Origin of the sequence: Pseudooceanicola pacificus, from assembly GCF_009789075.1 — a bacterium.
In the GTDB taxonomy this organism is placed as follows: Bacteria; Pseudomonadota; Alphaproteobacteria; order Rhodobacterales; family Rhodobacteraceae; genus Pseudooceanicola; species Pseudooceanicola pacificus.
In genome coordinates this window covers 280,889-336,827 of record NZ_WNXQ01000003.1, presented here as the reverse complement: position 1 = coordinate 336,827, position 55,939 = coordinate 280,889, and the positions used below count along the sequence as shown (strand labels likewise).

The following is a 55,939-nucleotide window of genomic DNA, read 5'->3' as shown; positions in this document are numbered from 1 at the left end:
CTGCCGCTGTTCCTTGTCGCGAACGAGTTCTTCGACGCCCTGCCCGTGCGCCAGTTCCTGCGCGAGGGGCGCGGCTGGCGCGAGCGGGTGGTGGGGCTCAAGGACGGGCGCCTGACGCCGGGGCTGAGCGCCGCCGCGCCGCTGCATGCGCTGGCGCACCGGCTGGCCGATACCGCCGAGGGCGAGGTGGTCGAGACCTGCGCCCCCGCCACGGCCATCGTCTCGGCCATCGGTGGCCGGATCGCGGCGCGGGGCGGCGTGGCGCTGATCGTGGATTACGGCGACTGGCGATCCTCGGGCGATACCTTTCAGGCGCTGCGCGGCCATGCCCCGGCCGATCCCCTCGCCGATCCCGGCCATGCCGACCTGACGGCGCATGTGGATTTCGAGGCGCTCGCCCGGGCCACGCCATCCGCCCACAGCGTCATGACACCGCAGGGCGTGTTCCTCGAACGGCTGGGCATCACCGCCCGGGCGCAGGCGCTGGCCAGCCGCATGGACGGGGTTGCGCTCAGCTCTCATATCGCCGCACATCGCCGCTTGACCCACCCCGACGAAATGGGGACGCTCTTCAAAGTCATGGCACTTTATCCCTTTACCGCCGCACCGCCTCCCGGCCTGGAACCTGCGAAGCCCTTGGAATGACGCTGGAAATCATCACGTCAGACGCGCTTTCCTCGCTGCGGCACGGATTCTTCACCCGCCGCGGTGGTGCGTCGTCCGGAATCTTCGCCGGGCTGAACTGCGGGCCGGGCAGCTCCGACCAGTCGGAAATCGTGGCGATCAACCGCGCGCGCGCCGCCCGGGCCCTGGAGGCCGAGCCGGAGTGCCTGAGATCCGTGCGCCAGGTGCATTCGTCGCGCGCCGTGATCGCCGATCCCGACAGCACCGAGACCGAGCAGGCCGACGCCATCGTCACCGACCGCCCGGGCCTGGTGCTGAGCGTGCTGACCGCCGACTGCCAGCCCGTGCTCTTTGCCGATGTGCAGGCCGGTGTCGTGGGCGCGGCCCATGCCGGCTGGCGCGGCGCGCTGGACGGGGTGCTGGAACGCACGGTGGAGGCGATGGAATCCCTCGGCGCGCGGCGCGAATCCATCACCGCCGTCATCGGCCCCTCGATCAGCCAGCGCGCCTATGAGGTCGGGCCCGAGTTCATGGACGCCTTCATAGATGACGATCCCGGCAATGCCCGCTTCTTTGCCAATGGCGAAGGCGACCGGCTGCAGTTCGACCTGCCCGCCTTTGGCCTGCACCGCCTGCGCCAGGCCGGGGTCGGCCATGCCGAATGGACCCGGCATTGCACCTACTCGGATTCCGAGCGGTTCTTCTCGTACCGCCGCACAACCCACGCGGGAGAGGCGGACTATGGCAGGCTGATGTCGGCCATCCGACTTTAAGAGAATCCGGCAAGCCTCCATAAACAGGACAGAATTGATCCCGTTTCCGTCCCAGATGCGCCGCAAAGCAATTTCATTCTTTCCTTCTAGACCCGGCAACGACCGGGGGATGCGAGGAGCGACACAATGAAAAAGCAAAAGCGCTGGATGAAAGCGGTGATAGAGGCCTCGAAGGCCCAGACGCCGGTCCTGCCATTCGAACGGACTGCGCGGGCGGCAGCGCCCCTGCGACGTGCGGTGACGCTCCGAAAGGCGGCCTGACGGGCGGCGACGGACTGTTGTCCCGCGACCACAGAACATGCCCCTGATTCGGCGCGATTGTGGCGCGAATGTGGCGGGTTGTGGTGGTCGGCCGGAACAATGCCGGGTCACAGCCCGGGATTGAACGGCGTTCGCGCAACGGTTGTTCGCCTGCTTTGACAGATCGCCCAACTTTCGGCAAATTTCGAACCACAAGACGAATTCACGTTTGTCCGTCTGACGTTGCTGGTGGGGGCCAGCGCGGATGCGACGACCAGACCAGGGTCACGCACATGACGTTTTCTCCTCGTGCCATCGAGCACGACGCTGCCAAGCAAGTTCCCGCCAAACGCCGGATGCCGATGATGCGCCGGTACGAGATCCAGACCCTCGATTCCGAGGGCCGCGATCAGCTGACCCAGCATATCGCGCCGGCCACGACGGAATTCGAAAGCGCCTTCAACGCCTTCGCCCGCGGCACCGGGATCATGACCGACAGCGGCCCCCGCGCGATCGAGGATCTGCGCCCGGGGATGAGGGTGGAGACCCTCGAACACGGTCAGATGCAGGTGCGCTGGATCGGCTCCATGACGATGGTGCCGAACGCGCCGGGCGCGACGCCCGAACAGTGCCGCCTGACCCGCGTGACCTCGGACCGGTTCGGCCCCGGCCGCCCGGGCATCGACCTGACCGTCGGCCCCGGCGCGCGCATGCTGCACCGCCCCGACGCGCTGCGCCGCGCCACCAGCGGGGCCGAGACCTATACCCCGCTGGACGAATTTGTCGATTGCGACTGCGTGTTCCAGATCACCCCGCCCGCCCCGGTCGAGACCTACCACATCTGCCTGGATCGCCACGCGACGATCTATGCCGAGGGGCTGGGGGTCGAGACCTATCACCCGGGCTACCACCTGGAGGAACAGATGGGCCCGAACATGCTGGCCCTGTTCCTGTCGCTCTTTCCCCATATCCGCGAGCTGGAGGATTTCGGCCTGCTCGTCCACCCGCGCATGACGCTCAGGGCGCTGCATGACCTTCACGCAGCCTGAAATACCGCGCATCCGTCCCCTCGGCGGATGATCACGGTCTGAACCGCATCGCAGGACCCAGGGTCCGGCGTCACGCGGTGCGGTTCAGTCTTTCTTCCAGGATATCGAAGGGCACGCCCGGTTCGTCCTTGGCGCAGCGGATCACCAGCGAGGTCTTGACGCTGGCCACGTTGTCGGCCGCCGTCAGCTCCTGCGTCAGGAAGGACTGAAAGGTCGACAGATCCGGCGCGACGCATTTCAGGATGAAGTCGATCTCGCCGTTCAGCATGTGGCATTCGCGGACCAGCGGCCATGCCTTGCAGCGCCGCTCGAAGGCCGACAGATCCGACTCGGCCTGGCTCTGCAGCCCGACCGAAGCAAAGACCTGGACCTCGAATCCCAGCTCGCGCGTATCGACATCGGCATGGTATCCGCGGATGAATCCCGCCTCTTCCAGCGTGCGCACACGCCGCAGACAGGGCGGCGCGGAAATGCCCACACGCTTGGCCAGTTCGACATTGGTCATCCGGCCGTCCGCCTGCAGCTCGGCCAGAATCTTCCTGTCGATCGGATCCAGACGCGATCCCGCCATCCGTGCTCTCCCCAGATTTGCGTTTGTTATATCACCGGCCTGTCAGTGCGCAACTTTGTTTCGCCAAGCAGGAAAAATGCGCAGCCTCGGCCCGCGCGCTGCTTATTACGCATGCAGTCCGGCCATGCAATCCGGTGCGGTTGCGCCGGACAGGGCCGCGTCCTAAGTAGAGGCAACTGCTGCAAATGGGGGTCCGCCATGGCCGAGACGCGCAAGACCAAGGTTCTGATCATCGGGTCCGGCCCGGCCGGCTATACGGCGGGCGTCTATGCCGCCCGCGCCATGCTGGAGCCGATCCTGGTGCAGGGCATCGAACCCGGTGGCCAGCTGACCACCACCACCGAGGTCGAGAACTGGCCCGGCGACACCGAGGTGCAGGGCCCCGACCTGATGGTGCGCATGGAATCCCACGCGCGCGAGATGGGCTGCGAGATCATCGGCGACATCATTTCCGACCTCGATCTGAGCAAGCGCCCTTTCACCGCCAAGGGCGACAGCGGCACGCTCTACCAGGCCGATGCCGTCATCCTGGCCACAGGGGCACGCGCCAAATGGCTGGGGCTGGAAAGCGAAGAGGCCTTCAAGGGCTTTGGCGTGTCGGCCTGCGCGACCTGTGACGGATTCTTCTACCGCGGGCAGGAGATCGTGGTGATCGGCGGCGGCAACACCGCGGTCGAGGAAGCCCTGTTCCTGACCAACTTCGCCAGCAAGGTGACCCTGATCCACCGCCGCGACGAGCTGCGGGCCGAAAAGATCCTGATCGACCGGCTGATGAAGAACCCCAAGATCGAACCGCTCTGGCATCACGTGCTGGAAGAGGTCGTGGGCGAGGACAACCCCAAGGGCGTCACCGGCATCAAGGTGAAACATGTCGACACCGGCGAGATCACCGAGATCCCGGCCAAGGGTGTCTTTGTCGCCATCGGCCATGCCCCGGCCAGCGAGCTGGTCAAGGACCAGCTGGAGCTGCACCACGGCGGCTATGTCAAGGTGACCCCCGGCTCGACCGAAACCTCGGTGCCCGGCGTCTTTGCCGCGGGCGACCTGACCGACCACAAATACCGTCAGGCGGTGACCTCGGCCGGCATGGGCTGCATGGCCGCGCTGGACGCGGAACGCTGGCTGGCCGAACAGGGCGCGGCCGAAGTGGCGCCCGAGGCCCCGGTTGCCGAAGTCACCCCGGGCGAATAGCCCGGCCGTCGATTGGCAATCATAACCGGCTTTCTTGCCAGGTAACGGCGCCGGCAGACATGTCTGGCCCGGGCAGGCGCAGCGCGGCGTCTGGCCCGGAATGCCCCGGCAGGCCCTGCCGGCACGAACGGGAAAACCCGCCGTGGCACGCCACTCTTGCCCGGACGTCGACGCGGCCACCCCACCCCCGGCGAACCCGGGCCTGCCGCGAGAGCGGCGTTTGCGACGGCCCTGCCCCGGCTGACAGCGCGGTGAAGCGTCAGCCGATCCGCGTGCAACGACCCGCGATTCGCCCGGGGCGGAATATTCCCGCCACAGGCCGCCAACCACTCATTTCACGCTGAAATACAGTGCCCCGCCGTGGCCCTGACCGTCCGCATGCCGGCATCAATCCGCCGCCCGCTTCGAACAAAACCCTTTTCTGCACTAGCAAACTGTGCAATGCGTTCATCACTGAACACACTTTGAGTCCGAAGCATTGTCCGCCACGAGAGCCCAACCCATTTCCGACGAAGACGGCGAGCTGTTCCGGCTGCTGCGCCATCTGGACATGGCACCGGACGCCTCGCAGCGGGCCATCGCCTCGGCGATCGGGGTGTCGCTGGGCGGGCTGAATGCCCGGCTCAGGTCGGCGGCGGATGCCGGCTTCATCCGGATCAGCGAACGCGAGGGCCCCGACCGGCGTCACCGCTTTGCCTATTCCCTTACCGCCCGCGGCGCGGCCGAGAAAGCCCGTCTCACCGACCGTTTCCTCGCCCGCAAATTCCTGGAATACCAGGCACTTCATGCCGAATTGACCGGCTCGGGCGCCGGCCAGGTCACACTGAACGATAGGACCTTACTGATGAACAACAAACTCGCTCCGATCCCCGAGCTCTTCGTCTCGTACGAAAGTGCCCAGAAGATGAAGTTGGAGGCCGCCGAGCTGACAAGCTGGGACCTCAGCCCGCGCCAGATCTGCGACCTCGAGCTTCTGATGAACGGCGGGTTTTACCCGCTCAAGGGCTTCCTGTCCGAAGAGGACTATAACGGCGTCGTCGACAACATGCGCCTGGGCGACGGCTCGCTCTGGCCGATGCCGATCACGCTGGACGTGTCCGAGAAGTTCGCCGACAGCATCGAGATCGGCCAGGACATCGCCCTGCGCGACCAGGAAGGCGTGATCCTCGGCACCATGACGGTCACCGACCGCTGGACGCCCGACAAGTCGAAAGAGGCCGAAAAGGTCTTTGGCGCCGACGATCTGGCGCATCCGGCGGTGAACTACCTGCACCACCACGCCGGCAAGGTCTATCTGGGCGGTCCGGTCACCGGCATCCAGCAGCCCGTGCATTACGACTTCCGCGCCCGCCGCGACACGCCGAACGAACTGCGCGCCTATTTCCGCAAGCTGGGCTGGCGCCGCGTCGTGGCCTTCCAGACCCGCAACCCGCTGCACCGCGCGCACCAGGAACTGACCTTCCGCGCCGCGAAAGAGGCCCAGGCCAACCTGCTGATCCACCCCGTCGTGGGCATGACCAAGCCGGGCGATGTCGACCACTTCACCCGCGTGCGCTGCTACGAGGCGGTGCTGGACAAATACCCGGGCTCGACCACTACGATGTCGCTGCTGCCGCTGGCGATGCGCATGGCCGGCCCGCGCGAGGCCGTCTGGCACGGGCTGATCCGCAAGAACTACGGTTGCTCGCACTTCATCGTCGGGCGCGACCACGCCGGCCCCGGCAAGAACTCGGCCGGTGACGATTTCTATGGCCCCTACGATGCGCAGGACCTCTTCCGCGAGCACCAGGAAGAGATGGGCATCGAGATGGTCGACTTCAAACACATGGTCTATGTGCAGGAGCGCGCCCAGTACGAGCCCAATGACGAGATCGAGGACAAGGACAACGTCACGATCCTGAACATCTCGGGCACCGAGCTGCGCCGCCGTCTGGCCGAAGGGCTGGAAATCCCCGAGTGGTTCTCCTTCCCCGAGGTCGTGGCCGAGCTGCGCAAGACCCGGCCGCCGCGCTCCAAGCAGGGCTTCACCGTGTTCTTCACCGGCTTCTCGGGTTCGGGCAAGTCGACCATCGCAAACGCCGTCATGGTCAAGCTGATGGAAATGGGCGGCCGTCCGGTCACCCTGCTCGACGGCGACATCGTGCGGAAGAACCTGTCGTCCGAACTCGGCTTCTCGAAAGAGCACCGCGACCTGAACATCCGCCGCATCGGCTATGTCGCCTCCGAGATCACCAAGAACGGCGGCATCGCGATCTGCGCCCCCATCGCGCCCTATTCGGCCACCCGCCGTGCCGTGCGCGAGGATATCGAGCAGTTCGGCGCCTTCATCGAGGTGCATGTGGCGACCTCGATCGAGGAATGCGAAAAGCGCGACCGCAAGGGCCTCTACAAGCTGGCGCGCGAGGGCAAGATCAAGGAATTCACCGGGATCTCCGACCCCTATGACGTACCCGAGCACCCCGAGCTGCGGGTCGAGACCGAAGGCACCGACGTGGACAACTGCGCCCACCAGGTGATCCTCAAGCTGGAAAGCATGGGCCTGATCGCCGCGCACTGAGCGCCGCCAAGACCCAAGGAAAGGCCGCGCCCCAGGGTGCGGCCTTTTGCGTTCCGGCCCTGCGGCCTGCCGGCCACACCCCCTGAAATGGGGGGTAGTCCTGTATACAGGACCGCGACACACTGCCCGCCACCCGGGCCCAGGTGCCCGGTGACTGCCCCGGGAGGGGGCCAAGGACTGGGGACAGCATGACACGACAACTCCTACGGGTGCTGGGCTTCGGCCTTGCCGCCCTCGCGCCTGCCGCGGCAACTGCCGCCAGTTGCAACGGCGCCATGTACGGGCCGAAATTCCGCGACGGCAACTCGATCACCTACGGCTATTCCGACATGGATCCCGGCGAAAGGTTTGCTTTCGACACCATCAACCCGGAAGCCGTGGACAACATCCTGATCAGGGTGAACTACGACGGGCAGTCGTTCCTCATATGTAACGACGCGGCCAGTTGTCAGGGTGCGAGCTTTGTCGCGCGCAAGCCGGCTGAAGTTCAGATCGAGATGGGCGGCCGGGCGACTCCGGGCATGACCTTCGGCATCGAGGCCACCTGTACCCCCAATACCACCGGCCCCGACGAGGACGAGGAGCCCGGCACCGGCGGCGATGACGGCACGCCGCCCACCGATGAGGGCACCGACACCGGAACCGACACTGGCACCCAGCCGAGCGAGGAAGAACGCGCCGCGGCCGAGAAAGCCGCCGCCGAACGCGCCGCCGCGATCCAGCGGGAAAAGGAACGCCAGGCGCGCGTCCTGTCGCATCAGGTGACAACACTTGCCGCGACCGGGGCCACCGGGGCCGTGCGCTCGGGCATCGCGTCGGCGCTGGCGGCGCGGCGGGGCGGTGCGCCGGGCACCGTGGGGTCGCAAGGGTTCTTCCTGTCCAGCCAGGGCCGCTCGGGCGCGCCGGTACAGGCCTGGCTGTCGTTCAAGGGCCGCAAGTACGACGGCACCGTCGACGGGCAGAGCTATGACCTGACGCTGGGCGTGGACACCACCCTGGGCAATGGCGTGGTGCTGGGCGGGGTTCTGTCCTACGGCACGCTGGACGTCACCGCATCGGGCACCGATGTCGAGGCCAAGGCGCTGAGCTACGGCGCCTACATCTCGGCCCCCGTGGCCGAGAACCTGACCATCGACGCGCAGATCCTGGGGGCCCGGCCCGAATATACCTTCGGTCCGACCTCCTACGATGCCGACCGCCTGTCGGGGGCGCTGCGGATGAACTACCGCATGACGCTGGGCGCGGCCGAGGTGACCACATTCGCCAGCATCGCCGGATTTTCCGAGGATCACCCGGCCGCCGTGATCAATGCGGCGGCGGTGCCGGGGCACACGGTCAGCTCCCTCACCGGGTCGCTGGGCGCGCGGGCCGATTTCGCCCTCTCCGGCGGGGTGCGGCCCTATGTCAGCCTCGCGGTCGATTTCAACCGGTTCGAGGACGGGTTCGGCACCACCACGCGCAACACCTCGCCCCGTCTGGGGCTGGGCATGACGGCGCGGATGGGCGCGGGCACCTTCCAGGTCGATTTCGACGGTGGGGAAATCCTCGACGGCACGCGCGACTACGGGCTGAGCCTGGGCTACGCGATGCACTTCTGAGCGCGCGGCGCGGCGGCGGCCTGGCACGCCCGCCGCGGCAACAACACGCAACAGGGCCCGCGCCAGCCGGACGGCATGGCGCGGGCCTTTTCGATTCCGCACGGATCAGAGCGTCAGCTGGCCCCGCATCAGCACGCAGCCCGAGCCGCCGACCAGCACGCCGGTCGGCGCCTTGCGCGGGCCCAGCACCTCGACCAGTGCCTGACCGGGGCGGTCCATCCAGTACCCCTGCTCGGCCACGAAACGCGGCTGTTCCAGATGTCCGCGGTTCCAGAAATAGGCCGCCATGCAACCCGTGGCCGAACCGGTGAAGGGATCCTCGGCCGGCCCCGGCGGCGCGATCAGCAGGCGCGAAAACGTCTGTCCCGCCTCGGTCACCCCCTGCGGCACGGTCAGAAAGATCATCCGGCAATCGGTCGAAGGACGCTCCAGCCATTGCGCCAGGGCGGTGGAATCCAGCCGCGCGCGGCGCAGCACGGAATGGTCGCGCAGCGCCATGACGCAAAAGGCCGACCCGGTCGAAACGGTCTGCGGATCGTCCAGCAGGTGCCGTGCGCCCAGGCCAAAGATATCGGCCACCTCGGCCCGGTCGTGCACCGCGCCGAATGTCGGCTGGAACTGCTTCATCGTGATCACCGGCGGGGCATCGCCCGACTGGGTCACGCGGATCGGCAGGATGCCGGCGCCCACCTCCAGCGTGAATTCCGCCTCGCCCCCGCTGAGCGTCACCAGCCCCCGGTCCAGCAGCGAGGCGACGGTGGCCACGGTGGGATGGCCCGCCATCGGGATCTCTTCGGTTGCGAGGTAGTAGCGGGCGCCGAAATCCGCCGTCTCGGAGGGCACCAGATAGGCGCATTCCGACAGGCGCGTCTCGCGCACCAGGCGGATGCGGTCGGCGGCGGGCAGATCGGCCGCCCCGTGCACCACGACACAGGGGTTTCCCCCCATCGGCACGGTGGTAAAGGCATCCACCCAGTCGAATTCGTAGGAAGCCATGATCCCCTCCCGGTCCGTTCACCGGCAAGGGTTAGGATCGTCACACGCCCGGGTCAACCGCCCGGGCGCGGGTGGCAGGGCGCTTGGCGCGCCCCGCGCATCGTCGGATCAGTGCACCGTCACCGGCGCATAGTCGTTCTGGCGGGCCAGCACGAAGGCCAGCTTGCGGTCGCGCACCAGCGCGAGCCGTTCGCCATCGGCGGCATGCACGGCATAGATCGTCTCGGCGCCCTCGGCCTGTTCCTGCACCTCTTCGGGCAGGTCCTGCACGGCCACGGGACGGATATAGACGATCCGTTCGGCCCCCTTGGTCACATCATGTTCGGCGTTCATCGGCTCATCCTTTCCTGATGCGGATCGTCTGGACAACGCGGTCGGGCTCTGCCCGGTTCAAATCCACGTGCAAAAGACCGTTTTCCATCACGGCCTCTCCCACCTCGACGCCCTCGGCGAGGACGAAGGAGCGCTGGAACTGCCGCGCCGCGATTCCGCGGTGCAGGAAGGTCCGGCCTTCGGTATCCTCGTTCTGGAGCCCCCGGATGACCAGTTGCCGGTCCTCCAGAGTGATCGCCAGATTGTCTTCCGAGAACCCGGCCACCGCCAGCGTGATGCGATAGGAATAGTCCGAGGTCTGCTCGATGTTGAACGGGGGATAACCCTCGTTGCCTGACTTGGCGTTGCGTTCCAGCAGCCGTTCCAGCTGTTCGAACCCGAGCATGTAGGGGTGGGCCCCCATGGTGAGCTTGGTCATCGACACGTCCTTGTCTCAAGCGACAGTCCATTTCGGGGCCCCTGACGGCGACCCCTTCGGTGGAAATATGGGCCCTCGCGCCGCGTGCCGCAAGGGTCGCACCCGCAATGTGACGCCACCGTGACATGCCGCCCGCCCGGGGCTTTCACCAGAGAGGCCGGGGGGTTACATTGGGGTTTCAACTCAGCAGCTGGAATCGCCCGGGATGAACGCGCCCAACGAACTGTCGATGAAGAACGACGAAGTGCTCCGCGTCGAACTGGAGGTCTTTCGCCGGCAGCACCGCGACCTGGATGCCGAAATCGCCGAGCTTCAGCTGAGCGGCGGGATGAACCAGCTGACCCTGCAGCGCATGAAGAAGCAAAAGCTGCGCCTGAAGGACATGATCGCCCGGATCGAGGACCGCCTGACCCCGGACATCATCGCCTGACATACCGATCCGGGCCAGCGCCGCCGCGATGGCACGCCCCCGCACAGTCATTGACCCCCGCACCCGCTGCGGCACATCCTTGCATATCCCCGCCGCGCCAAGCCGGGCCTGAAGGCCGGACAGCACGGAGGCATGACGCGACAGGAGACGCGGCGCCGATGTCCGACCGAGGCCAGATCGACACCAAGCCGCCCCCGCCCGGCGCGGATCCGATCGCGCGGGCCTATCGCCGCTGGGGGATCGGGCTGACCCTGCTGGCCGGGGCCATCGCCACCGCCGACCTGGTGCTGGGCTGGGGCGGCGGGATCAGCTTCTTTGTCCGCGTGCTGCCGGGCTATCCCGCGATGGTGGCCGAAACCGCCATCTGCGTGCTGCTGGCCTGCCTCGGCACACTGGCGCTCTACCGCGACGGCCAGTCGACCCTGGCCGCCGCCGCGGGGCTGGCCATCCTGCTGATCGTCGCGCTGACCCACTTCCAGCCGCTGAACATCAATGGCGAAAGCCCGTTCGACACGATGTCGGGGGCCTCGGCGATGACCTGTGCCCTGCTGGCCCTGCGCCTGGTGGTGCGCCACTCCGCCCCCTCGCCCGTGGTGTCGGCAATCGAAACTGCGGGCCTTGTCGTTCTGCTGATCCCCCTGCTGGGCTATGCCTTCGACACCGAGGCGCTGTTTGCCAACAAGGTCTATACCTCGATGGGCCTGAACACCGCGATTGCGCTGCTGGCGATCTTTGCGGCGCTGGTCCTCAAGCGGCCGGATGCGGGCTGGGCCGGGGTGCTGACCGGCGATGAGACCGGCAGCCGAATGGCGCGGCGCCTGCTGCCGGTGATCGTGCTGGGCCCGATCGTCCTGGGCCTGCTGCTGGTCAACGGCGCCCGGCTGGGCCTGCTGTCCCCCGCGTTCCACCCGGTGCTGCTGAGCGTGGCGATGATCGCCTCGGTCGGCGTCGCGACCGTGACCTTTGCCCGCACCACCAACCGGGCCGAGGCGCAACGGCACGAGGCCGACCGCAAGCTGAAAGCGGCCGAAGCGGCGCGCCTCACCTCGGAGCTGGCCGTGGCGCAGGCGCAGAAGACCCAGGCCCTGGGAGAGCTGGTCGCCGGTGTGGCGCATGATTTCAACAACACGCTGATGGTCGTCCAGGGCAATCTTGAGCTGATGCGGGATGAGTCCGACCTCGACCAGATCGCCATGCATATCGTCGAGGCCTCCACCGCCACCGACCAGGCCACCAGGCTGACCCGCCAGCTACTGGCCTATGGCCGCAAGTCGCGCCTGCAGGCCGAGCCCGTCGCCTGCGACCGCCAAATCGAGGCGACGCTGGCCATGTTCCGCCGCGTCTGCCCGCAGAATATCGAGATCCTCACCGACCTGGCCGCCGGGCGCTGCGTGGTGCGTCTGGACGCCAAGGGGTTTCAGCAGGCGCTGCTGAACCTGCTGATCAACGCGCGGGACGCCATGCCCGACGGGGGCGAACTCTTCGTTTCCTCCTCGCTGGAATACCTCGAACAGGGCAATGTCTCGGGCTTTGGCGGGACAGAGCGGTTGCTGGGTGGCGAATATGTCTGCATCAGCATCCACGACACCGGCACCGGGATGGACGCCGCCACCCTGTCGCGGGCGGACGAGCCGTTCTTTACCACCAAGGACGAGGCCACGGGCAGCGGGTTGGGCCTGCCGGTCGTCTCGGGCTTCTGCCGCCAGAGCGGCGGGGGCCTGCGGCTGCGCAGCACGCTGGGCGTCGGCACCACGGTGACGATGATCTTTCCCCTGGCCGATCTGGCCGACACGCCCGACCAGCCCCTGAACATCCCCGCCCTTGCCGCGAAAAAGGGCAGCGCCGGAATCATGCTGGTCGACGACGATGCCGCCGTCACCCGCGTGGTCGCCCGCCAGCTGCTGCTGGACGGATATCAGGTCAGGGTCGCGCAGGATGCCGAAAGCGCGCTGGTCGCGCTCAAGTCGGGGCCCCTGCCCGATGTGGTGGTGTCGGATCTGATCATGCCCGGGGCGATCCAGGGCCATGCGCTCGCCTCGGAAATCCGCAACCGCTACCCGGGCATCGCGGTGATCCTGATGTCGGGCTATGAATCCGGCCGGGCGCGGCGCGGCTTCCCCGAACTCGACGCCGTGCCCTTCCTGCAAAAGCCGGTCAGCCGGGCCACCCTGTGCGCCGCGATCGAGGACTGCCTGGCGGCGCGCGACCCCACGCAGCCCCGGGACTGAGCGCAGACCACCCCCCGGCCCCGCCAAGCCGATTGCACCGCCCGGCACAATCAATATAACCCGTGGCTCATGCGGCATCCGGAGGGCGCGATGGCAGAGATCAAGGTGGGCATCATCATGGGCAGCCAGTCCGACTGGCCGACCATGAAGGAGGCGGCCCAGGTGCTCGACGAACTCGGCGTGCCCTACGAGACGCGCATCGTCTCGGCGCACCGCACCCCCGACCGTCTGTGGGACTACGGCAAGACCGCCGTCGCGCGCGGGCTGCATGTGATCATCGCGGGCGCCGGCGGGGCCGCGCACCTGCCGGGCATGATGGCCTCGAAGACCCGCGTGCCGGTGATCGGCGTGCCGGTCCAGACCCGGGCGCTGTCGGGGGTCGACAGCCTCTATTCCATCGTCCAGATGCCCAAGGGCTTCCCGGTCGCCACCATGGCCATCGGCGCCGCGGGCGCGGCCAATGCCGGGTTGATGGCCGCCGGGATCCTCGCCATTGCCGATCCGGCCCTGGCCGGACGGCTGGATGACTGGCGCGCCGCGCTTTCGGCCTCGATCCCCGAGGCGCCGAGCGATGACTGACCGCCTGCCGCAAGGAGCCCGCCCATGACCGAGATCCGCACCATCGGCATCCTGGGCGGCGGCCAGCTGGGCCGCATGCTCTCGGCCGCCGCCTCGCGCCTTGGCCTGCGCTGCCACATCTACGAGCCGGGCGCCAATGCCCCCGCCGCCGATGTGGCCCATGCCTGCACCACCGCCCCCTACGAGGACGAGACCGCGCTGAGGGCCTTTGCCGCCTCGGTCGACGTGATCACCTATGAATTCGAGAACATCCCGACCTCGGCGCTGGACCTGCTGGAAACCCTGCGCCCGATCCGCCCGGGGCGCGAGGCGCTGCGCGTCAGCCAGGACCGGGTGACGGAAAAGGATTTCCTGACCTCGCTGGGCCTGACCACCGCCCCCTATGCCGCGGTGGATGACGCCGCCTCGATGCAGGCCGCCGTCGCCGCCATCGGCACACCGGCGATCCTCAAGACCCGGCGTTTCGGCTATGACGGCAAGGGACAGGCGCGGCTGAACGCCCCGGCGGATGCCGAGGCCGCGCTGGCCGACATGCGGGGCGCCCCGGCCGTGCTGGAGGGATTTGTCGATTTCAGCTGCGAGATCTCGGTCATCGCGGCGCGCGGCACCGATGGCTCGGTCGCCTGTTTCGACCCGGGCCAGAACCTGCACGAAGGCGGCATCCTGCGCCGCACCACCGTGCCGGCGCAGGTCCCCGCCAGCCTGCGGACCGATGCGATCCTGCTCGCCTCGCGCATCCTGAACGCGCTGGACTATGTCGGCGTGCTGGGGGTCGAGCTCTTCGTCACGCCGCAGGGGCTGGTGGTGAACGAGATCGCGCCGCGGGTCCATAATTCCGGCCACTGGACGCAGAACGGCTGCACGGTGGACCAGTTCGAACAGCATGTCCGCGCCGTGGCCGGCTGGCCCCTGGGCGACGGCGCCCGGCACAGCGACGTGGTGATGGAGAACCTGATCGGCGACGACATGGACCGCGTCCCCGCCCTTGCCCGCGACCCGATGACGGCGCTGCACCTCTACGGCAAGGCCGAAAGCCGCCCGGGCCGCAAGATGGGCCATGCGAACATCGTGCAGACCCGGCAGGGCTGACCCCTGCGTCCGCGCGCCCGGGTCGAAACCCGCCCGGTCCGGCGACCCGGCCCCCGCGCCGGGTCCTTGCCCCGCCATTCCCCTCCGGCGTGGCACCTCAATTCCCAAACCTGCAACCGCCCCGCCCGGCCCGGTGACCCGGCCTTGCCTCGTTCTTTCCCTCCGGCGCGGCATCTAAAACCCCAAGTTTGCAACCGCACAACCCGGCCCGGTGACCCGGCCTTGCGCCGGGTCCCCTACCCGCCCGATCCGTCCAGCACGACCTCTGCCACCGGGCCGGACATGTAGCTGACCCGCCCGCCCGCGACGGTCAGGCCGACACGTCCGTCCGCCGGGTCGATCACCACCAGGTCCGCCCATGCGCCCGGCTCCAGCCGCCCGCGGTCGGTCAGCCCCAGCACCCCGGCGGGCCCGGAAGAGACCAGCGCCCAGGCCCGTTCGATCCCGATCCCGGCGGCCAGCGACAGCGCGGCCAGGCGCGGGGCCGGGTAGTGGTAATCCGAGGCCAGCGCGGTGCAGAGCCCGGCCATCACCACCTCGCGCGCATCGACCCCGTCGGAATGCGACCCGCCACGCAGCACATTGGGTGCCCCCATCACCACGGGCGCGCCCTCGGAGGCGCGCGCGGCGGCAAGGCTGGTGGGAAATTCCGCGACCCGCGCGCCAAGCGCCGCCCAACGGGCGCGGCTCAGCGCGTCGGGATCGTCATGGCTGCCAAGCAGCACCCCCTGCCCCGCCAGCCGCCCGGCCAGGGTGGCCAGGGCCGCGGGCACCTCGTCCGTGCGGGCATGCAGGGCGCGCAGCAGGTCCAGATGCGCCTCGGGGCTGCGGCCGCTTTTCAGCGCCTGCCCGGTCAGCCGCGGCGGGCGCTTGCCGGCCGCCAGCGCGGCATGGGGCACGTGGTCGTTGAAGACGACATAGGGCACGCCGTGGCGTTCGACCGTGCCGGCGAACCGGTCGTAATCCCCCAGCAGGTGGGTTTCGAACCGCAATTGCGCCAGCAGCGCGGTTGCGACACGGGGGCGGACCCCGGCCAGCGCCTCCAGCATCGCAAGCGCGAAATCGGGGCTGCGCATCCCGCCTTCCCAGCTCCAGAACTGGGCAAGGACGGCAGTGGTGATCCCGTTTGCCGCCAGCTCGGCCTCGGCCGCGATCAGGCCCCGGCCCAGGTCGCGCACCGCCCCGCGCCGGGGGGCAAGGTGGCGTTCGAACCCGTCGCCGTGGATGTCGACGATACCGGGCAGGACCATCAGCCCGTCGAGCGCCAGCGCCCGGCCCGGCATCCCGTCCACGATCCGGCCGCCCGCGATGCCCAGCGGGCCCTCGGCCAGCCCCTCGGGGCGCAGGACCTGGGCGCCGGTGATGTGGAACCCCCCGCTCATCCGGCGCCCGGACGGCGGAAACGCCCGGCAGCCGGGGCCGGGCCATGAAAGCGAGAGATGGAAAACAGTCGTGCCATGCCCCGGCTTAGCGCCCCCGCGCGCGCCGGGGAAGGCTCAGAACCGCATGAAGGCGTCGGGATAGATCAGATGCGCCCTGGTCCCGGCGGTGCCGGCGGCGATGGGGTAGAGCATCGTATGTTCTTCGGGAAAGGGCGAGGTCAGGTTCTCGGCCGCCTTGTGGGTAAAGCCGAAGCGGCGGTAATAGCGCGTGTCGCCCAGCACGGTGATCGCCTGCGCCTTGGCCCGGCGGGCGTAATCCAAACCATAGCGCACCAGCTCCGAGCCGATGCCCCGGTTGCGGTGCTTCTTTTCCACCGCCAGCGGCGAGAGGCAGAACCAGCCATTCGGGCGATAGTGGCGGGCAAAGCCGATATAGCCGACGATGCCCTTCGCCTCGACCGCCACCAGCTCGACCATCATGTCGCCGGAATTGCGCAGATCGCAGACCAGCACGGATTCCGCATCCGAGGGAAAAGCGCCGATCAAAAGCTCCGAAATCGCGGTGCGATCCTCGGGAAGTACAAATCTCAATAGCATTCCAAATGTCCAGCCGTCCCGCTCTGCCGGATCTTGCAGTCCGGGCCTGGGATGCAAGCTAGCTCAGCCCGGGCCCGCATGCCCGCGAAATGCCGCGGCGCGGCACCGGTCGGCAGCGGATTTGCGCCGGCCTGCACGGAAAATGCGCAATCAAGGCCTTGGTTCCAAGGGATAATCCCCAAGGATGCAGAAAGGGGGCCACGAGGGCCCCCTTCCTTTGATCCGAATTGGATCGGCAGATTACATCATGCCGCCCATGCCGCCCATGTCGGGCATGCCGCCGCCGCCGCCCTGGCCTTTCGGCTCGGGCTTGTCGGCAACCATGGCTTCGGTGGTGATCAGCAGGCCGGCGATCGAGGCTGCATCCTCGAGAGCGGTCCGCACCACTTTGGCGGGGTCGATCACGCCGAATTTGAACATGTCGCCATATTCTTCGGTCTGCGCGTTGAAGCCGAATTTCAGGTCTTCGGATTCGCGGATCTTGCCGGCCACGACGGAACCGTCGACGCCTGCGTTCTCGGCGATCTGGCGCAGCGGTGCCTCGAGCGCGCGGCGCACGATGGCGATACCGGCGTTCTGGTCGCTGTTCACGCCCGTCAGGCCTTCCAGCGTCTTGGCACCCTGGATCAGGGCCACGCCGCCACCGACGACGATGCCTTCCTGAACGGCCGCGCGGGTCGCGTTCAGCGCGTCATCGACACGGTCCTTGCGCTCTTTCACTTCGGTTTCGGTCATGCCGCCGACGCGGATGACTGCAACGCCGCCTGCCAGTTTGGCAACGCGTTCCTGCAGCTTCTCACGGTCGTAATCCGAGGTGGTTTCCTGGATCTGGGTGTTGATCTGGGCGACGCGCGCCTCGATCTCTGCCTTGTCGCCAGCACCGTCAACAACGGTGGTCTCGTCTTTCGTGATGGTGACCTTCTTGGCCGAACCCAGCATGTCGACGGTGACGTTTTCCAGCTTCATGCCCAGGTCTTCCGAGATCACCTGGCCGCCGGTCAGGATCGCGATGTCCTGCAGCATGGCCTTGCGGCGATCGCCGAAGCCCGGTGCCTTGACGGCTGCGATCTTCAGACCGCCGCGCAGCTTGTTGACTACCAGGGTTGCCAGGGCTTCGCCCTCGACGTCCTCGGCGATGATCAGCAGCGGCTTCTGCGACTGGATGACCGACTCGAGCAGCGGCACCATCGGCTGCAGCGACGAGAGTTTCTTCTCGTGCAGCAGGATCATGCAGTCTTCCAGCTCGGCAACCATCTTGTCGGGGTTGGTCACGAAGTAGGGCGACAGGTAGCCACGGTCGAACTGCATGCCTTCGACGACATCCACTTCGGTTTCCATGCCCTTGTTCTCTTCGACGGTGATGACACCCTCGTTGCCGACCTTCTGCATGGCGTCGGCGATCATGCGGCCGATGTTGGCCTCGCCGTTGGCCGAGATGGTGCCGACCTGGGCGACTTCGTCGCTGTCGGTCACGTCACGGGCGGCTGCCTTGATCGCTGCGACGACCTTGGAGGTGGCCAGGTCGATGCCGCGCTTCAGATCCATCGGGTTCATGCCGGCGGCAACCGCCTTCATGCCTTCCTTGACGATGGCCTGGGCCAGAACCGTCGCGGTGGTGGTGCCGTCGCCGGCCTCGTCGTTGGTGCGGGAAGCGACTTCCTTCACCATCTGGGCGCCCATGTTCTCGAACTTGTCTTCCAGTTCGATTTCCTTGGCGACCGAGACACCGTCCTTGGTGATGCGCGGGGCGCCGAAGGACTTGTCGAGGACCACGTTACGGCCTTTCGGGCCGAGGGTCACTTTCACTGCATCGGCGAGGATGTTCACACCTTTGAGCATGCGATTGCGTGCGTCGGTATTGAACTTGACTTCTTTTGCCATGATCAGCTCCTGACTAATTGGTTACTATCAGACGATCCGGGGGATTCAGGCGGCCTTGGCGGCTGCCGAATCCGTGATGACGCCCAGGATGTCGCTTTCTTTCATGATCAGCAGCTCTTCACCGTCGACGGTGACTTCGGTGCCGGACCATTTGCCGAACAGGATCCGGTCGCCCGGCTTCACTGCCATGTCGATCAGCTCACCGCTGTCCTTGCGCGCGCCGTCACCGCAGGCGATCACTTCGCCTTCTGCCGGCTTTTCCTTTGCGCTGTCGGGGATGATCAGACCGCCTTTGGTTTTCTCTTCGCTTTCGACGCGACGCACGAGAACGCGGTCATGCAGAGGTTTGAATGCCATCTCTGAGGCTCCTTGGCTCAAAGTTACTCCCTACGGCCCCCGGGACCTAATCTGGCCGGCGGCCGTTATCACTCGTTAGTGTCGAGTGCTAACGGCGCATAGCTAGGGAGGTGTCGAAGCCGAGTCAAGCGATCCCTGGCAAAAATCTCCGCCGGTTTTGCGGTACCGGCGGACAGTGGCCCGGCCCCGCCCCGGACCGGCGGGACCGCGTTCCGCACATCGCCGGCAGACGGCCACGCATTCCGCATCGCAGGCACGGGCGGCACAGCGCGCAACTCAGGGGAGAATGCCGCTCGCCTTGCCGCAAAATATGCCCCCTGTTTCGTCACAAATCGAACCCAACGCCGCCCGAAACCCTTTGTAGGCTAACAATGGGTAGACGGAAGCCTAAGACCGCAAAGCGGCGAGGCCCCGACACGTTAAGGACAGACACCATGACACGCCACATCACGATCCGCGCCGCGTCTCCGGCACATGCTGCCTTGCAGGACTCCTCTCGCCGCCAGATCGGCCCGGTCAGATCCCACACCGCGGCGCGGCGGCACCGGGTCAGGGTCTGACCGCCGACCCTGCGCCATGTTTCGGCGCAGGCCTGTCGTTACCGATTTCCCGGTTATCCTTTCCCTCGCAAAGTCAGCATTATGGAGGCCATTCGATGACGGCCGGCACGACTGCAGAGAATTCGATTAAAAACAGCGGCCGCGACACCTCCGCGCGCCTTGCCCGCCTCGGCCGAAGGGCCAGGCAGATCGCCTTTTTCCTGGCGACCGCAACCCTGGCCGGATGGTGCGCCGTCGCCTTTTCGGTCCATCAGGAGGGCGTGCCGCTTTACATCTGCTGGGCCGTTGTGGCCGCCGCGACGGTTTCGGCGCTGGTGCTGAAATTCCGCGGCAGCCAGCTGGGCTGGTCGGCGCTGGCCATCATGGGGCTGACGGCGGCGGGCTGGTATGGCTCGATCCAGCCGTCCGACGCGCGGGACTGGGCCCCCGAGGTGGCGCATGGCGTCACGGCCCGGGTGAATGGCGACGAGGTGCTGCTGGACAATGTCCGCAACTTCGACCGCGCCGGACCGGTGATGGAACGCTGGGAAAGCCACGGCTACGACCTTGCGGCGCTTTCGACGGTCGAGCTGATCTCGGCCGATACCGACGGGCCGGACATCGCCCGGCATCTTGTCCGCTTCGGCTTTGACGATGGCCGCACCGTGGTGTTTTCGGTGCAGGTGCGGCGCGAGGCGGATGAGACCTACAGCCCCATCGGCGCCCTGTTCCGCCAGTTCGAGGTGGTGCTGATCGCGGCGACCGATCAGGACATCCTGCGTGCCTGGTCCAGCCGGCTGGGGGATGCCATGCATAGCCAGACGCTGACACTGTCACACGAACAGCGGCGCGAGGTATTCATGTCCTATGTCGATCTCGCGCAGGAACTGGCCGAGCGTCCGGCGTTTTACAGCAGCCTGACACAGACCATCGCCACGACCCTGCTGGACATCGCGCGCCAGACCCAGCCCGACATGAAGGTGAACTGGCGCGTCGTCCTGTCCGGGCACCTGCCCGACTGCCTGCAGGCCATGGGCGCGATGGCCGATGCCGGCGGGCATGCGGCGCATATGGCCTCGGCCGATGAACCGGCCCGGCCCCTGCCCGCCAGATCCGGCAGCGACGCACGCATCATGCGCGATTGAGCGGCGCCGGTGGAACCCGGCGCCCTGCCTGTGCGTCTGTCAGGTGACACCGGAGGACCCTGTCATGACCGACGACACCAAATTATGGGACATCGAGGAACTGCTCTGGACCGGGGGAACCGACGCCCTGCGCAACCGCCTGGCACCGGCCTGCCTGATGTCTTTTCCCGGAACCGGCGTGCTGGAGGGCGAGGCGATCCTCGACAGCCTGAAGGATGCGCCCCGCTGGCAGCAGGTCGCGATGGACAGCCGCCACCTGGCCCGCACCGACGGCCTGGCGGTGCTGTGCTACACCGCCTCGGCGCTCAGGGATGGCGATGCGCCCTACCGGGCGATGTGCAGTTCGACCTGGGCGCGGACCGGCGACGGCTGGCGGCTGGTGCAGCACCAGCAGACCCCTCTGGACGCGCTGCCCGCCGCCGCCTGAGAGGCGCGCGCGCCCTCACTCAGGGTCCAGCGCGTCGGCCCAGTCCGCCAGGCCCTGGCGCCCGGCGGCGGTAAGCGCATAGACCCCGCGCCCGACCCTTTCGAACCAGCCGTAATGATCGTCGCGCAGCAGGCGGGTGGCATGGGCAATGCCGGTTTCGCGCGCGACCTCGGCCCCGCGCAGCGCACCGCGCGCGGCCAGCACCCGGGCACAGGCCACCGCATCCTGCCGGTACGAGGTGACGATGCCGAACCGCGTGGCCCCGCCGTCATTCGGATCGCCCCGCCGCCGGGCCCATTCCCGCAGCAGCCGCGTGCGGCGCGCCCTGGACTTGCGCGGCGCATAGGGGCCGGGATCGCAAAGCACCTCGACATGGCCGTCACGCAGGCGGACATGGATCAGCCCCAGCCCCAGGCGGCGGCAGAGCGTCACCTCGGGCGGGGTGCCGCGCCGGCTGCGGGCCGGGCGGGGCACGGCGAGATAGACCCAGTCGGTCACCGCCTGCCGGGCAATGCCCTGATGCAGCAGCGACAGGGTAAAGCCGGTCTTGAGCTCGATCAGCACCGGCTCGTCGGGGGCCTCGGGGTGCAGGGCCATCACGTCAGCGGCGCCGACCTCTCCCTTCACCTCGAAGCCGCGCGCCTGCAGCCATGCCTTGACCGGCCCGTAGAGTTCGGTTTCGCGCACCTGCCCTGCCCTTCTACCCTTTTGGCGCAGTCTAACCCCGGCACCGGGCACCGCAACAGCCCCCGCGCGGGGACGTGGCGGGCGCGATCCCTGCCCTTGCGCCGCCGGCGCCTTTCCCCGGGCCTGCAGGGCAGAGCGTGGGGCACCCGCAGTGCCGCTATGCTGGGTCTGATTGTCGCCATTGCGCTCTCCTCCCTTTCGGGCGGGTGACAAGGGCTGGCGGCCTTTCTATAAAGCGCCGAACTCACCTCCAACCGACGGACAGTTTACATGACGATCAAGGTTTTCGGCCACAAATCCCCCGACACCGACTCCACCGGCTCTCCGCTGATCTGGGCCTGGTATCTGAGCGAGGTGCGCGGCCAGCCGGCCGAGGCGAAACTGCTGGGCCAGCCCAATACCGAAGCGGCCTTCGTGCTGAAGAAATGGGGCTGCGACATGCCCGAGATCATCAGCGACGTCACCGCCGACGACAAGGTCGTCATCGTGGACACCAACAACCCGGCCGAGCTGCCCGCCTCGATCAACGACGCCGAGGTGATCCAGATCATCGACCACCACAAGCTGACCGGCGGGCTGGAAACCAAGGGCCCGATCGACATCACCATCAAGCCGCTGGCCTGCACCGCGACCATCATGCACAACCTGATGGGCCCGAACGACGCCAAGATGACCGACACGATCAAGGGCCTGATGCTGTCGTGCATCCTGTCCGACACGCTGGAATTCCGCTCGCCCACCACGACCGAGCAGGACAAGACCCTGGCCGAAAAGCTGGCCGGCGAGCTGGGCATCGACCTGTCGGCCTATGCCTCGGAAATGTTCGAGGCGAAATCGGACGTGTCCGAATTCTCGGATGCCGAACTGCTGCGCATGGACAGCAAGGAATATGCCGTCGACGGCACCAAGTTCCGCGTCTCGGTGCTGGAAACCACCGCGCCCAAGATCGTGCTGGACCGCAAGGCCTCGCTGATGGAGACGATGACCAGCGTGGCGGCCGAGGACGGCTGCGATCAGGTGCTGCTGTTTGTCGTCGACATCCTGAACGAGGAAGCGACCCTGCTGGTGCCCAACGACCTGGTGAAGACCGTGGCCGAAAAGAGCTTTGGCGCCACGGTGTCGGGTGACGCGGTTGTGCTGCCCGGCGTCATGTCGCGCAAGAAGCAGATCATCCCGGCGCTCAAGGTCTGATCGCTGCCGGATACGGATCGACACAAGGGCGCCGCGGGGCGCCCTTTTCTTTTCCGCCTTCGGGCTGGCCTCCCACGCCGGATTGCGCCATCAAGGCCCCGCGCCGGGTGCCCGGCGTCAGACCGCAGCCACAGCGCAGGCCCCCATGACCCGCATCATCACCGCCCTTTCCGAGATTTCCGCCCAGTACGACGCCCTGTTTGTCGACCTCTGGGGCTGCGTGCACGACGGGGTGAAGGCCCTGCCCGAAGCCGTGGCCGCCCTGCAGGCCTATCGCGCCCGGGGCGGCGTGGTGGTGCTGGTCACCAATTCCCCCCGCGCGCGGCGCGGCGTGGAAAAGCAGCTGGTGATCTTTGGCGTGCCCGAAGATGCCTGGGACACCATCGCCACCTCGGGCGACAGCGCGCGCTCGGCCATGTTCCAGGGGGCCGTGGGGCAAAAGGTCTTCTTCATCGGGGAAAGCCGCGACACGGCGTTTTTCGAGCCGCTGAAAGTGCTGGAACACCCCCTGCACGTCGAGGCCGTCCCGCTGGAGGAGGCCGAGGGCATCGTCTGCACCGGGCCCTTCGATCCCTTCGCCGACCCCTCGGTGCTGCGGCCGGAACTGCTGTATGCCAAGCAGAAGGGGCTGAAACTGCTCTGCGCCAATCCCGATATCGTGGTCGACCGGGGCGAGAGCCGGGAATGGTGCGCCGGCGCGGTGGCGCGGCTTTATACCGAGATGGGGGGCGAGAGCCTGTATTTCGGCAAGCCGCATCCGCCGATCTACGACCTGGCCCGCCTGCGGCTTGCCGCGCTTGGCCGCGACGTGCCGAAGGAGCGGATCCTTTGCATCGGCGACGGGATCGCGACCGATATCCTGGGCGCGGTTGGCGAGGATTACGATTCCCTGTTCATCACCGGCGGGCTGGCTGCGGCGGAAACACGCACCGTCACCCAACCCGAAGAAACGGCGCTAAACGCCTTTCTTGACAAGGAAAAGACACAGCCCACCCATGCTATCGGCAAATTGAGGTAATACCAATTGGGGGTTGCATTTCTGCGCCCGCAAAGTAATAAAGTTACCCACCCGGGCGCTGATGCGTTTGAAAATTACCGTCCCGATGCCGGGGCGGAGATGATCCAGGAGTACCGGATGTTGGACAATTTCCCCCGCGGAACGATCTGCATCGAGGATATCGAGATGGGCATGACCCGCCACCTGCGCAAAGTGGTGACGGATCGCGACATCGAACTCTTCGCCGAGGTCTCGACCGACCGGAACCCCGTGCATCTGGACGATGCCTATGCGCAGGACACCATCTTCGAGGGGCGCATCGCCCACGGGATGCTGACCGCCGGGCTGGTCTCGGCCGTCATCGGCGAGCAGCTGCCCGGCCACGGCACCGTCTACATGGGCCAGACGCTGAAATTCCTGGCCCCCGTGCGCCCCGGCGACATGGTCACGGCCGAGGTCGAGGTGATCGGCATCGACCACGCCAAACGCCGCGTGCAGCTGGATTGCCGCTGCACCGTCGACGGCAAGAAGGTGATGATCGGCGAGGCCACCGTGCTGGCGCCGTCGCGCAAGTTCGACTGAACCCGCACAACCCGAGCTTTGCCCGGCAAGCCGCTGAAGTCCCTGGCGTTCCCGGGCCTGCTGCGATGCGGCACGCGCCCTGGCCGGCGGCGGCTGGCCCTTCCCCGCTTGCGCCCGGCGCGGGGCGGCGATAACCCTTCGCCATGCGGATCATCCGGGATTACAGATACGTGTCTCAGGCCGACCGTGGCGCCAGCGCCGCGATCGGGAATTTCGATGGCGTGCACCTTGGCCACCAGGCGGTGATCGACCTGGCGCGCAAGGCCGGAGCAGAGATCGGCGCCCCGCTGGGGGCCGTGACCTTCGAACCGCATCCCCGCCAGCTCTTCGCCCCCGATGCCGCGCCGTTCCGCCTGACCGGGCCGGACGCCCGGGCGCACCGGCTGCAGAAGATCGGTGTCGAAAAGCTCTATGAGCTGAACTTCAACCGCGCGCTTGCGGCGCTGACGCCCGAAGACTTTGCCCGCGACGTGCTGGTCGGCGGGCTGGGCCTGCGCCATGTGGTGGTGGGCGAGGATTTCCAGTTCGGCAAGGGCCGCGCCGGAAACACCGCCACGCTGCAGGCCTTTGGCGCCGAACTGGGCTTCGGCGTCACCGTCGCCCGGCTGGTGGAGGGGGACGGCATCCGCGTCTCATCCACCGCGATCCGCGAGGCCCTGTCCGAGGGCCGCCCCCGCGATGCCGCCGCCATGCTGGGCCACTGGCACCGGATCGAGGGGCCGGTGGTCACCGGCGATCAGCGCGGGCGCGATCTGGGCTTTCCCACGGCCAATATGTCGATCGCGGGGCTGCATCAGCCGAAATTCGGCGTCTATGCCGTGCTGGTCGAGGTGCTGGAGGGGCAGTTCAAGGGCCACTATCACGGCGCCGCCTCGCTGGGCATGCGGCCGCAGTTCAACGGCGAGGTGCCGAACCTGGAAACCTTCCTGTTCGATTTCAGCGGCGATCTCTACGGCACGCCGCTGTCGGTGGCGCTGGTCGATTATCTGCGCCCCGAGATGACATTCGACGGGCTGGACGGGCTGATCGCGCAGATGGATGCCGATTGCGCGCGCGCCCGCGCGATCCTGGCCGCGGCATGAGCGATCCCATCGACCGCACCGGCCTGCGCCCGCGGTACTGGGACACCGTGCCGCTTGCCAAGATGACGCAGAAGGAATGGGAAGCCCTCTGCGACGGCTGCGGAAAATGCTGCCTGAACAAGCTGGAGGACGAGGAAACCGGCGAGGTCGCCCTGACCCGCGTCGCCTGCCGCCTGTTCGACGACACCACCTGCCGCTGCGCGCAATATCCGATCCGCCACCAGTTCGTGCCGGAATGCATCACGCTCAGGGTCAGCAACCTGGACCAGCACATGTACTGGATGCCGGTCACCTGCGCCTACCGTCTGCTGTGGGAGGGCAAGCCGCTGTTCGACTGGCATCCGCTGATCTCGGGCAGCGCCGAGTCGGTGCACGAGGCCGGGGTGTCGATGCAGCTGCGCACGGTGCCCGAGTTCGAGATCGACGAGGAAGACTGGGAGGACCACATCATAGAGGAGCCGACCTGATGTTCATGAATTCCGACAATGCGGGCCCGGCCCATCCCAAGGTGATGGCCGCCGTGACGCGCGAGAACGAGGGCTGGCAGGGCTCTTACGGGGCGGATGCGGCGATGGCGCGGGTCACCGCCACGGTGCGCGAGTTGTTCGAGGCGCCCGAGGCCGCCGTCTACCTGGTCGCCACCGGCACCGCCGCCAATGTGCTGGCGCTGGCCACGCTGACGCAGCCCTTCCAGACGATCTTTTGCGCGCCCGCGGCGCATATCCACGAGGACGAATGCAACGCGCCGGAATTCTACACCGGCGGCGCCAAGCTGACGCTGGTGGGCAGCGGCGACAAGCTGACGCCCGAGGCGCTGGAGGCCTCGATCGCCGGGGAGGAGATGCGCGGCGTACACGGGCCGCAGCGCGGCCCGGTGGCGTTGACCCAGACAACCGAGCTGGGGCGGGTCTATACCGTGGCCGAGGTCGAGGCGCTCTGCGGGGTGGCGAAATCCTACGGCCTGCCGGTCTATCTGGACGGGGCGCGCTTTGCCAATGCGCTGGCCGCGCTCAACTGCACGCCCGCCGACATGACCTGGCGCGCGGGGGTCGATGCCCTGTCGCTGGGCGGGACCAAGAACGGCTGCCTGGGGGTCGAGGCGGTGATCTTCTTCGACCCGGCCCGGGCCTGGGAGTTCGAGCTGCGCCGCAAACGGGGGGCGCATCTGTTTTCGAAACACCGCTACCTGTCGGCGCAGATGGAGGCCTATCTGGAGGACGGGCTGTGGCTCGACTGCGCGCGGACAGCCAACAGCCGCTGCGCACGGCTCGCCGACGGGCTGCGCGGGCTGGACGGCGTGAGCTTCCTGCATGACCCGCAGGCCAATGCGCTCTTTGCGCGGCTGCCGCGCGAGATGCACCGCCGCCTGTTTGCCGCAGGCGCCGAATACCACCTCTGGGGCGTGCCCGACAGCGAGGTGGAGCGCGAGGGCGGGCCGCTGCTGTCGCGCATGGTCTGCGACTGGTCGCTGCCCGAAAGCGCGGTGGACCGGTTTGTCGGGATTGCCCGGGGCTGAGGCCGCCGGGCCGGGGTGAAACGGGGCCCGCAGCCCGGGCTGCGGGCGGGGCAAGGGGGGCTGTCTGCCCCCCTCTTGGCCTGCGGCCAATTCACCCCCCGAGGATATTTCAGGCCAGAGGAAGGGGCCGGGCGGTGCCCCTGTCGCGGGCGTCTGTGCTGAGGCGGGCCCGGGTCAGGCCCGGGCATGCCGGGTGAGGAAGGCGCGGATTTCGGCGGCGGTTTCGGCGGGATGGGTGATCGGGGCCATGTGGCTGGCGCCGGGGATGACGCTGCGGTCGCAGGCCGGGATGCGGCGCGCGAGGGCGGCGTTGGTCTTGTCGATGATCGCGGGGCTGCCGGCCCCTTCGATCAGGAGCACGGGCGCGGAAATGCCGTCCAGCGCGCCGGGCCGGAGAATGCCGCCAGCATCGCCGTAATTCACGTCGCGGATGCCCGAGATCATCGGCATCTTGCGCACCATCTCGGCCCGCTGCCCGGGGCGCAGCTCGTCCCATTTGCGCCCCACGCCCCAGTCCTCGACAAACCAGCGGGCGGCGGTTTCGAAATCCCCCGCGGCAAGGGCGGCGGTATATTCCGGGCGTTGCACCGCGACCCGGTCCCGGGCATCGGGATCGTCCAGGAAGGCGGCGCCGAAGCAGACCGGTTCGATCAGGACGAGGCTTTTCACCCGCTGCGGCTGTTCCACCGCGATGCGCAGGGCGACGGTGCCGCCGAAGGAATGGCCGATCAGGTGCATCGGTGCATCGGCATCCATCAGGTCGAGCGCCATGTCCCGCGCGACGGTCTGGTAGTGGCTGACCCCGTCCCAGTCGCCCGACCTGCCATGGCCCGGCAGGTCGAAGGCGCGCATGGTGAGCAGATCGCCCAGCCGGTCCGCCAGGCCCGCCCAGACGCCGGAATGGGCCAGCGAGCAATGGATCATCAGGGCGCGCTCGGGCCCCTGCCCGGTTTCGGACCACCAGCAGCGCAGGCCCCCGGCCATGTCCTCGGGCATCAGAGCCTTCCGGCCAGGTGCGCGTCGAGATCGTCGAGCCGGTCCTGGCCCCAGAACATCTGGCCGGTGTCGACCACGTAGAAGGGCGAGCCGAAGACGCCGCGTGCAATCGCCTCTTCCGTATTGGCGGCATAGGTTTCGGCCCCGGCCAGCAGGCCGCTGTCGGCCAGCGCGGGATCGAACCCGGCGGCGGCGAGGCAATCGCGGATCACCGCATCCTCGGCGATGTCCCTGTCCTCGGCCCAGCAGGCGGCCAGGAAGGATTGCACCAGCTTGCCGGTCTCTCCTCCCGCCGCCTGTGCCGCGATGATCGCATAGGCGGAGGGCGCGGGATTGGTCGGAAAATGCGCCGGGTGGATGGTCAGCGGCAGGCCGGTCTTGGCCCTGGCGCGGGCCAGCTCCTGCAGGCGGTAGGCGCGGCGCGCCTCGGGGCGCTGGTTCAGGGGCAGCCCGCCGGTCGCGGCAAAGACCTTGCCCAGATCGACCGGCTTGTAGGTCACGGTGGCGCCGTGGCGGGCGGCGATCTCCTCCAGCCGGTTGCCTGCGAGATAGGCCCAGGGCGAAATCGTCACGAAGTAGTAGTCGATATGTGCCATGACCGGGATTCCCTTGGGTTCGCGAGTTTGCAAGACCGTATCGGGGTGATAAGCGGTGTCAACGTCACGATTCCGTCACTGTCGGAGGCGCCACTGCATGGCCACGATCGTCGAACCCAAGCTTATCGCCGGGAATTCCAACCTGCCGCTCGCCTCGGCCATTGCGCGCAGGATGTCCATGCATCGCGGCATGAACGTCGGGCTGGTCGACGCGCGGGTCGAACGGTTCAACGACGGGGAAATCTTCGTCGAAGTGTTCGAGAATGTCCGCGGCGAGGACATGTTCATCATCCAGAGCACCTCGAACCCCGCGAATGACAACCTGATGGAGCTGCTGATCATGGCCGACGGGCTGCGGCGCTCCTCGGCCCAGCGGGTCACGGCGGTGATCCCCTATTTCGGCTATGCCCGGCAGGACCGGCGGACCAAGGCGCGGACCCCGATCAGCGCCAAGCTGGTGGCCAACATGCTGGTCGAGGCCGGCATCGCCCGGGTCCTGACGATGGATCTGCACGCGGCGCAGATTCAGGGCTTTTTCGACATCCCGGTGGACAACCTCTATGCCAGCCCGATCTTTGCGCTGGATATCCGCGAGCAGTTCGCCGAGCGGATGGACGACCTGATGATCGTCTCGCCCGACGTGGGCGGCGTGGCGCGGGCGCGCGAACTGGCCAAGCGGATCAACGCGCCGCTCGCGATTGTCGACAAGCGGCGCGAGAAGCCGGGCGAAGTGGCCGAGATGACCGTGATCGGCGATGTCTCGGGCAAGACCTGCATCATCGTGGACGACATCTGCGACACAGCCGGCACGCTCTGCAAGGCGGCCGAGGTGCTGATCGAAAACGGCGCGACCGAGGTGCATTCCTATATCTCGCATGGCGTGCTGTCGGGCCCGGCGGTCGAGCGGATCACCAAATCGGTGATGAAGACGCTGGTGATCACCGACTCGATCGAGGCCACCGATCCGGTGAAGGCCGCAACCAACATCCGCATCGTGCCGACCGCGCCGATGTTCGCCCAGGCGATCCTGAACATCTGGAACGGCACGTCGGTGTCGTCCCTGTTCGAGACCGAGACGCTGGAGCCGATCTACGAGGGCTACTTCAAGCGATGATCCTGGCGCTGGTGCAGATCCCTCTGTCCGGCCCCAAACGCGACCATGACGCGGTGGCGGCGCAATCGCTGGTGTCGGCCCGGTTCTTTCGGGCGGTTCCGGGGCTGCGGCGCAAGTATTACCTGAATTCCGAACAGGGCGGCGGCGGGGTCTACGAATTCGCCACGCGCGAGGATGCGCTGGCCTGGTTCGATGGTGGCTGGGCGGACTGGATGCAGGGGCGGTTCGGCGCGCGCCCGGTGCTGACGCTGTTCGATGTGCCTGTCGTTCTGGACAATGTGGCAGCCGAGGTGCGGGTGGACGGCGCGACCGTGACGCCGGACTGGCCCGAACCGCCGGACGAGGCGCTGGCGCGGGCACGGCCCGGCTGGCCCCTGCCCACGGCTGATCAGTAGAGATCCCATTCGTCGGCGTGGCGCAGCTCGCCGATGGCCATCCACCGGACGCGGGCACGCGCGATACGCGAGTCGCCCCAGGTCTTGAACACCAGGTCGAACCCGTCATCGGCGATCTTTTCGGCGGTCACATCGGCACGCAGATTGGTGCCGCTGTCCATGTCCCACATCGACAGCGAGCAATGCACGGACGGCGGGGCGCGGAAGGATTCCGAGAACTTGACGCGTTGGCGCCGCTCACGCGGGCCAATGCCGGTCCACATCTGGCCGCCATCCTCGAAATCGGAGAACAGGATGTTTTCACCCTGATCCACACCGATCCAGTGATTTCTCAGTCTTTTCATTCACTCGGTCGCTCTGCTCACGCGACAGGGGTAGCGGCCAATTCCGGCCATATTATGGATCAATCAAGGAAAACCTTAATGCCCTGAAATCCACCTTGCCAGAAGGGAAATGCCTGCACCACCCATTTTGTCATCCTGTGTGCAGCAGGGCCGCGCGGGGGCGCTCCGACCCGTATGTAAAATGGCATACCCTTTCTCCGTGGAATCGCTTGCCAGACTCCGGGGGCCGTCATAGCCTTTCATGACAACATCCGCACAAAGCGGAGTTTTCAGGGAGTTGCGGCGCCTTTTGCGCTGCAATGTCGGCTCCGGGAGGGAGCCGAAGGAGGACAAGATGAAATACCATACAGCCGCGCTCTTGGGCGCTGCCCTTTCGCTATTGGGTGTTGCGGCCGGGCCATCCCGGGCGCTGGAACTGACCTACGGCACCTATACCTCACCCACCCAAACGACATTCCGGACCGGGACCGGGCCGCTGCTGGACCGCATCACGCGCGACACCAACGGGGAAATCACCTTCGAGGCCTTTACCGGCGGTTCGATGGGCGGGCCTAAGGAACTGCTGGGCAATGCCGGCAGCGGGATCATCGACACCACCAGCGTCGTGGACATCTACGTCAAGGCGCAGCTGCCGCATTCGGCGCTGATGTCCTCGATGCTGATCCTGGGCAAGAACCCCAAGGTGATGTCGGCGGCGATGAACGAGATGCAGCTGCTGCACTGTCCCAGCTGCGAGGAAGACCGCACCAAGGCCAATGTGATCGGCCTGGGCTGGACGGCGACAGGGACCTATCACCTGATCTGCAAGGAGCCGATCAACACGCTGGACGAGCTCAAGGGCCTGAAGATCCGCGCGACATCCGGCATGGGCCGGGCAATGCAGTCGATGGGGGCCACGGCCGTGTCCATCACCACCGCCGAGATGTACGAGGCGATGCAGCGCGGACAGGTCGACTGCGTGGCCGGGGCCGCGGCCTGGCTGACCACCTACAACCTCAAGGACTTTTCCCGCTACATCGTCGAGGACAGCCTTGGGTCGTATTTCGGGACCATGCTGTTTGCGGTCAACCTGGATGTCTGGGGCGATCTGAGCGACAGCCAGCGGGCCGCGATCCGCAGCAATATCTCGCAATCCGTGGTCGATACCCTGTTTGCCTATGACGACGACCACGAGACCGGCATCCGCGATCTGAAGGCGCTTGGCGGCGAGGTTCTGCATGCCGATCAGGCCTTTGTGGACGCGGTCGAAACCGCCCGGAAGGAAGAATACGCCTTCACCATCCAGTCCGGCAAGGACCAGGGCATCGACAATGCCGAAGAGCTGATCGACACCTTCCACGGGCTGGTCGACAAATGGACCGATATCGTGGCCGAGATCGGCAACGACAAGGAAGCGTTCAAGGCGGCGCTGGATCGCGAGATCTTCGACAAGCTCTGACAGGGCGCCGGCGGGCGGGCGCTGCCGCCCGTCCGCACTGGCCTGCCAGGCCGGAATCACAGGCATGGGATGCTTCATGAAATCTCTTGCTTACCGGCAGGTCAAATCATAGTCTCGGCGTTAAGGTTTCAAGGAGATGGAGCCTTGGAGCCACCGCGCCGCCGACAGAAGCGGCCAAAGGGCTCTCGCCACATACGACTTCCAAGGGAGGAAACTGATGAAGTCTCGCATCACGCCGCTGGCACTTGCCATTGCGACAACCACTGCATTTGCCGCCACCGGGGCCTCGGCCATCGAACTGACCTATGGCAGCTACACCTCGCCGACCCACACGACCTATGTGAACGGCGTCGTTCCGACGATGAAACGCATCACCGAGCAGACCAAGGGCGAGCTCACCTTCGAGACCTTCACCGGTGGCGCCATGGGCGGGCCCAAGGAACTGCTGGGCAACGTGAAAAGCGGGATCCTCGATGCCGCCAGCGTTGTCGACATCTACGTGAAATCCTCGCTGCCGGTGTCGTCCCTGCTTTCGTCGATGATCGCCATTGGGGATGACCCCAAGGTCATGGCCGCCGCCATGAACGAGATGCAGCTGCTGCATTGCCCCGACTGTATCGCCGAGCGCGAAAGGAACAACGTGATCGGCCTGTCCTGGTCGGCCACCGGCGCCTATCACGTGATCTGCAAGGAACCGATCAAGGGCCTGGCCGATCTGCAGGGCCGCAAGATCCGCGCCACCTCGGGCGTGGGCCGGTCGATGCTGGCCATCGGGGCATCGCCCGTTTCGATCACCACGGCCGAAATGTACGAGGCCATGCAGCGCGGCCAGATCGACTGCGTCGTCGGCGCGACCGCCTGGCTGAACACCTACAACCTCAAGGACTTTGCCAAGGGCGTCTGGTCCAACGCGGTGGGGTCGTATTTCGGCACGATGAACTTTGCCGTCAACCTGGACGTCTGGAACGACCTGACCGACGAAGAGCGGGCCGCGTTCCGGGACAACATGGCGCATAACGTGGCCGAGATCATGTGGGCCTATGTCAGCGACAACGAGACGGCGATGGAATGGCTGGCCGCAAACGGCGGCACGGTCGAGGAATCCGACCAGGCGTTCAAGGACGCATGGAAGGAACAGCAGAGCCTGACCGTTCAGGAAACCATCGAGGCCGGCAAGGCCGACGGCATCGACGACGCCGAAGAGGTCGTGACCACTTTCATGGGCCTGGTCGACAAGTGGACGGGCATCGTGGCCAAGGTGGGCAACGACAAGGCAGCCTATGAAAAGGCTCTGAACGACGAGATCTTCTCGAAGATCTGATGCTTACAGGGGGGCCGGTCCGCGCAGGCGAGGCCGGCCCCCGGTCCCTTCATCGAACAGGACAAAGACCATGCGAGCGATCGAATCCGTCGCCAGTCGCATTTCCGGCTTCATCGCCATGATCGGGGGGCTCATCATCGTGCTGATGATGACCCAGGTCTCGCTGGACGTTGCTGCGAAATACATCCTTCACAAACCCATCCCCTCTACCCTGGAGCTGGTGTCGGCCTATTACATGGTCGCCCTGGTCTGGCTGCCCCTGGGGGCCGTGACCCGCGATCACGAACACCTTGAGGTCGAACTGTTCACCCAGCACCTCGCCCCGCGCAAGCTGGCCGGGGTCAAGGTGTTCGGCTGTGTCCTGGGCGCCGTCTATGCCGGGATCCTGTGCTTTCAGGGCTTCGAGGAAGCCCTGCATCAGACCGAGATCGGCGAAGTCTGGGAAACCGCCACCTTCGACATCCCGGTCTGGGGCGCGCGCTGGTTCTTCCCGCTGGGGACCTTCCTCGCGACGGTCTACCTGACGCTCTACGCCATCGACAACTTCGTCTTCATGTCGAAGGGCGAGCGCATCCTGCCGGACCGCAGCCTGAAATCGGCGATCGAGACGGTTGTCGCGGATGCGGACCGTGCCATGGGATCCCCGAAATCGGATGACGGGGCCATCGGCGTGGGCAGGGGCGGCGGCTCGGCCGACTGACCCGACAACCAGACTGACAAGTCGCGGGTCCGCTCGCCAGAGCGCCCGACGGACAGGGAAAAACAAGATGGACTCTCTTACTATCGGCTTCATGGGCGTCGGTGCGATCCTCGTGCTGCTCGCCGCGCGGGTGCCAATCGCCTTTGCGCTCGGTTCGGTCTCGCTGGTCGGGATCATCATCGTGCGCAACGAGCGCGCGGCCTTCGCGATGGTCGGTTCGCTGCCGCATGAATTCGCCTCCAGCTGGGAACTGTCGGCCATTCCGATGTTCCTGCTGATGGGCGCCATCGCCTACAAGACCGGGCTGACCTCCAGCCTCTACGCCGCGGCGCGGGTCTGGCTGAACGGATTGCCGGGCGGGCTGGCGGTGGCGACGAACTTCACCGCGGCGGGCTTTGCCGCGGCCTCGGGGTCGTCGGTCGCGACCTCGGCCGCGGTTGGCCGCCTCGCCATCCCCGAGATGCTGAAATACGGCTATGACAAGTCGCTGGCCACGGGCACGGTGGCCGCGTCGGGCACGCTGGGCGCGCTGATCCCGCCCTCGATCGCCTTCGTCATCTACGGCTTCTTCACCGAACAATCGGTGGGCCGCCTGCTGATGGCGGGCCTGATCCCCGGGCTTCTGACCGCGGGCGCCTATACGATCATGATCGTCGGCCGCTGCACGATCTGGCCCGAGCTGGCGCCCCGGGTGCAGATGACCGTGACCTGGCGCGACCGGATGATTGTGCTGCGCGACGTCTGGCCCCTGCCGCTGCTGGTCCTTGGTGTCATCGGGTCGATCTACGCCGGTATCGCCACCCCGACCGAGGCCGGCGCGCTAGGCGCCCTCTTCGCCCTGGTCATCGGGCTGGCACAGGGGCGCGCCACCTTCGAGGTGATCAAGGAATCGGTGATGGACGCGCTGCGGACCACCTCGTCGCTGTTCTTCCTGGCCATCGGCGCGGTGCTGCTGACCCGGTTCCTGGCGCTGGCCGGGGTGCCGACCTATATCGCCAACCTGGTGTCGGACATGAACCTGGGCGAAATCGAACTGGTGATCGCCCTGGCCGTGATCTACCTGATCCTCGGCATGTTCCTGGACCCGCTGGGCGTGATGCTGCTGACGCTGCCGGTTTTCCTGCCCGCCTTCGAGGCGCTGGACGTGAACCTGATCTGGATCGGCGTGATCGTGGTCAAGATGATCGAGATCGGCCTGCTTACGCCCCCTGTCGGGCTAAACGTGTACATCGTGAAGAACGTGGTGGGCGACGCCGTGCCCCTGGCCACGATCTTCAAGGGTGTCGGCTGGTTCCTGGTCTGCGAATTCTTCATCATGTGGGCGTTGATCTACAATCAGGGCCTGTCGCTCTGGCTGCCCTCGCTGATGATGGACTGACGGGGCCGCACACCCGATGAGTTCTGACACGGCGCCCCCCGGGGCGCCGTGTTCATGTCAGGGCCCCTGCCCGGCCCGGCCCCTGCCCGGCTCTTGACAGCCCGGCCCGCGCGGCAGACAGATCCGGTCAAACCGAACGGAGGCCCCGATGCGCAGCGATTTCGACACCGAATTGGAACAGCGGCTGGTGCGCTATTGCGCCGTCGACACGCAGAGCGATCCCGACAGCCCGACCTCGCCCAGCACCGAGATCCAGTATGACCTACTGCGGATGCTGGAAAGCGAACTGACCGAGATCGGCGCCTCGGACGTGCGGATCACCGACTATGGCGTCGTGCTGGCCACCCTGCCCGGCACCGCCGAGGGCCCGACCATCGGCATGCTGGCCCATGTCGACACAGCGCCCGCCTACAATGCCACCGGGGTCAAGCCGGTGGTGCACCGCAGCTACAACGGCGGCGACATCACCTTTGCCGACGCGCCCGAGCTGAGACTGTCGCCCGAGACCTCGCCCTATCTGGGCGAGAAGCTGGGCGAGGACATCATCACCGCCAGCGGCACCACCCTGCTGGGCGCCGACGACAAGGCGGGCGTGGCGATCATCATGACGGCGGCCCGCCACCTGCTGGCCAATCCCGACATCCCGCACGGGCCGATCCGCATCGCCTTTACCCCGGACGAGGAAATCGGCCGCGGCGTCGACCCCCGCCTGCCCAAGGATTTCGGCGCCGACTTCGCCTATACCTTCGACGGTTCGAAACCGGGCGAAATCGAATACGAAAGCTTCTCGGCCGATGGCGCGGTGGTCAGGATCACCGGCGTCGCGGCCCATCCGGGCTGGGCCAAGGGCAAGCTGGTCAACGCCCTGCATCTGGCCGCCAAGGTGATCGACACCCTGCCCCAGCAGACCTTGACCCCAGAAACCACCGAGGGACGCGAGGGCTTCATCCATGTCACCGACATGCGCGGCAGCGCCGCCGAGGCCGAGATCCGTTTCATCCTGCGCGATTTCGAACGCGACGGGCTGGCGGCCAAGGGCGCGCTGCTGGAACGGGTCTGCGCCGTCGTGGCGGCGGGCGAGCCGCAGGCGCGGATCGACTGCACGATCGCGCCCCAGTACCGCAACATGCGCTACTGGCTGGAAGACGACATGACCCCGGTGGAGCTCGCCCGCTCGGCCTGCCGCGAGCTGGGGCTGGAGCCGAACTCCGTCGCGATCCGCGGCGGCACCGACGGCTCGCGCCTGACCGAGATGGGGGTGCCCACGCCAAATGTCTTTACCGGGATGCAAGAGATCCACGGGCCGCTGGAATGGGTCAGCGTGCAGGATATGGCGCTGGCGGTGAACATGGCGTTGAACATCGCGAAAGCCGGGGCATCCACTTGACCGCCACCGGGGCTTCGCATATGCCCTGAGCACTCGGGCGGGTATGGTGTAATGGTAGCGCCCTAGCCTTCCAAGCTAGTCGTGCGGGTTCGATTCCCGCTACCCGCTCCAGAGCCCCCCTTTCCCCTCCGCGACCGCGCGTCAGAACATGCCGTTGGCATTGCGGCTGTCCGCCGGCATGACCTGCAGCACATCCCAGTGTTCGACGATCCGCCCGGCCTCATCCAGGCGAAAGATATCCATTCCGGCATAATCGTCGCTGCCGGGCCAGATCTGGTGGCAGTGCAGGACAACCAGATCGCCCTCGGCCACCGCGCGCTTGATCTCGACACGTTTGCCCGGATAGTCGCGCGCCATCCGCTCGAAATACTCGATGAACCCCTGCGGTCCGGTTTCGACATGCGGATTGTGCTGGATGTAGCTGTCCCCGACATAGGCGGCCACGGCCTCGCGCGGGCGGCAGTCGTTGAACATCATGTCGTAAAAGGCGATCACCCGCGCCTTGTTCCGCTCTGTGTCCGACATGGATCCCTCCCCCCTGCACGGCGCCATGCTATGGCCGCCCCGCCGGGTGTCAACGCCGCGTAACACTTGCGTTTCAGATCCATGCTGCCCATCCTGACCGGGACCGGGACATCGATCCCGCATGGTTCAAGGGGAGGAAAAACCATGACATTTGCCGGGCGACAGGACGCGCTTGCCTTGGAACAACAGATGTCGTGGGAGGATCGGGGCCTGCCCGCCACGCTCTACGGACTCCTGTCGCGGACCGCCGAGCGGTTCCCGGCGCATAACGCCAGCAGCTTTCAACTGCTGTCCGGCGCGACCGACAAGGCCGAGACGCTGACCTGGGGCGACCTGCACGGCAAGGTCTGCCAGACCGCCAACCTGTTCCGCAGCCTGGGCGTGGGCGAAACCGATGTGGTCGCCATGATCATGCCCAATGCCACCGAAACCGTGCTGACCCTGCTGGGCGGGGCCATCGCGGGGATCGTCAACCCGATCAACCCGCTGCTGGAGCCGGAACAGATCGGCGCCATCCTGCGCGAGACCAATGCCAAGGTCGTCGTCACCCTGCGCGGTTTCCCCAAGACCGACGTGGCCCAGAAGACGGCCGAGGCGGTGCGCCATGCGCCCGGTGTCAAGACCGTGCTCGAGGTCGACCTGAACCGCTACCTCACCCCGCCGAAAAGCTGGATCGTGCCGCTGGTCCGGCCCAAGGTCACGGTCAAGCACCACGCCGATGTGCGGGAATTCGACGCCGAGATCGCGCGCCAGCCCAAGACGCTCGCCTTTGCCGACAGCACCGGCGACCGGGTGGCGGCCTATTTCCACACTGGCGGCACCACGGGCATGCCCAAGGTCGCGCAGCACAAATATTCCGGCATCATCTACAATGCCTGGGTGGGGCATGAGCTGCTGTTTTCCGAGAATGACAATGTCATCTGCCCCCTGCCCCTGTTCCATGTCTTTGCCTGCCATGTGATCCTGATGGCGATGGTGGCCTCGGGCGCGCATGTGGTCTTCCCGACCCCGGCGGGCTATCGCGGCGACGGGGTGATCGCGAATTTCTGGAAGCTCTGCGAGCGGTGGAAGATCACCTTCATCATCACCGTGCCCACGGCGATCTCGGCCCTGATGCAGCGGCCGGTGGATGCCGATGTCTCGACGGTGAAAACCTCGTTCTCGGGCTCGGCGCCCCTGCCGCAAGAGCTGTTCCACCGCTTCGAACGCGCCACCGGCGTGACCATTGTCGAGGGCTACGGGCTGACCGAGGCGACCTGCCTTGTCTCGTGCAACCCGGTCGACGGGGAAAAGAAGATCGGCTCCGTCGGGGTGCCCTTCCCCTATACCGACGTGCGCATTTTCGACCACACGCCCGACGGCCCGCGCGAATGTGCGCCTGACGAGGTGGGCGAAATCTGCGTCTCGAACCCCGGGGTGAACGAGAATTCGACCTATACCGAAGAAATCAAGAACCGCGATCTCTACCACTCCCGGCCCGACTCCAACCGGCTTTACCTGCGCACCGGCGACCTGGGCCGGATCGACAGCGATGGCTATCTCTGGATCACCGGGCGCGCCAAGGACCTGATCATCCGCGGCGGCCACAACATCGACCCGGCCGAGATCGAGGATGCCATGCTGGCCCACCCGGCGGTGGCCTTTGCCGGTGCCATCGGCCAGCCCGACGCCCATGCGGGCGAGGTGCCCTGCGTCTATGTCGAACTGGTCGAAGGCGCCAAGGTCACGGCCGAAGAGCTGACAGAGCACGCCCGCTCTCATATCCACGAACGCGCGGCCTATCCCAAGCATGTCGAGATCATGCCGGAACTGCCGAAGACCGCCGTGGGCAAGATCTTCAAGCCCGACCTGCGCAAGATGGCAATCAAGCGGATCTACGATGCCGCCCTGGCCGAGGCCGGCGTGCCCGCCCGGGTGCTGGACGTCGTGGACGACAAGAAACGCGGCCTGACCGCCCGGCTGGAACGCACCGGGGACGCGGATGACGCCGCCGTGGGCGCCCTGCTGGGCACCTTCACCCGGCCCTGGGAATGGGCCGCCTGACGACGGCTAGGCCGCGCGCCCGGGCGCGGGTTTCGGCATCGGAAAGAACCCGGCGAACTGTTCCAGCACGGACCGGTCGCCGGTGACCTGCATCCCCTCCGCCTCGGCCGCGTCCAGCGGGTGGCCCCTGTGGAGCACGCTCAGCAGCAGGTTCTGGTCGCAGCGCAGGGTCACGTCTGGGGCGCGCGGGACGCCGGGTTCCACCGCCAGCTGCTTGCCCAGGACGGACACCGTGAACGGGCGGTCGGACAGGTGCATCTCGATCACCGCCTCGAAGCCCTTGGCGCGGCCGGGGCGGAACATCGCCCCCAGGCTCAGCAGCGCGGCGTTCACCGACATCGGCCAGTCGTGTTTCAGATGCGGCGAGCGGGCGGCCCATCGGCCCATCACCTTGAAGATCGGCGCCAGATCCCGGCCCCAGTCGGTCAGCTCGTAGACCGTCGCCCGCCCCGGCGGCGGCAGCTCGCGCTTGACCACGATGGCCGCCTCTTCCAGATCGGCCATGCGCTGCGACAGCACGTTGGTGGCGATGCCCGGCAGGTCGGACTTGAGGTCGGTGAACCGCTTGGGGCCAAAGATCAGTTCCCGCACCACCAGCAGTGCCCAGCGTTCGCCAACCAGATCCAGGGACTGCGCAAAGGCGCAACCGTCTTCATATCGGCGCTTTCCTGCCATACTCGTGCCACTTTGTCCTAACTTGAAACTATCTGGTTGCATTATAGGATTTTGTGGCCCGTCCCGCAACCGGGGAAGCGTGGACCGGGCCCTTGTCCGGCGATGTGCCCCGATGATCTTCGTGACCCTGCCGGTGCCGGACAGCAAACGGCCGCGCGCCCGGGCCTGAGGCCCCCGACCGGCCGGGAACCCCACGTCACGTTTCTGCCTGTTGTGGCCTTCGGGGTTGCCAGACTCCTGCCGGAGTAGTTCCATGGGGTCATTGCCCCGTCATCGGGGCGTCGGGAAGGGAGGCCTGACATGAAAGATCAACACATCGACCCGCTGGCGGCCAGCCGCGAGGCGGCCCAAGCCACCCCGCTGGACCGCTTCACCGTGGCGCAGGCGGACCGCTTTGCCGACGATACCATGTGGCCCTGGTTCGACCGCCTGCGTGCCGAGGCGCCGGTGCATTACTGCGACAGCGGCCCCTACGAGCCGCATTGGTCGATCACCCGGTACGAGGACATCGTGGCGGTGGATTCCAACCACCGCGTCTTTTCCTCGGCCCGGGGGATCACGCTGCGCACGCCGGAATCCAAGGAATTCGCCAAGAAGCAGGGGACCGACGGCGCGGGTTTCATCACCATGGACCCGCCCGATCATGGCCCGCAGCGCAAATCCGTCAGCCCCGGCGTCGCCCCGCCGGTGCTGGAGAAGCTGACGCCCCTGCTGCGCGAACGCGCGGGGATGATCCTCGACAGCCTGCCGATCGGCGAGACCTTCGACTGGGTCGACCTGGTGTCCAAGGAATTCACCGCGATGACCCTTGCGACCCTGTTCGATTTCCCCTTCGAGCATCGCCGCAAGCTGACCCACTGGTCCGACGTGATCACCAACACGCCCGGATTTGGCCCGGTGACCAGCTGGGAGCAGAAGCATGCCGAGATGCAGGAATGCTTTGCCGCCTTCAACGAGCTCTGGGACGCCCGGGCCCATGGCGAAGGCGGGTTCGACCTGGTGACGATGCTGGCGCAGGGCCCCTCGACCAGGGACATGCCGCGCGAGCTTTTCCACGGCAATGTCATCCTGCTGATCGTGGGCGGGAACGACACCACGCGCAACACGCTGTCCGGTTCGGTCTATGCGCTGAACCACTTCCCCGGCGAATATGCCAAGCTCAAGGCCGATCAGTCGCTGATCCCCTCGATGGTGTCCGAGACGATCCGCTGGCAGACCCCGCTGGCGCATATGTCGCGCGTGGCGACCGAGGATATCGAGATGCACGGCCAGACGATCCGCGCGGGTGACCGCGTGGCGATGTGGTACGTCTCGGGCAATCGTGACGAAAAGCGGTTCGAGCGGCCGAACGACTATGTGATCGACCGGGACCGGCCGCGCGGGCATCTGTCCTTCGGCTTTGGCATCCATCGCTGCCTTGGCAACCGGCTGGCAGAGCTTCAGCTGCGCATCCTGTGGGAGGAAATCCTGAAACGCTTCCCCACCATCGAGCTGATGGAGGAGCCGACGCGCACGCATTCGGTTTTCGTCAAGGGCTACGAAACCCTGCCGGTGCGCATCCCCGCGCGCCATTGAGGGGCCGGCCCGGGCGATCGGCCCGGGCATCCCGGCCATCGCGCGCCGCGTGACAGGCATCGCGGCAGGACCTTGCCCCGCCTGCCCAAGCGCGGTGCCCGCCGGTCGCGCCCGTCGCCGCCTGTGCGGCCTGCCGCCTGATGAACCCGGTCGCGCCTGCCCCCTCCCTCACCTGCGGGCGCCAAAGGCCCCGGCATATGCCATCCCCGCCCCGCTGGCGCTGAAGACGCCGCCCAGTTCCTCGGCCATGCCGCCGTAAAACGCACCGTTGAGCGCGCCGGTCATCCCGGCCCCCGCCACCGTCCCCGAGAAACCGCTGCCTGCGACCTGCGCCGAGGCGACAAAATCCAGCTGCGGCATCGGCGCCTCGGCAAGGCTATTGGCATTGGTGGCCAGGGTGCCGCTGCTGGTCAGGCCAAGGCTGCGGAAATCCGTGCTGACCGTGACGGTGGAGCGGGTGAAATAGGGCGTGCCCGCCCCGTCCCGCGCGACGCCGGTGGACTGGCCCGCATAGCTGGCCGTGCCGCCCAGGGGCAGGACCGCCCGGGCCGCATCCGCCGGTGAAAGAGCCCCGACGCTTGCGACGGCGACCTGCCCCGACCCGGTGCCATAGCCCGTCACCCAGACGCCATGTGTCTGGTAGCCGTAGCCATTTGCCCCCTCGTCCGCGAGCAACGCCAGCGAGGTGCCCGAGGCATCGGCGGCCCGCACCATCCCGCCCTGGCGCAGCATCTGCCCGCCATTGCGCGTGTCGATCACCGATCTGAGCCCGCCGGTTTCCAGCGTCATGGCCCGCGTCTGCCCGCCACCCCGGTCGAGGATCAATCGCGCCGCGCCCGAGGGCGGGATGGCCGCGACCGTCACCGCGCCATTGGCGTCCAGCACATAGGGCGCCGCGATCCCCTGCCCCTGCAGCACGACCGCGCCCGTGGACGGCAGCGTCGCAAAGCCGGTGAATGCAGAAGGATCAGCCCCGACCGGCGGGGCGGGCGGGTGCGGCGGGGCGAGCGGGTGCGGCGCGGCGCCGGTCGGCACCCCCAGATCACAGCCCGCGAGGCACAGCGCCGTCAGCCACAGCGCCGCGATACGCGCCCAGGCCATCCGAATCGCCCGCGATGCGAACGCCCGCCACCCTGTTCCGACTGTCGCCCTAACCCGCATTCGTGATGCCGAACCTTTGCCTGGTTGCCAGAATGACTGTACCCGCGCCGCCTTGATAAAGCGTGAAACGCGTCGTCGCCCTCTTGCCGCTTGCAAATCCGACGACAAACTGCACCGTATGGTCGCGAACCCGGTCGAGTGGATCATGTAACGAGGCGTTTACCCGTGGAACGACATATGCGCCGGCGAAGGACAACGACGTAATGGCTTCGTGGCTATGAATTCAGACGACCTGCAACCGGAAACCATTGGACCCGCACTGCTGGCGTTTCGCGGCGCGAAGGGCCTGACCCTGCAGGATGTCAGCCAATCCACAGGGATTTCGGTGCCGACCCTGTCGAAGATCGAGAACTGCAAGGTCACGCCCAGCGTGCGCAGCTTTGTCAGCCTGTTGCAGTTCCTGGGCTCGGCCTCGGCCTCGGGCACCAGCAGCACGGCGCGGCGCGCCATCACCCGCGACGGCGAGGCGATCCGCTACGAGACCACGAATCACATCTTTGACATCCACGCCGCCGACCTGCTGGACAAGGCCATGCACCCGATCGTGGCCGAGATCGTCCAGCATGACGTGCCACCGATCGACGACTGGATTTCGCACGAGGGGGACGAGTTCATCTATGTCCTCGCCGGGCGCGTGACCGTCTACCTCGCCGATTACCGACCCTATTCGCTGGGCAAGGGCGAAAGCACCTATTTCGACAGCGGGATGAAACATATCGTCATCTCGGAAAGCGACGATCATGCGCAGGTGCTGGCGATTTCCACCTCCTCGGCGAACAGCCTGAGGCTTGGCCCGGAAAAGTCCGCTCCGCGCCGGCGCTGAATCCCGGCGGGCCAAGCCCCGGGGCCGGTTCCGTGGGAAATGGCGGCGGTTTGCGTCCCTGAAAGGGTATTCCGCGCGGCCCCGAGCGGCTAAGCTCGCCAGGACAGAGCCACCTGACAGAGCCGGACCATGACGGCAATCGACCCGTTGTCCCTGATCTCCGCGCCAGCCGTTGCGCCGGACGCCGCCGCACTGGTGGATGTTACCGGCGCGCAGGTCAGCCACGGGGCGCTGTCGTCGGCGCTCGACGCCATTGGCGCTGCCATCGGCGCGCAGGGTCTGGCCGGCCTGCGGATCGTCACCCTGCTGCCCGACTGTCCCGGCACGCTGGTCCTGCTGCTGGCGCTGATGCGGCAGGCGCAGGTCATGCCGCTGTCGCCAGAGCTGACGGATGCCGAACTGCGCGCCACGCTGGACGGCGCCGGGGCCGATGTGATCCTGACCGTGCCGGGCGCCGGGCGCGGGGTGCAGGGCCTCGCCCCCGCCACCGCGACGGCAGAGCCGGGAGGGCTGGACCGGATCGACCGGCTGGCAGGCTCCATCGCCACGGGGGGCGCACTGCCGCCCGCCCATGTCGGCCCGGGGCTGGTGCTCTTCACCTCGGGCACCACCAGCCAGCCCAAGCGCGTGCCGCTGCGGCTGGAGGCGCTGGACCTTTCGGCCGGCACTATCGCGACACACCTGCGCCTCACCCCCTCGGACCGGGCCGTGCACATGCTGCCGATGTTCCATATCGGCGCGCTGGTCGACCTCTGCCTTGCGCCGCTCAAAGCGGGCGGGTCGGTCTGCCTGGCCCATCCGATGTCCGCCGACAGCGTGGCGCGGGCGGTGCTGCAGCAGGGGGCGACCTGGCTGCAGGCGGTGCCGACGATGATGCATGCGTTGATCGCCGGGATCCCGCCCGAGCAGGCCGCCGAGATGGGCGCCCGGCTGCGGTTCGTCCGCTCGGTCTCCGCCGACCTGGCGCCCGAGCTGCAATCCCGCTTCGAACAGCACTTCGCCCCGGCCCCGGTGGTGCAGATGTACGGCATGACCGAGGCGGCGGGGCAGATCGCCTCGAATCCCGCTCCGCCGGACCGGGGGCGGGCCGGATCGGTGGGCCGGGTGGCAGGCCCCGAGCTGCAGGTGATGGACCCCCTGGGCAACCCGCTGCCGCCCGGCGCATCGGGCGAAATCTGCATCGCGGGGCCACAGGTGAGCGAGGGCTATGAGAACGCCCCGCGCGCGGCGCATTTCCACGGGCGATGGCTGCGCACCGGGGATCTGGGCCATCTCGACGGCGACGGCTTCCTGTTCCTTGAGGGGCGGTTGAAGGAGATCATCAACCGGGGCGGCGAAAAGATCGCCCCGACCGAGGTCGAACGCGCCCTGACCGCGCTGCCGGGCCTGCGCGACGTGGTGGTCTTTGCCCAGCCCCATCCGACCCTGGGCGAGGTGCCGGCCGCGGTGGTGGTCGCCGATGATCCGGGGTTCGACCCCCAGGCCGCGCGCGCCGCGCTGGCCGAACAGCTGGCCCCCTACAAGATCCCGCATCGGATCGCCGTGCTGGACGAGATGCCCCGCCTGCGCAGCGGCAAGGTCGACCGGCGCGCGGCGGCGGCGGCCCTGACGGGCGGGCGGCCGGGCAACCGGCAGCCGCTTTCGGCCCTCGGCGCCCGGATCGCCGCCATCTGGGCGGATGTGCTGCAATCGGACCGGCCCGGGCCGGCGGACGATTTCTTTGACATGGGCGGCGACAGCCTGTCCGCCACCGCCTTTGTCACGGCGCTGGAAACCCGATTGGGGCGAGAGCTGCCGGTGGACCTGCTCTACCGCGCGCCGACGCTGGAGGGGCTGGAACAGGCCATCGAAGGGTTCCAGGGCACCACCTACCACGGCCCCCTGCCGCGCCGCATCTTTCGCGCCATGCGCCGCCGTGTGGCCGCCAGCCCGGGGCAGAAGCTGGGGCCGACCTCGCTGATCAGCCGATGGGCCGGGGCCGCCCCGGGCGCGCCGCTGGTCTGGAGCGGGGGGGAAATGGCCACGATCCTCGACATCACAGGTCACGGGCGGCCGCTCTACGAGGTGCAGTCCCTCACCGGGCTGCCGCAGAAATCCGCCCGCAACACCGGGCTGCTGGCCGATCACTACGCGGCAGAGCTGGCCGACCTGCTGGAACCGGGCGGCTATGCCATCGGCGGGTTCTGCCAGGGCGCCGTGCTGACCCGGGCCCTGGCGGAACGGCTGGCGGCCCGGGGCTGTCCGCCGGCCTTGTTCGTCCCGCTCGACCGGCATTTCGACAGGCCTTTCACCGCCGCGCCCGCCCTCTGCGTCTGGAGCCAGTCCAGCCCGTTTTCCGCCGCCAACCTCTTCGCCCGGCCGGAAGGCGCGCTGCCCGCGCTCTATCCGCGCGGGGCCGAGGGGCTGCGCATGCCGGTGCCCCATCTCGACCTTTTCCGGCACGCGGCCATGACCGGGATACTGGCCCGCATGGACGAGCTGATGGCCGATCCGCCCCGCCCGGCCGACCCGCCCATCGGCACGCCTGCCCCGCCCCGCCTGCGGATCCGTGCCTCTGGCCCCCGGCGGGCGCGCGGCGGCGACCGGGTCACGGTGCAGGGCAGGCTTGGCGGGCTGACCGGGCCGTCGGGCGGGCTGCGGATCGGCGCGCGCTGGAAGAACCTGGATTTCCACCACCGGATGAGCCACGCGGCCAGCCTGCCCCTGCCCGGCGACGGCGCCTTTGCGCTGGAGGTTCCGGTGCCCGAGGTGCGGATGCCGCTGATCCTGGAGGTCGACGTGATGGTCGACGGGTTCTTCTGGGCCTCCGACGCCGGGCGCAGGCCGTGGCGCAGGCTCGTCTTCATCTCGTGACCGGCCTGTTGGGCGCGGCAGGCCGTGTGGACGCCGGGCGGCGCGCCTGTCAGCCCATCGGATAGCTGAGCGGCCAGTGATGGCCAAAGCGGGGATGATACCGCATCTCGGCCGCCGTCAGCCCCGGCCGCAGCCCCCGGGCGGCCACCGCCACAAGCAGCGCCCCGATCAGCGCGCGGGCCAGCCCGGCCCCGATGCAGGAGTGCCGCCCCCGGCCAAAGACCAGCAGCGGCGGATCGGCGCGCGCCGGATCGAACCGCCCCGGCGCGGCAAAGACCGCGGGATCGCGGTTGGCGGCGGCAAGGCCGAGGTAGACCGGCATGCCCTCGGCCACCGGCTGGCCCGCCACCTCGCTCGCCTCGCGCGCCACACGGGCGATCAGCTGCGCCGGACTGCGCAGGCGCAGCCCCTCGTCGACCAGCGCATCGGGCGCGACATCGCCCGGCGCCAGCCGGTCCAGCCAGTCGCCGGGGCTGTCCATCGCGGCGATGACATTGGCCAGGCCCGCCTCGATATTCTCGACCCCGTCGGCGAAAAAGAGGATCGCGAGATCGACACTAACCCCCGGCCCGGCACCCGCGTCGCGCAGCGCGCCCAGCAGGCTGTCGGGCGCGGCGTCGGGCATCGCGGCGGCGATCATCTGGCGGAACTCGGTCAGCGTGGCGTTGACCCCGGCAAAGACCTGCGCATCGCTGAGGGGCGCGAAAAGGTGAAAGAAGGCCCCGGTCAGCCGCTTGTAATCCGGCCCTTCGGGCAGGCCGGTGAACGCGCGCATCGCATCCAGGCCAAAGCGGCGCGCCACAGGAATCGCATCGCCCGGCCAGTCCGCTGCCGCCACCGCCGCTCCGGCGCGGTCGGGCAATGTCGCGGCCATCGCGGCAAAGGCGCTGTGGAACGCCCGGCTCGCCACCGGGCGCAGGGCCAGATGCTCGGGCGCGTCCTGAAAGGGCAGGATATTCGCGGCCAGGTCGGCGGCGGGGTATTTCCCCCGGTTCCGCGCGTTCAGCGGCGAAAACCGCGACGGCGCATTGCCAAGCGCCCGGTTCGACAGGGCCGCAGTGACATCCGCGTGGCGCAGCAGCAGCAGCGCCCCATCGGCGCAGCGCACCACGGGGCGTTCGCCATGCAGCCGGTCCCAGAGCGGCCCGAGGTCGGCGGCAAAGGCCTCTGCCCCCAGGTCCAGCGGATCGGCCAGCCCGGGGCGGGGCCGGGCGAACAGCCTAGACAGACGCACCGACGACCTTTGCGATCTCCTTGCCATTGGCGGCCAGGTGCTCGGCCAGCTCGGCCCGGTCGGCCTGGTCCAGCAGAACCCCGGCGGCCAGCTTGGCCAGGATGCGCGGCTGGAAATAGCGCACCGCCGCCGACAGGACGAGCACCTCGTCCCGCAGGTCGGCGGTGGTGCTGGGCGAGCAGATGTCGGCGATGTTGTCGGACCCCAGCCGCAGATGCACGCCGGCCTCGGCCAGTTCCAGCACCCGCGGGATCGAGTTGTAGGCGGGCGTCTGCACAGGGCGCAGCTGGCGCATCCCGATCGCGGCCGAGGGGCAGCAGATGATGCCGATGTTGCACTCCAGCAGCCCGTCGACGAAGGCGCGGAACCGCTCTTCGTCATAGGTCGAGGGCGAAACGGCATGCACCGCCCAGACCAGCGGCGCGCCATCGGCGTCGGCCAGGGGGCCGTCGCGGCGCATGGTCTCGATCAGCCGCTCGGTGCCGCGTTCGCCGGGTTCGTTGCGCTGGTCGGTGTGGACATGCAGCATCTTGCCGCTGCGCCGGGACAGGTCGAGCATCCGGGCGCAATGTTCCTCGAACCCGATATGGTCGGGGTAGTCGTCGAGGTCGTCCGCCTCGGGCAGCGAGCCGATGAATTCCGCCTGGGCCACACCGCGTTCGAACAGGTCCCAGGTCGCATTGTCCCCCCGGCGGAATCCCAGCGGCGTATAGGCGGCGGCGCGGATGGTGATCTGCCCGGCCCAGGCCCTGGCGACGTCCTGCACCCGGTCCAGCGCGCTCAGCTGCACGCAATCGTTGGTCACGTCGACCATCGTGTCCGCGCAGCGGGTGTTGGCCGCCAACAGTTCCCGTATCACCCGGTCGAGCCGGGCGCGCATGTCGTCATCGGTAAAGGCCCGGCCCTCGTGCACGGTGGCCAGCAGGGCATGCTTGCTCTTCAGCGAAATGGACGAGGATTCGAGCACCCGGACGCGCCCGGCATCGACATAACCGTCCTCCAGCGTGTGGGCCCGGTCGAGATGCAGATGCGCATTATGCCCGCCACCCAGCCGCGAAAGTTCTTGATGAAATTGATCGAAAAAATAGCTCATGGCATCCCTTCCCTCGAAGCCATACACAAGTATTCCAACTTTTGGGCAATCGCTCAACCCTCATGGGCCCTGTCGGGGCGCACCCGGGGCCCTGCGCAGGCGGCAGATTGGACCAAGCCCGCCCCCCTCCGGACCGGCCCCGGGCCACCAGGACTGCGCGGTCCTGACCCGGCTCCCCCGCCGCGCAGCCCGATGTCGCCCCCTGCCGCCCTGCCCCTGGTGCGGCCATCCCGCCTGCAGGACGGGCAGCCCCCCGGACCGCGACGGGGCATCCCGTGGCCGCACGCACAATATGCTGGAAAACGATGCCCCGGCAGCGTAGCCATCGGGTTCCGGCCTGCGGTTTCCCTTGGCGCCGCGACAGGCGGCAGCCGCGCGACCGCGGGCGGAATCGGGCAAATCAAGAAACGGGTACGGACCATGATGCGAACGACATCGAAAGCCATCCTCCTGCTGATCCTCCTGGGCGGTTGCGCCGCGGTCGGGGGCCAGAAGACCACCGTCAGGGTCAGCGAATCCGACGAATTCCTGAAACTCCGCGCCGGCCCTGGCCTCGGCTTCCGCATCGTTCTGGGGCTGCCGAACGGGACAGAGCTGCTGCGCCGCGACTGCGTGACCGAGGTCGGCCAGCTCTGGTGCCGCGTCTCGCTGGCGCAGGCGCCCTCGGTCACGGGCTATGTGGCGGCGGACTACCTGACCGGCGGCTGAACGGGCCCCCGCGCCCGGCACCGGGCCGGCGCGCCCCCGCATGCCGCGAAAGCGTGGCGGGTTGGGGCGCTGCGGCCCGGAATGATGCGAGGGGATCGGATGGTGCCGCAGGGGAGGATTGAACTCCCGACCTCACCCTTACCAAGGGTGCGCTCTACCACTGAGCTACTGCGGCGCCGGGTGGCCGTTTCGACCGTGGCGGGTGATTAGACGCAATCGACGGTCCGTGCAAGCGCAATCTGGACGCTTTGTCCCCCCCGCAGTAAAGAGGGCGCATGGAGCAGAAACCCCCTCGCAAGACCTCCGCTGGCGGGACCGGATCAAGGGCCGGTTCCCGGGACGATGCGCGCGAAGACCGGCTGAAGGCCGCGCTCAAGGCGAACCTCGCCCGGCGCAAGGCCCAGGCCCGTGCGCGCAGCACTGCAGAGCGGGACACCGACACCAAAAAAGGCTGAGAGGCACATGGACAGCATCCTCGTCACGGGCAACGGCCCGCTCAACGGACAGATTCCGATCGCCGGCGCCAAGAACGCCTGCCTGACGCTCATGCCCGCAACCCTCCTGTCGGAGGAACCGCTGACGCTGACCAACGCGCCGCGCCTGTCGGACATCGCCACGATGACGGCGCTGCTGCAGTCGCTGGGGGCCGAGGTCACCTCGATGCAGCGCGGCAAAGTGCTGGCCATGTCCAGCCACTCGATCAGCAATCACAAGGCCGATTACGACATCGTCCGCAAGATGCGCGCCTCGATCCTGGTGCTGGGCCCGATGCTGGCGCGCGAGGGACATGCCGTGGTCTCGCTGCCCGGCGGCTGCGCCATCGGCGCGCGGCCCGTGGACCTGCACCTGAAGGCCTTCGAGGCCATGGGGGCGGACCTGGACCTGCGCGACGGCTATGTCCACGCGACAGCCAAGGGCGGGCTGAAGGGGGGGATCGTCGATTTCCCCATCGTCTCGGTCGGGGCGACGGAAAACGCGCTGATGGCCGCCACGCTGGCCAAGGGCACAACCGTCATCCGCAACGCGGCGCGCGAGCCCGAGATCGTCGACCTGGCCATCTGCCTGCGCCGCATGGGCGCGCAGATCGAGGGCGAGGGCACAAGCGAGATCACCGTGCAGGGCGTCGACCGCCTGGGCGGAGCGACCCACCCGGTCGTGGCCGACCGGATCGAGCTGGGCACCTACATGCTGGCCCCCGCGATCTGCGGCGGCGAGGTGGAACTGCTGGGCGGCCGGATCGACCTGGTCGGGGCCTTCTGCGAAAAGCTCGACGCCGCCGGGATCGAAGTCACCGAAACCGAGGCAGGTCTGAAGGTCGCCCGCCGCAACGGACGCATCAAGGCGGTGGACGTGGCGACCGAGCCCTTCCCCGGCTTCCCCACCGACCTGCAGGCGCAGATGATGGCGCTGCTGTGCACCGCCGACGGGGTCTCGGTGCTGGAGGAGAAGATCTTCGAGAACCGCTTCATGCATGCCCCGGAACTGCAACGGATGGGCGCCCGGATCGAGGTGCATGGCGGCACGGCAAAGGTCACCGGCGTGGACCGGCTGAAAGGCGCGCCGGTGATGGCGACGGATCTGCGGGCCAGCGTCTCGCTGATCCTTGCCGGGCTGGCGGCCGAGGGCGAGACCGTGGTGAACCGCGTCTACCATCTGGATCGCGGCTACGAGAAGGTGGAACAGAAGCTTTCGGCCGTGGGCGCCCGGATCGAGCGGGTCAGCGGCCAATGACCGGGGACGCACGATTCGAGGACGGGGCCGAGAAGCCGCTGAACCTGCTGGCGCAGGATGGCGAGGACCTGGGCGTGATCTCGGCCCTGGTGCAGGACGCGGTCTTTCCGGCGACCGAGATGCTCTGGCGCCCCGCCGAGCGGCGCTTTGCCCTGCTGCTGAACCGCTTCCGCTGGGAGGACGAGGGCCGCGCGCGCCACGAGGCCGAGCGGGTGCAGTCGGTGCTGGTCTTCTCGGGCGTCCAGAGCGTGGCAAGCCAGGGGATCGACCGCGACGATGCGGATACGGTGCTTTCGGTGCTTTCGGTCGAGTTCCGGCCGGATGCGGAACCGCCCTCGGGCCAGGTGCTGCTGACGCTGGCGGGCGACGGCGCGATCCGGCTGCGGGTCGAGGCGGTCGATGCGGTGCTCAAGGACGTGACCAAGCCCTATATCGCGCCCGCCGGCCGTGCGCCCGAGCACGATATCCCGGACGAGGGCTGAAGGTCCCGCCTTCGGCACGCCCCTGTCAGAGCCCCGGCAAAGGCCCGGGACAGCCGGGAACCCGGGCGAACCGGGGCGACTGGCCGGACGTGCGCCGTCTCCCACGACCCCTCGGACCCGGGTGGTATCTGCCGTCTCCCCTGCTCCGGATGCCCTGTGCCGGTTGCGCCCTCGCAGGGGGCTCTGCCCCCGCCCGCGCTGCGCGCGGCCTCCCCCGGGATATTTCGGGCCAGAGGAAGCCGGGGAACCGGCACCAGGCTTCATCTCGTCCAAAATACTCCCGCCGGAGGCGGACCTGCCCGCGCATGAAGCATCTGGCACGCTCGGGCCATGCGATGCGGGTGAAGACGCCGCAGCCGCGACAGGGATCGGGGGGGGATCGGGCGGGGCGCGCGGGGAGCGGCGCGACGCCTCCACGGGGGCGGCGGGTTGACGCCTTGACCCGTGGCATCGCGGTCGTCATGTAGCGGGCAGCAAAGACGAGGACCAGCCATGGCGCGGCAGCCCACCCCAACCGGAAGCGACGATCGGGCATCGTCCCGCCATGTCGGCGCGCTGGCACGGCTCTGGCCCTTCATGCGGCCCTATCGCGGACAGCTGGCGCTGGCGATCCTGGCGCTGGTGCTCACGGCCTCGGTCTCTCTGGTGCTGCCGCTGGCGGTGCGCCGGGTGGTCGACAACTTCGGCATGGAAGAGGTCGGCCTGCTCGACAAGTACTTCGCCGCGGCGATCTGCATTGCCGCCCTGCTGGCCCTGGGCACCGGGCTGCGCTACGCGCTGGTCACCCGGCTGGGCGAGCGCGTGGTGGCCGACATCCGCATGGCTGTCTTCGGCCGCGTGATCGGGATGAGCCCGGCCTTTTACGAACGCACCATGACCGGCGAGGTGCTGAGCCGGATCACCACCGACACCACGCTGATCCAGTCGGTCATCGGCTCTTCGGTCTCGATCGCCCTGCGCAACGCGCTGATCTTTTCCGGCGGGCTGGTGCTGATGCTCTTTACCTCGGCCAAACTGACCGGGCTGGTGCTGCTGATCGTGCCGCTTGTCGTCGTGCCGATCCTGACCCTGGGCCGCCACCTGCGCAAGCTGAGCCGCGAGAACCAGGACTGGATCGCCGCTTCCTCGGGCAATGCCTCCGAAGCGCTGCTGTCGGTGCAGACCGTGCAGGCCTTCACCCACGAGGCGCTGAGCCGGGCCGCCTTCGACCGCGTGACCGAAGAGAGCTTCAACAGCGCCAAGCGGCGCATCACGACCCGCGCGCTGATGACGGTGATCGTGATCTTCCTCGTCTTCTCGGGCGTCGTCGGCGTTCTGTGGATCGGCGCCCATGACGTGCGCGACGGGGCGATGACCACCGGGGCGCTGGTGCAGTTCGTGATCTTCTCGGTGATGGTCGCCGGCGCCGTGGCCGCGCTGAGCGAGATCTGGGGCGAGCTGCAGCGCGCCGCCGGTGCGACCGAGCGGCTGGTCGAACTGCTCAGCGTCGAGGACGCGGTACAGGATCCGGCCAGCCCTGCCGCTCTGCCCCCGGTGGTGCGCGGCGACATCGCCTTCGAGAACGTGCATTTCCGCTACCCCTCGCGCCCCGCCGTGGCGGCGCTGGACGGGATCGACCTGACCATCCGCGCGGGCGAGACGGTGGCGCTGGTCGGCCCCTCGGGCGCCGGGAAATCGACCATCATCCAGATGATCCTGCGCTTCTACGACCCCGAATCCGGGCGCGTCACCCTGGACGGGATCGACCTGGCCGCGCTGGAGCGGGGCGCGTTCCGCCGCTCGGTTGCGCTGGTCCCGCAGGATCCGGTGATCTTTGCCGCCTCGGCCCGGGACAACATCCGCTTTGGCCGCCCCGACGCGAGCGATGCCGAGGTCGAGGCCGCCGCACAGGCCGCCGCCGCCGACAGCTTCATCGCCGCCCTGCCCGAGGGCTACGACAGCCAGCTGGGCGAACGCGGCGTGATGCTTTCGGGCGGGCAGAAACAGCGCATCGCCATTGCCCGCGCGATCCTGCGCAATGCGCCGGTGCTGCTGCTGGACGAGGCGACCTCGGCCCTGGACGCCGAAAGCGAACGGCTGGTGCAGACCGCCGTGGAACGCGTGGCCGAGGGGCGCACGACGATCATCGTCGCGCACCGCCTGGCCACGGTGAAGAAGGCCGACCGCATCGTGGTGATGGAGAACGGCCGCATCGTGGCCGAGGGCAGCCATGACGCGCTGGTGGCGCAGGACGGGCTTTATGCCCGGCTGGCGCGGCTGCAGTTCACCGACGGGATCGCGGCGGAATAGGCCCCTGGCGCCGTGCCGCGACCGGCAGGATCGCGTCGTCGAACCGGTCCGGGCACTGTCCGCCGCGCTGCGCAATGGGTGTCGCGTTGCAGCGGGCGGCCCTGGCCTGTGAGCAGTTCCCGGAGTGGCTTCCTGCAGTGACGTAGACCAGCCGGCATGGCGGCAACCCTCCTGCCCCGTCCCTGTCCGGCCGCACGGGTGCGGCAGGTCACCCGTCACGGCAAAGCCGCATGGCGCGTCGCGCGCGCCACGAGGTCACCCTCCGTCCGAAACGCGACGAGGGCGCCGCCGGTCCCCGGCGACGCCCCCGCATCTGTCAGCAGCGCGACGGATCAGGCGCTTACTTCTTGGTGATGCGCCCGTCGGTATAGGGCGTGTAGGGGCCCTGTGCCGCGAGGTAGTCCGCCGTCACATCGGCCAGGTCGGGGCCGAAGTCATAGGCGTTCATCGCGTCGGTCGAGAACATCTTGTAGCCGTCCCCGCCGTTGCGGACGTAGTTGTTGGTCACCACGCCATAGGTCTTTTCCGGGTCGAGCGGGACCCAGTCGCCGCCTTCCATCACCATCACGTCCGACACACGCGCGCCCGGCTCGGCCGCGGCGTCGAAGGTGAACTTGAGGCCCGCGACCTGCGGGAAGCGGCCTGCGCCTTCCTCGACCTGGCTGACACCGTTTTCCAGCGCCGCGAGGACGGTGGCACCCTTGGTCTGGAAGGTCGACAGCGTGTTCTGGAAGGGCAGAACGGTCAGGACCTCGCCCATCGTGACCTCGCCCGCGTCGATCGAGGCCCGCAGACCGCCGCCATTGGCGATGGCGATCTCGACGCCCTGATCCTTGACCCGGTCGAGCATGGCATCGGCCACCAGGTTGCCCATCGTGCATTCCTGCGCCCGGCAGGATCCGCGCTCGCCGTCGATCGCCTCGGCGGTTTCGGCGACAACCTTGTTGCGGATCTCTTCCAGCGGTGCGGCGGCTTCCTTGATCCGGTCGACGGTCCCGCTGTCCTCCATCACCGCGGCGTCCATCAGGATCGGCGCGCCGGTGGCCGAGATCACGTTGCCCGCGTCGTCGAATTTCACGTTCAGCTCGCCCAGGTACTTGCCATAGGCATAGGACGAAACGATGGCGGTGGAGCCGACCATCGTGGGATAAGGCCCTTCGGCCCCTTCCATGTCGCCCAGCAGGGTGTTGGTGTGGCCGCCCACGATCACGTCGACGCCGGTGGTGTTCTCGGCCACCATCTTGTCGACATTATAGCCCGAGTGGCTGAGCACGACGATCTTGTTCACGCCCTCGGCGGTCAGCTTGTCGACCTCGCCCTGCACGGCATCCGCCGGCTCGGTGAAGATGACGTTGGGGCCGGGGCTGGCCAGTTCGTCGGTGTCCTGGGGCGTCAGGCCGATCAGGCCGATCTTTTCGCCGCCGACCTCGATCACGGTGGATTTCATCAGCACGTCGGCCAGCAGCGGCTCGCCCGAGACATCGGCATTGGACATCAGGATCGGGAAGTCGATGGCATCCATGAAGCCGCGCAGGACCTCGGGGCCGTCGTCGAATTCATGGTTGCCCACGGTCATCCCGTCATAGCCGAGCTTGTTCATCATCTCGGCGGCGAGCTTGCCCTTGTAATAGGTGTAGAACAGCGTGCCCTGGAACTGGTCGCCGCCATCCACGAGAATGGAGTTGCCGGCGCGCGCGCGGGCATCCTTGATCGCGGTGACCAGGCGCGCGGTGCCGCCAAAGCACTTGCCCTCGCCGTTGTCCTCGGCCGAGCAGCCGCTGTCGTACTTGCTGATCGGCTCGAACCGCGAATGGAAGTCGTTGGTGTGCAGTACCGTCAGGTCGAAGTCGGCCATTGCCGTGCCCGAAGTCAGGGCAAGGACAGCGGCTCCGGAAAGAAGACGCAGAAGCATCGGGAAGGATCCTCGTGTTGGACTTGATGCGGAAATGCTGCCCCGTTACCGGTGCGGAGTCAAAGCACAACTGGACGACAAGCCGCTTGACCCTCGGGCAGGCGCGG

The 55,939-nt window shown here is 67.7% G+C and carries 52 protein-coding genes and 2 tRNA genes (1 of these 54 only partly in view); 35 read left to right on the top strand and 19 right to left on the bottom strand.

Annotated features, from left to right (window positions below; all coding sequences use genetic code 11):
• The 3 genes from GLS40_RS07310 to GLS40_RS07300 form a co-directional block, all read left to right on the top strand.
• Positions 1-645, top strand: the 3' portion of a protein-coding gene (locus tag GLS40_RS07310) for a class I SAM-dependent methyltransferase (protein WP_160382085.1). It extends 432 nt beyond the left edge of the window; 645 of the gene's 1,077 nt are visible here — the last part of the coding sequence; the start codon falls outside the window, past its left edge; the stop codon is at positions 643-645.
• On the top strand, positions 642-1,397 hold the full coding sequence (pgeF, locus tag GLS40_RS07305) for a peptidoglycan editing factor PgeF (RefSeq protein WP_160382084.1): 756 nt from the start codon (positions 642-644) through the stop codon (positions 1,395-1,397). The genes GLS40_RS07310 and pgeF overlap by 4 nt, the downstream gene beginning before the upstream one ends.
• Positions 1,398-1,930: 533 nt before the next feature.
• Positions 1,931-2,686 (top strand): Hint domain-containing protein, encoded by a 756-nt coding sequence (locus GLS40_RS07300; protein ID WP_160382083.1) that lies wholly within the window; start codon positions 1,931-1,933, stop codon positions 2,684-2,686.
• A gap of 70 nt (positions 2,687-2,756) precedes the next feature.
• On the opposite strand, the gene GLS40_RS07295 is transcribed toward GLS40_RS07300, so the two are convergent.
• Positions 2,757-3,257 carry an Lrp/AsnC family transcriptional regulator gene (locus GLS40_RS07295; protein WP_160382082.1) on the bottom strand — a complete coding sequence of 167 codons (501 nt, stop codon included), beginning with the start codon at positions 3,255-3,257 and terminating at the stop codon, positions 2,757-2,759.
• A 198-nt stretch (positions 3,258-3,455) separates the two neighbouring features.
• On the opposite strand from GLS40_RS07295, the gene trxB reads away from it, so the two are divergent.
• The 3 genes from trxB to GLS40_RS07280 all read left to right on the top strand — a co-directional run bounded on the left by trxB (position 3,456) and on the right by GLS40_RS07280 (position 8,603).
• The gene (gene trxB, locus GLS40_RS07290) at positions 3,456-4,448 is read left to right on the top strand and encodes a thioredoxin-disulfide reductase (RefSeq protein ID WP_160382081.1); all 993 of its coding nucleotides are present in this window, start codon (positions 3,456-3,458) and stop codon (positions 4,446-4,448) included.
• Positions 4,449-4,926: 478 nt separating this feature from the next.
• The gene (locus GLS40_RS07285) at positions 4,927-7,005 is read left to right on the top strand and encodes a bifunctional sulfate adenylyltransferase/adenylylsulfate kinase (RefSeq protein ID WP_160382080.1); all 2,079 of its coding nucleotides are present in this window, start codon (positions 4,927-4,929) and stop codon (positions 7,003-7,005) included.
• A gap of 188 nt (positions 7,006-7,193) precedes the next feature.
• Positions 7,194-8,603: an autotransporter outer membrane beta-barrel domain-containing protein gene (locus tag GLS40_RS07280; RefSeq protein WP_160382079.1), complete on the top strand. Its 1,410-nt coding sequence runs from the start codon at positions 7,194-7,196 to the stop codon at positions 8,601-8,603.
• 105 nt (positions 8,604-8,708) lie between these two features.
• On the opposite strand, the gene GLS40_RS07275 is transcribed toward GLS40_RS07280, so the two are convergent.
• From GLS40_RS07275 to GLS40_RS07265, 3 genes are all read right to left on the bottom strand, one after another.
• Entirely contained in the window at positions 8,709-9,599 is an 891-nt protein-coding gene (locus GLS40_RS07275) for a PhzF family phenazine biosynthesis protein (protein WP_160382078.1), read from the bottom strand.
• Positions 9,600-9,707: 108 nt separating this feature from the next.
• On the bottom strand, positions 9,708-9,932 hold the full coding sequence (locus GLS40_RS07270; RefSeq protein ID WP_160382077.1) for a DUF1150 family protein: 225 nt from the start codon (positions 9,930-9,932) through the stop codon (positions 9,708-9,710).
• Between the two features lie 4 nt (positions 9,933-9,936).
• A complete protein-coding gene (locus GLS40_RS07265; protein ID WP_160382076.1) occupies positions 9,937-10,350 on the bottom strand; it encodes an Hsp20 family protein in 414 nt (137 codons plus the stop codon).
• Between the two features lie 205 nt (positions 10,351-10,555).
• Here GLS40_RS07265 and GLS40_RS07260 point away from each other — a divergent pair, with 205 nt between their 5' ends.
• From GLS40_RS07260 to GLS40_RS07245, 4 genes are all read left to right on the top strand, one after another.
• Positions 10,556-10,780 (top strand): YdcH family protein, encoded by a 225-nt coding sequence (locus GLS40_RS07260; protein ID WP_160382075.1) that lies wholly within the window; start codon positions 10,556-10,558, stop codon positions 10,778-10,780.
• A gap of 158 nt (positions 10,781-10,938) precedes the next feature.
• A complete protein-coding gene (locus GLS40_RS07255; protein ID WP_160382074.1) occupies positions 10,939-13,008 on the top strand; it encodes a response regulator in 2,070 nt (689 codons plus the stop codon).
• 90 nt (positions 13,009-13,098) lie between these two features.
• Entirely contained in the window at positions 13,099-13,587 is a 489-nt protein-coding gene (gene purE, locus GLS40_RS07250) for a 5-(carboxyamino)imidazole ribonucleotide mutase (RefSeq protein ID WP_160382073.1), read from the top strand.
• A 24-nt stretch (positions 13,588-13,611) separates the two neighbouring features.
• On the top strand, positions 13,612-14,676 hold the full coding sequence (locus GLS40_RS07245; protein ID WP_160382072.1) for a 5-(carboxyamino)imidazole ribonucleotide synthase: 1,065 nt from the start codon (positions 13,612-13,614) through the stop codon (positions 14,674-14,676).
• A 236-nt stretch (positions 14,677-14,912) separates the two neighbouring features.
• Here GLS40_RS07245 and GLS40_RS07240 read toward each other — a convergent pair whose 3' ends face one another.
• The 4 genes from GLS40_RS07240 to GLS40_RS07225 all read right to left on the bottom strand — a co-directional run bounded on the left by GLS40_RS07240 (position 14,913) and on the right by GLS40_RS07225 (position 18,893).
• On the bottom strand, positions 14,913-16,058 hold the full coding sequence (locus GLS40_RS07240) for an alpha-D-ribose 1-methylphosphonate 5-triphosphate diphosphatase (RefSeq protein WP_160382071.1): 1,146 nt from the start codon (positions 16,056-16,058) through the stop codon (positions 14,913-14,915).
• A gap of 114 nt (positions 16,059-16,172) precedes the next feature.
• On the bottom strand, positions 16,173-16,655 hold the full coding sequence (locus GLS40_RS07235) for a GNAT family N-acetyltransferase (protein WP_160382070.1): 483 nt from the start codon (positions 16,653-16,655) through the stop codon (positions 16,173-16,175).
• Between the two features lie 240 nt (positions 16,656-16,895).
• Entirely contained in the window at positions 16,896-18,539 is a 1,644-nt protein-coding gene (gene groL, locus GLS40_RS07230; RefSeq protein ID WP_160382257.1) for a chaperonin GroEL, read from the bottom strand.
• A 42-nt stretch (positions 18,540-18,581) separates the two neighbouring features.
• The gene (locus GLS40_RS07225; protein ID WP_160382258.1) at positions 18,582-18,893 is read right to left on the bottom strand and encodes a co-chaperone GroES; all 312 of its coding nucleotides are present in this window, start codon (positions 18,891-18,893) and stop codon (positions 18,582-18,584) included.
• A gap of 655 nt (positions 18,894-19,548) precedes the next feature.
• Between GLS40_RS07225 and GLS40_RS07220 the strand changes: the two genes are divergently transcribed.
• Entirely contained in the window at positions 19,549-20,577 is a 1,029-nt protein-coding gene (locus GLS40_RS07220) for a lipoprotein N-acyltransferase Lnb domain-containing protein (protein WP_160382069.1), read from the top strand.
• Between the two features lie 64 nt (positions 20,578-20,641).
• Positions 20,642-21,004, top strand: coding sequence for a nuclear transport factor 2 family protein (locus tag GLS40_RS07215; protein ID WP_160382068.1), 363 nt, complete (start codon positions 20,642-20,644; stop codon positions 21,002-21,004).
• 15 nt (positions 21,005-21,019) lie between these two features.
• Here GLS40_RS07215 and GLS40_RS07210 read toward each other — a convergent pair whose 3' ends face one another.
• Entirely contained in the window at positions 21,020-21,691 is a 672-nt protein-coding gene (locus GLS40_RS07210) for a DUF2161 domain-containing phosphodiesterase (RefSeq protein WP_160382067.1), read from the bottom strand.
• Between the two features lie 270 nt (positions 21,692-21,961).
• Here GLS40_RS07210 and GLS40_RS07205 point away from each other — a divergent pair, with 270 nt between their 5' ends.
• From GLS40_RS07205 to GLS40_RS07180, 6 genes are all read left to right on the top strand, one after another.
• On the top strand, positions 21,962-22,882 hold the full coding sequence (locus GLS40_RS07205) for a manganese-dependent inorganic pyrophosphatase (RefSeq protein WP_160382066.1): 921 nt from the start codon (positions 21,962-21,964) through the stop codon (positions 22,880-22,882).
• A 145-nt stretch (positions 22,883-23,027) separates the two neighbouring features.
• A complete protein-coding gene (locus tag GLS40_RS07200; RefSeq protein ID WP_160382065.1) occupies positions 23,028-23,900 on the top strand; it encodes a TIGR01459 family HAD-type hydrolase in 873 nt (290 codons plus the stop codon).
• A 117-nt stretch (positions 23,901-24,017) separates the two neighbouring features.
• Positions 24,018-24,461 (top strand): MaoC family dehydratase, encoded by a 444-nt coding sequence (locus tag GLS40_RS07195; protein ID WP_160382064.1) that lies wholly within the window; start codon positions 24,018-24,020, stop codon positions 24,459-24,461.
• Positions 24,462-24,604: 143 nt separating this feature from the next.
• Positions 24,605-25,543: a bifunctional riboflavin kinase/FAD synthetase gene (locus GLS40_RS07190; RefSeq protein ID WP_160382063.1), complete on the top strand. Its 939-nt coding sequence runs from the start codon at positions 24,605-24,607 to the stop codon at positions 25,541-25,543.
• Complete coding sequence (locus GLS40_RS07185) at positions 25,540-26,010, top strand: YcgN family cysteine cluster protein (RefSeq protein ID WP_160382062.1); 471 nt, start codon at positions 25,540-25,542, stop codon at positions 26,008-26,010. Before GLS40_RS07190 ends, GLS40_RS07185 begins: the two co-directional genes overlap by 4 nt.
• Positions 26,010-27,059: a threonine aldolase family protein gene (locus GLS40_RS07180; protein WP_160382061.1), complete on the top strand. Its 1,050-nt coding sequence runs from the start codon at positions 26,010-26,012 to the stop codon at positions 27,057-27,059. Before GLS40_RS07185 ends, GLS40_RS07180 begins: the two co-directional genes overlap by 1 nt.
• A gap of 174 nt (positions 27,060-27,233) precedes the next feature.
• Here the strand turns inward: GLS40_RS07180 and GLS40_RS07175 are convergent, their stop codons facing one another.
• Positions 27,234-28,055, bottom strand: a complete 822-nt coding sequence (locus GLS40_RS07175; protein WP_160382060.1) for an alpha/beta fold hydrolase — start codon at positions 28,053-28,055, stop codon at positions 27,234-27,236.
• Positions 28,055-28,651, bottom strand: coding sequence for a 2-hydroxychromene-2-carboxylate isomerase (locus GLS40_RS07170; protein ID WP_160382059.1), 597 nt, complete (start codon positions 28,649-28,651; stop codon positions 28,055-28,057). Before GLS40_RS07170 ends, GLS40_RS07175 begins: the two co-directional genes overlap by 1 nt.
• 97 nt (positions 28,652-28,748) lie before the next feature.
• Between GLS40_RS07170 and GLS40_RS07165 the strand changes: the two genes are divergently transcribed.
• Together GLS40_RS07165 and GLS40_RS07160 are read left to right on the top strand one after the other, a co-directional pair.
• Positions 28,749-29,765 carry a ribose-phosphate pyrophosphokinase gene (locus GLS40_RS07165; protein ID WP_160382058.1) on the top strand — a complete coding sequence of 339 codons (1,017 nt, stop codon included), beginning with the start codon at positions 28,749-28,751 and terminating at the stop codon, positions 29,763-29,765.
• On the top strand, positions 29,762-30,160 hold the full coding sequence (locus GLS40_RS07160; RefSeq protein ID WP_160382057.1) for a YdhR family protein: 399 nt from the start codon (positions 29,762-29,764) through the stop codon (positions 30,158-30,160). Before GLS40_RS07165 ends, GLS40_RS07160 begins: the two co-directional genes overlap by 4 nt.
• On the opposite strand, the gene GLS40_RS07155 is transcribed toward GLS40_RS07160, so the two are convergent.
• Entirely contained in the window at positions 30,154-30,504 is a 351-nt protein-coding gene (locus GLS40_RS07155) for an H-type lectin domain-containing protein (RefSeq protein ID WP_160382056.1), read from the bottom strand. The two genes, GLS40_RS07160 and GLS40_RS07155, sit on opposite strands and share 7 nt — an antisense overlap.
• Before the next feature lie 334 nt (positions 30,505-30,838).
• Between GLS40_RS07155 and GLS40_RS07150 the strand changes: the two genes are divergently transcribed.
• The 6 genes from GLS40_RS07150 (at position 30,839) to GLS40_RS07125 (ending at position 36,839) form a co-directional block, all read left to right on the top strand.
• Positions 30,839-31,942: a C4-dicarboxylate TRAP transporter substrate-binding protein gene (locus GLS40_RS07150; protein WP_160382055.1), complete on the top strand. Its 1,104-nt coding sequence runs from the start codon at positions 30,839-30,841 to the stop codon at positions 31,940-31,942.
• A 217-nt stretch (positions 31,943-32,159) separates the two neighbouring features.
• Complete coding sequence (locus tag GLS40_RS07145) at positions 32,160-33,263, top strand: C4-dicarboxylate TRAP transporter substrate-binding protein (RefSeq protein ID WP_160382054.1); 1,104 nt, start codon at positions 32,160-32,162, stop codon at positions 33,261-33,263.
• Between the two features lie 70 nt (positions 33,264-33,333).
• Complete coding sequence (locus tag GLS40_RS07140; protein WP_160382053.1) at positions 33,334-33,963, top strand: TRAP transporter small permease; 630 nt, start codon at positions 33,334-33,336, stop codon at positions 33,961-33,963.
• A 67-nt stretch (positions 33,964-34,030) separates the two neighbouring features.
• Positions 34,031-35,341, top strand: a complete 1,311-nt coding sequence (locus GLS40_RS07135; protein ID WP_160382052.1) for a TRAP transporter large permease — start codon at positions 34,031-34,033, stop codon at positions 35,339-35,341.
• Positions 35,342-35,489: 148 nt separating this feature from the next.
• Entirely contained in the window at positions 35,490-36,728 is a 1,239-nt protein-coding gene (pepT, locus tag GLS40_RS07130; protein WP_160382051.1) for a peptidase T, read from the top strand.
• Between the two features lie 37 nt (positions 36,729-36,765).
• Positions 36,766-36,839, top strand: a tRNA-Gly gene (locus GLS40_RS07125).
• A 30-nt stretch (positions 36,840-36,869) separates the two neighbouring features.
• Here GLS40_RS07125 and GLS40_RS07120 read toward each other — a convergent pair.
• Positions 36,870-37,253, bottom strand: a complete 384-nt coding sequence (locus GLS40_RS07120) for a nuclear transport factor 2 family protein (protein ID WP_160382050.1) — start codon at positions 37,251-37,253, stop codon at positions 36,870-36,872.
• Positions 37,254-37,397: 144 nt separating this feature from the next.
• Between GLS40_RS07120 and GLS40_RS07115 the strand changes: the two genes are divergently transcribed.
• The gene (locus tag GLS40_RS07115; RefSeq protein WP_160382049.1) at positions 37,398-39,296 is read left to right on the top strand and encodes an acyl-CoA synthetase; all 1,899 of its coding nucleotides are present in this window, start codon (positions 37,398-37,400) and stop codon (positions 39,294-39,296) included.
• A gap of 6 nt (positions 39,297-39,302) precedes the next feature.
• Here GLS40_RS07115 and GLS40_RS07110 read toward each other — a convergent pair whose 3' ends face one another.
• Positions 39,303-39,971, bottom strand: coding sequence for a winged helix-turn-helix transcriptional regulator (locus GLS40_RS07110; RefSeq protein ID WP_160382048.1), 669 nt, complete (start codon positions 39,969-39,971; stop codon positions 39,303-39,305).
• 300 nt (positions 39,972-40,271) lie between these two features.
• On the opposite strand from GLS40_RS07110, the gene GLS40_RS07105 reads away from it, so the two are divergent.
• On the top strand, positions 40,272-41,546 hold the full coding sequence (locus GLS40_RS07105) for a cytochrome P450 (protein ID WP_160382047.1): 1,275 nt from the start codon (positions 40,272-40,274) through the stop codon (positions 41,544-41,546).
• 168 nt (positions 41,547-41,714) lie between these two features.
• Here GLS40_RS07105 and GLS40_RS07100 read toward each other — a convergent pair whose 3' ends face one another.
• The gene (locus GLS40_RS07100; protein ID WP_160382046.1) at positions 41,715-42,647 is read right to left on the bottom strand and encodes a transferrin-binding protein-like solute binding protein; all 933 of its coding nucleotides are present in this window, start codon (positions 42,645-42,647) and stop codon (positions 41,715-41,717) included.
• Between the two features lie 277 nt (positions 42,648-42,924).
• Here GLS40_RS07100 and GLS40_RS07095 point away from each other — a divergent pair, with 277 nt between their 5' ends.
• On the top strand, positions 42,925-43,530 hold the full coding sequence (locus GLS40_RS07095) for a helix-turn-helix domain-containing protein (RefSeq protein WP_235905834.1): 606 nt from the start codon (positions 42,925-42,927) through the stop codon (positions 43,528-43,530).
• Positions 43,531-43,659: 129 nt separating this feature from the next.
• A complete protein-coding gene (locus GLS40_RS07090; RefSeq protein ID WP_160382044.1) occupies positions 43,660-46,383 on the top strand; it encodes a non-ribosomal peptide synthetase in 2,724 nt (907 codons plus the stop codon).
• A gap of 49 nt (positions 46,384-46,432) precedes the next feature.
• Here GLS40_RS07090 and GLS40_RS07085 read toward each other — a convergent pair whose 3' ends face one another.
• On the bottom strand, positions 46,433-47,617 hold the full coding sequence (locus tag GLS40_RS07085; RefSeq protein WP_160382043.1) for a cytochrome P450: 1,185 nt from the start codon (positions 47,615-47,617) through the stop codon (positions 46,433-46,435).
• Positions 47,604-48,710: an amidohydrolase family protein gene (locus GLS40_RS07080; RefSeq protein WP_160382042.1), complete on the bottom strand. Its 1,107-nt coding sequence runs from the start codon at positions 48,708-48,710 to the stop codon at positions 47,604-47,606. Before GLS40_RS07080 ends, GLS40_RS07085 begins: the two co-directional genes overlap by 14 nt.
• A 420-nt stretch (positions 48,711-49,130) precedes the next feature.
• Between GLS40_RS07080 and GLS40_RS07075 the strand changes: the two genes are divergently transcribed.
• A complete protein-coding gene (locus tag GLS40_RS07075; protein ID WP_408003725.1) occupies positions 49,131-49,418 on the top strand; it encodes an SH3 domain-containing protein in 288 nt (95 codons plus the stop codon).
• A 100-nt stretch (positions 49,419-49,518) separates the two neighbouring features.
• Here GLS40_RS07075 and GLS40_RS07070 read toward each other — a convergent pair.
• A tRNA-Thr gene (locus GLS40_RS07070) sits at positions 49,519-49,593 on the bottom strand.
• 100 nt (positions 49,594-49,693) lie between these two features.
• Between GLS40_RS07070 and GLS40_RS17825 the strand changes: the two genes are divergently transcribed.
• From GLS40_RS17825 to GLS40_RS07055, 4 genes are all read left to right on the top strand, one after another.
• The gene (locus GLS40_RS17825) at positions 49,694-49,873 is read left to right on the top strand and encodes a hypothetical protein (RefSeq protein ID WP_202076020.1); all 180 of its coding nucleotides are present in this window, start codon (positions 49,694-49,696) and stop codon (positions 49,871-49,873) included.
• Positions 49,874-49,880: 7 nt separating this feature from the next.
• Complete coding sequence (murA, locus tag GLS40_RS07065; protein WP_160382041.1) at positions 49,881-51,149, top strand: UDP-N-acetylglucosamine 1-carboxyvinyltransferase; 1,269 nt, start codon at positions 49,881-49,883, stop codon at positions 51,147-51,149.
• Positions 51,146-51,631 carry a DUF2948 family protein gene (locus GLS40_RS07060; protein WP_160382040.1) on the top strand — a complete coding sequence of 162 codons (486 nt, stop codon included), beginning with the start codon at positions 51,146-51,148 and terminating at the stop codon, positions 51,629-51,631. Before murA ends, GLS40_RS07060 begins: the two co-directional genes overlap by 4 nt.
• 492 nt (positions 51,632-52,123) lie before the next feature.
• A complete protein-coding gene (locus GLS40_RS07055) occupies positions 52,124-53,920 on the top strand; it encodes an ABC transporter transmembrane domain-containing protein (protein ID WP_160382039.1) in 1,797 nt (598 codons plus the stop codon).
• A 340-nt stretch (positions 53,921-54,260) separates the two neighbouring features.
• Here GLS40_RS07055 and GLS40_RS07050 read toward each other — a convergent pair whose 3' ends face one another.
• Entirely contained in the window at positions 54,261-55,832 is a 1,572-nt protein-coding gene (locus GLS40_RS07050; protein ID WP_160382038.1) for a bifunctional metallophosphatase/5'-nucleotidase, read from the bottom strand.
• Positions 55,833-55,939: the final 107 nt, after the last annotated feature.

Excerpts from the sequence above, each read along its gene's own strand:
- GLS40_RS07145 (WP_160382054.1), top strand. The coding sequence starts at position 32,160 with ATGAAGTCTCGCATCACGCCGCTGGCACTTGCCATTGCGACAACCACT.
- GLS40_RS07195 (WP_160382064.1), top strand. The coding sequence starts at position 24,018 with ATGTTGGACAATTTCCCCCGCGGAACGATCTGCATCGAGGATATCGAG.
- GLS40_RS07100 (WP_160382046.1), bottom strand. The coding sequence starts at position 42,647 with ATGGCCTGGGCGCGTATCGCGGCGCTGTGGCTGACGGCGCTGTGCCTC.
- GLS40_RS07205 (WP_160382066.1), top strand. The coding sequence starts at position 21,962 with ATGACGATCAAGGTTTTCGGCCACAAATCCCCCGACACCGACTCCACC.
- GLS40_RS07235 (WP_160382070.1), bottom strand. The coding sequence starts at position 16,655 with ATGCTATTGAGATTTGTACTTCCCGAGGATCGCACCGCGATTTCGGAG.
- GLS40_RS07155 (WP_160382056.1), bottom strand. The coding sequence starts at position 30,504 with ATGAAAAGACTGAGAAATCACTGGATCGGTGTGGATCAGGGTGAAAAC.
- pgeF (WP_160382084.1), top strand. The coding sequence starts at position 642 with ATGACGCTGGAAATCATCACGTCAGACGCGCTTTCCTCGCTGCGGCAC.
- GLS40_RS07240 (WP_160382071.1), bottom strand. The coding sequence starts at position 16,058 with ATGAGCGGGGGGTTCCACATCACCGGCGCCCAGGTCCTGCGCCCCGAG.
- GLS40_RS07260 (WP_160382075.1), top strand. The coding sequence starts at position 10,556 with ATGAACGCGCCCAACGAACTGTCGATGAAGAACGACGAAGTGCTCCGC.
- GLS40_RS07115 (WP_160382049.1), top strand. The coding sequence starts at position 37,398 with ATGACATTTGCCGGGCGACAGGACGCGCTTGCCTTGGAACAACAGATG.
- GLS40_RS07050 (WP_160382038.1), bottom strand. The coding sequence starts at position 55,832 with ATGCTTCTGCGTCTTCTTTCCGGAGCCGCTGTCCTTGCCCTGACTTCG.
- GLS40_RS07215 (WP_160382068.1), top strand. The coding sequence starts at position 20,642 with ATGACCGACGACACCAAATTATGGGACATCGAGGAACTGCTCTGGACC.
- GLS40_RS07120 (WP_160382050.1), bottom strand. The coding sequence starts at position 37,253 with ATGTCGGACACAGAGCGGAACAAGGCGCGGGTGATCGCCTTTTACGAC.
- GLS40_RS07060 (WP_160382040.1), top strand. The coding sequence starts at position 51,146 with ATGACCGGGGACGCACGATTCGAGGACGGGGCCGAGAAGCCGCTGAAC.
- GLS40_RS07110 (WP_160382048.1), bottom strand. The coding sequence starts at position 39,971 with ATGGCAGGAAAGCGCCGATATGAAGACGGTTGCGCCTTTGCGCAGTCC.
- GLS40_RS07090 (WP_160382044.1), top strand. The coding sequence starts at position 43,660 with ATGACGGCAATCGACCCGTTGTCCCTGATCTCCGCGCCAGCCGTTGCG.
- GLS40_RS07270 (WP_160382077.1), bottom strand. The coding sequence starts at position 9,932 with ATGAACGCCGAACATGATGTGACCAAGGGGGCCGAACGGATCGTCTAT.
- GLS40_RS07105 (WP_160382047.1), top strand. The coding sequence starts at position 40,272 with ATGAAAGATCAACACATCGACCCGCTGGCGGCCAGCCGCGAGGCGGCC.
- GLS40_RS07190 (WP_160382063.1), top strand. The coding sequence starts at position 24,605 with ATGCGGATCATCCGGGATTACAGATACGTGTCTCAGGCCGACCGTGGC.
- trxB (WP_160382081.1), top strand. The coding sequence starts at position 3,456 with ATGGCCGAGACGCGCAAGACCAAGGTTCTGATCATCGGGTCCGGCCCG.
- GLS40_RS07080 (WP_160382042.1), bottom strand. The coding sequence starts at position 48,710 with ATGAGCTATTTTTTCGATCAATTTCATCAAGAACTTTCGCGGCTGGGT.
- GLS40_RS07220 (WP_160382069.1), top strand. The coding sequence starts at position 19,549 with ATGACGGCCGGCACGACTGCAGAGAATTCGATTAAAAACAGCGGCCGC.
- GLS40_RS07225 (WP_160382258.1), bottom strand. The coding sequence starts at position 18,893 with ATGGCATTCAAACCTCTGCATGACCGCGTTCTCGTGCGTCGCGTCGAA.
- purE (WP_160382073.1), top strand. The coding sequence starts at position 13,099 with ATGGCAGAGATCAAGGTGGGCATCATCATGGGCAGCCAGTCCGACTGG.
- GLS40_RS07165 (WP_160382058.1), top strand. The coding sequence starts at position 28,749 with ATGGCCACGATCGTCGAACCCAAGCTTATCGCCGGGAATTCCAACCTG.
- GLS40_RS07295 (WP_160382082.1), bottom strand. The coding sequence starts at position 3,257 with ATGGCGGGATCGCGTCTGGATCCGATCGACAGGAAGATTCTGGCCGAG.
- pepT (WP_160382051.1), top strand. The coding sequence starts at position 35,490 with ATGCGCAGCGATTTCGACACCGAATTGGAACAGCGGCTGGTGCGCTAT.
- GLS40_RS07275 (WP_160382078.1), bottom strand. The coding sequence starts at position 9,599 with ATGGCTTCCTACGAATTCGACTGGGTGGATGCCTTTACCACCGTGCCG.
- GLS40_RS07170 (WP_160382059.1), bottom strand. The coding sequence starts at position 28,651 with ATGGCACATATCGACTACTACTTCGTGACGATTTCGCCCTGGGCCTAT.
- GLS40_RS07300 (WP_160382083.1), top strand. The coding sequence starts at position 1,931 with ATGACGTTTTCTCCTCGTGCCATCGAGCACGACGCTGCCAAGCAAGTT.
- GLS40_RS07160 (WP_160382057.1), top strand. The coding sequence starts at position 29,762 with ATGATCCTGGCGCTGGTGCAGATCCCTCTGTCCGGCCCCAAACGCGAC.
- GLS40_RS17825 (WP_202076020.1), top strand. The coding sequence starts at position 49,694 with ATGGAGCAGAAACCCCCTCGCAAGACCTCCGCTGGCGGGACCGGATCA.
- murA (WP_160382041.1), top strand. The coding sequence starts at position 49,881 with ATGGACAGCATCCTCGTCACGGGCAACGGCCCGCTCAACGGACAGATT.
- GLS40_RS07140 (WP_160382053.1), top strand. The coding sequence starts at position 33,334 with ATGCGAGCGATCGAATCCGTCGCCAGTCGCATTTCCGGCTTCATCGCC.
- GLS40_RS07055 (WP_160382039.1), top strand. The coding sequence starts at position 52,124 with ATGGCGCGGCAGCCCACCCCAACCGGAAGCGACGATCGGGCATCGTCC.
- GLS40_RS07135 (WP_160382052.1), top strand. The coding sequence starts at position 34,031 with ATGGACTCTCTTACTATCGGCTTCATGGGCGTCGGTGCGATCCTCGTG.
- GLS40_RS07095 (WP_235905834.1), top strand. The coding sequence starts at position 42,925 with ATGAATTCAGACGACCTGCAACCGGAAACCATTGGACCCGCACTGCTG.
- GLS40_RS07265 (WP_160382076.1), bottom strand. The coding sequence starts at position 10,350 with ATGACCAAGCTCACCATGGGGGCCCACCCCTACATGCTCGGGTTCGAA.
- GLS40_RS07245 (WP_160382072.1), top strand. The coding sequence starts at position 13,612 with ATGACCGAGATCCGCACCATCGGCATCCTGGGCGGCGGCCAGCTGGGC.
- GLS40_RS07200 (WP_160382065.1), top strand. The coding sequence starts at position 23,028 with ATGACCCGCATCATCACCGCCCTTTCCGAGATTTCCGCCCAGTACGAC.
- GLS40_RS07175 (WP_160382060.1), bottom strand. The coding sequence starts at position 28,055 with ATGCCCGAGGACATGGCCGGGGGCCTGCGCTGCTGGTGGTCCGAAACC.
- GLS40_RS07280 (WP_160382079.1), top strand. The coding sequence starts at position 7,194 with ATGACACGACAACTCCTACGGGTGCTGGGCTTCGGCCTTGCCGCCCTC.
- GLS40_RS07185 (WP_160382062.1), top strand. The coding sequence starts at position 25,540 with ATGAGCGATCCCATCGACCGCACCGGCCTGCGCCCGCGGTACTGGGAC.
- GLS40_RS07150 (WP_160382055.1), top strand. The coding sequence starts at position 30,839 with ATGAAATACCATACAGCCGCGCTCTTGGGCGCTGCCCTTTCGCTATTG.
- GLS40_RS07180 (WP_160382061.1), top strand. The coding sequence starts at position 26,010 with ATGTTCATGAATTCCGACAATGCGGGCCCGGCCCATCCCAAGGTGATG.
- GLS40_RS07075 (WP_408003725.1), top strand. The coding sequence starts at position 49,131 with ATGATGCGAACGACATCGAAAGCCATCCTCCTGCTGATCCTCCTGGGC.
- GLS40_RS07255 (WP_160382074.1), top strand. The coding sequence starts at position 10,939 with ATGTCCGACCGAGGCCAGATCGACACCAAGCCGCCCCCGCCCGGCGCG.